The organism is Bacteriovorax sp. BSW11_IV, from assembly GCF_000447755.1.
Taxonomy (GTDB): Bacteria; Bdellovibrionota; Bacteriovoracia; order Bacteriovoracales; family Bacteriovoracaceae; genus BSW11-IV.
This window is the reverse complement of record NZ_AUNE01000050.1, coordinates 57,672-115,342: the sequence shown is the minus strand read 5'-3', so window position 1 is coordinate 115,342 and position 57,671 is coordinate 57,672. Positions and strand designations below refer to the sequence as shown.

Genomic DNA, 57,671 nt, shown 5'->3' with positions numbered 1-57,671 from the left:
AATTCTCTAATGAAAACTCAGGATTACAATGAATAACAATTTCTTTATCCTCAATAGGATCATGAAATTTGAAAAAACTGGCATGCAATAATTGTCCATCAACTTTATACTGCTGATTTACATTATTTTGGCCATAGAGTTCATCGCCTAGAATAGGAAAATTTCTCAGAGCACTTTGAACTCTAATTTGATGCATTCTGCCCGTGACTAATTCAAATTCGATTAAAGAAAGATCATTGCTCGATTTTAAAAAACGGTATTTAGTGATTGTTTTCTCCCCGCCTGATTTTACGGGAACCATTTTTTCAATACGACCCACTTTTTCTTTTTTTAAAAAATCTTCAAGAACCCCCTCATCTACTTGAGGTCTACCAACACAGATGGCCTGATAAATTTTTACGGCCTTTCTGTCTGAAAAAACACTTGCGAGTACAGGATTTGCGGCCTTTGATTTTGCAAAAAGTACAATTCCTGATGTTTGAGCATCTAGCCTATGGTGAAGAGCGATATAGGGTTCAGAATCTAACTTATCACGTTGTTTAATAAATGATTTCAAAGCACTGAAAAGATTTGGTCTATTGGGATCTAGTGTTTGATGAACAGGCCATCCACTTTTCTTATGAACAGCAATATAATTATTGTCTTCGAATAAAATGTCTGAGAATGAAATCCTGATTTTCATGGATTCATTATATATTAAAAATGTTAGTTAATCTCTTTCTTTATCACAGCTTTTTTTATCGACGCTATAGAACTCTTTTCTGTTTAATAAATCAGCACGAGATTTTTCGATATTGAGAAGATGATTGATTTTTTTTATGCCCTCTTTATCAAAGATAGAATCACAAATCGCATCACTCATCTCAATATATTTAATAAGAAACTTAACGGCCTTTTTCTTACCATTAAAATTCGAACTGGCACTGGCCATATAACTGACTTCTTTTACAGATTTCGTATACTCACCTATTTCTTTAAACCCTAGTGTCGCCGCAGTACCGTAAATTCTATCAACAAGTTGACCACATTCTTCAAAGTAGCGTGCATTTTCCATTTTGGATTTAATAATATTAGAAATGGCCGTCGTCATGAGATGGCGAATCTCTTTTATCTCATCGACAAAAAACGTTATGGTCTCGCGATCCATAGTGCTCTCCGCTTTACAAATAATCTTGTAATTCGATTCGACAAATGAGCTAAATATATTAAATAATATTCTTTAACTAATACGTAATTACGGCAACTTAATTAAGCATCTGTAAGAATTTTAAGGGAGAGAAAACTCCATTTCTAATTTGTCTGCGCCCATTAATCTTTTGAGTCGAGGCCTTAATAACCATGTCTCTAATCTCATCCACAGTTAGCCAAGGCCTAATAGAAAGGGCCAGTGCAATTGTGGCAGCAATCATGGGAGTTGCAAAGCTAGTGCCCGTTGATCTAATAATATTGCCATCACCAGCTAGACCAAAAATTTCTTCACCATAAAAAGCAGTCATAATGATGCGTCCATAGGCCCTTTTGATTTCATGGTTTAGATTTACACTCGTCACGGAAATAACATGTTTCAAGTCTGCGGGATAGTTCGGGTCAAGCGTTTGATCCCTATTATTGTTATTACTAGAAGCGCCCATTAGGACGACATTTTTTTGATAGGCCCTATCAATAGCATCTGTTAAGTACTTTAGAGATTTTTGAACATCGTTATCCACGAAGCGAAAAAAGCTCTTATAGTCACGACTAACACCAAGACTCATATTGATTACTCTTGCTCCTCTAAGAACAGCGTAATCAATAGCATCGGCCAGTTTTTTTACATAGAGATCATCAAAGTGATTGTCTCCAGTTGTAATTTTTAAAGGAAGGACTTTAACTCTGTAATCATTCTCACAGCGAGAACCCGAGATTGTAGTCACAAGAGAGCTTACAAACATTTCATGAAAACCAATTTCAGAGAAATCTGTTCCATGTCCTGTTGAGAAGTTTACACCGTAATAATCATCAACAATGCCATTATTGTCATCATCAATGCCATTGTCAGGAATTTCTTTTTTATTGAGTGCTAATGCACCAGGAAAGTCTTTAGGATTAACTCCATCACCAATTACGGCCACAATAATTTCTTCACGAGCACTTTGTGAAATCGCTTTTATTTCATCAAAATTAATTCTCTCCGTTATATCCTTGTTTAGCTCTTCGATTTTTGGCAACCAAGGAAGCTCTTCACATGAATGTGTAACTTGAGAAACTAAAATAAGTGTTGATAAAATAAAATTACGAATCATAAAACCTCAAAAAAAAATGAGGGTCTCTAAAGACCCTCACCGAATTAATTATTCAGCGTCAAAAAGAAGAACGGCTTCAAGAAGATCTAAATCAGAAGCGGCACTTTCTGGATTTGCAGCTCTAAGATCAGAAGCAAGTCTTTGAAGCTCTGGAGATAGTTCAATATCCATCCCCTCTGATTCCGCCATAAGAGCAAAAGTGATTTCACTTTCGATCATATCTTGGTTTCTACCATTTGTTAGAATGTCTGAAGTAAGAAGCATCATTGTTGAAGCAACTAGACCGTCAAAGAATCCATCTCCATAGTCTGAACCAGAGTGAGTATGAGGTGTATCTCTACAAACAGTCACTCTTTCACCGTAACGATTTGTTCTTGTTCTACAGCTTCTCTCTACGTGAGCAAAAGCACTTGTTGTCATAAGTCCTACGAGTAAACCTGCAACTAATTTTTTCATTTTTCCCTCCATTAATACGCCCTAAGAGCGCAAGTAGTTTTTTATCAAATTCTTGTTGAATTCTGATTCTTCAATCAATTTATATTCATAATCAAAAAGTTCAGTGAAAATTTCTCTTAAAATACTTGTGAGATCATTCAACTCTTCTTGTGCTTTTACCATTTCATCAGTAATAACACTTTCGACCTCATTTCCTTGAGGGATTCCATATCCCGTCCCTTCAATATTTTGCCCAAAAACGATCATATTTTTTAATTCAACAATTCTCTTGAAGATATTCAATGAATCTCCAGATAATTTATCAATCGACACATTTTCTTGAACAAAGTTTAAAATCTTATTCGACGTAACAAAATGAGCATGTGTTTCGGCCACATATAGACCAAGAACTGTTTTGCGAGTTGGTTTGGCCTCTAATACTTTCTGAATGATCTCACGACGCTTAAATACGTCTAGATCTGAGTACTTTTCAATATCCTTTACACGATATGTAACTTCACGCTCTTCATCGTGTCTATCGCCGCTATGATTGCGTACCATTTTCTTGGCCTTAAAATATCTCGGGTACTGCTTGTAAACGAATTGAAAGCCCTCGTCCAATTTATCAAAAAAGCTCTCATATAATAGCCCTTGAGAAACAGCACTCTTTCTATCAGCTAAGATACTTTCATCAATTAGACCTTTCTTTTTTAAAAATTTCTTAATTCCAATTGGTGTTGCGACTTCTTTATCATAGATATAACTTTCATCATACGCGACTTGCAGTAATCTAAAGGCCTCATCGGCACAATTATTAGTGAAAAAATAATATCTTCCAGAATATTCCCAATAAAGATTTAAGAAATGGTTTACGAATCTCTCTTTTTGATTTGGAGTAAGTTTTAATGGATAACTTTCCAGGTCTCTAAATTCAGCGCGATTGTATTGTCTTTTCATTGAATCAATATCTGAAACAACAATATCAGCGTTATATTTACCAAATATACCTTTGAGCATATTGAGGTTTTCATCCCCATTTTGAGCAAGAAATCCAATAACAACATTTTCACCACGAATTCTGCAATCTTTTAAACTTAACTGCTTATCACAAAGAACAAACTTAAACATTGAGTGCCCAAATCGACTCATGATCGCTTGACCTTTAGATGCAAAAAGGTAATGAATTTCACGAACACGTTCCATGTCCATATTCACAATTTTATTAATCTGGGTGTCTGAAAGTGAAATCATTCTATTTTGTTCTAAACACTTTTGTTCAGGATAAGGCGTAACGCTAAGTAGTGATTCAAATGCCTTATACAAATTTGGTCGACGACATTTAAATTGAGAATCTAAAATGAAATATTCAAAATTAACGGCCACAAATTCACGTGTATTTGTGTACTCATATTTATTTGGTGATCTCATTGGAAAAGAATTAAAGTTTTTTTTCTTTCTGTCTAAATCGAAAAACCCTAAACTTTTAAATAGCTCATCGTTTTCAACTCTGTCTTTTTTATTCTTTGTTAAATCATAAGCATGAAAGGCCTCGTGAATAACAGTACTCACAAATAGTTTTTTATAACTTTTATGCTTACAAGAGTAATCCTCACGATCCAATTCACTAACCAATGCTCTTTCAAGTAAGGCCTTGTCTAGAGACACCACACCATTTTGATATTCTCCATAGATATAAGGAAGTTGATCACAAGGAGTGTTCAGTGCATTTTTGTTAAGTGATTTTACTTGGAATTTAATAGCAGAAGACTTTATCGAATTAGCTATTTTTGCAGGAAGATAAGAAAGAGAATATTCAATAAGTTTTTTTTGTGTTGAATTAGCATTTGAAATCACAACGTCTGCAAACGCTTGTTGTCCAAATAGAATGGTCAATAAGATAAATAATTTTGACACAAAAAACCTCGCTTATGACTGGCATTTTTATCATAAAAGCGAGGATTTAAGGTTCTCTATGAAATTTTTTTACTGTGTTGTCAGAAAGTGACAGAACGCACAACATGCTGAATTCAATGGGAAATTACCATTCTCCAGTGTTCTGCATCTCGGCCCATGGACTAGCTGGTGCCAGTGGTTCACCTTTTTGTAAGAGCTCAATTGAGATTTGATCAGGTGAGCGAACAAAGGCCATATATCCATCTCTAGGAGGTCTAAGGATTGTCACTCCCATACTTTGTAAATGAGCACAAGTTGCATAGATATCATCAACACGAAAGGCCATATGACCAAAGTTTCGACCGCCAGAATAGGCTTCTTTTTGATCCCAATTATATGTTAATTCAACCTCGTGAGAAGTGATTCCATCACCAAGATAAACAAGAGTAAAGCGACCGGCCTCATATTCTTTTCTTCTTAGCTCTTTTAGTCCAAGTCCTTTTTCAAAAAAGTTCATTGATGCATCGAGATCTTTAACACGAACCATTGTATGCAGAAATTCCATATATCCTCCAAGTATTCTTATTGATTGAATTAGAAAAACAGTCTTAATTCTAAATCAACTCTATCATACTTTGGAGTGTTTTGTCCTTCGACAACACTTTGCATACTTAAATCAAGCATGACTGGTGCCATGAATTTTCCAGTTTGGTACAATTTTACAGTAGATATATTTAATCCAAATTTCAAAGTATGAGTTTCTGTATCCGAGTTTTTGGCAAGATATTCATTGGCAAGTTCGTATTGAGAAGTATATTTCGATTTTTCTTTTTGAGAGTAAGTGTAACTTGAATATGGACTCAACCAACTAAAAAGCTCTATAGCAAAATGTCCTGTGATATCTATTTTGTTTCCAAGTTTTTCTTTAAAAATACCTTTTTTATCAGATAGCGGATATTCATCGTCCTCAGGGATTCGCAGCTCTTTTGTACTTTCAAATTGATGAGTGTATCTACCGCTTAGAGATAGATCGGCCTTTTCGTTGAAGATTTTAACACCACCACCAAACTCAAAGAACAGGTCAGTTTGCCCATCTCCAAATGCTATATCTTGTAAAATATCAGGATCATCAATACGCCCAGTTGGTAAAATGGCCCCTAATGTTGCAGCTAGACCTGCAGTTTGCCAATTTGTAAGTCGATAAATCATTCCAACTTCGGCATCTCCAAATCCTTCACCCTTCCAATCACCAATTGGTTTATAACCATAGTAATTAACTGCTATTGATTGAAGTAAACTCTCCTTAGCGTCTGGTAATTCTTTTGTTAATTGGGAAAGTAGATTTGAAACTTCTGAAGCTTCACTTTCATAAATTTCTTTGGCCACAGATGAATGATTATTCCCTTTGTTTCTAATGAGATTAAATTTTACATCGGCCTTGTAATAAGGAACAGAAGCATACAAGGTAACTCTATTCGTTAGTCCATAGCCTAATCCATATCCATTAACTTGAACATTTGCCGAACCTGATCCTTCATATTCTCCGAAGGTAAAATCATTATAGGCCTTCTCACTAATGCGCTTTAATTCATCAAAGTAAACTTCAGTCGCACTATTTAAGCTGTGTAATGTTTTGGCATCAAAATTTTGTTTTAGAAAATATGAAGACTCTTGGCGATTACTTCCATAGGACGAATTCACTTCGCCAGTTTTAACATATCTAAAAGCAGCAAGGCGAACACCCTTAGGTAAAGTGTCGTAATAAGCGCCATAGCTCACATTCATAATGAATAGATTTAAGATAAGAAATCTCATTTTCATGGCCTATTTTTACCACAAAAACGCATCGCAGCATCGTCGTAAATAAAAATTACATTGTTCGTTATGTAGCTGAAATTACAATTGTAATTCTTTCAATCCCCCTTTTTCAGGATCTAAAGCGATGATATTTACGCACCATGACAAAATACTCAAAAGTAACAAATTTTTTGCTCCTTATAGGTCTGACTTTATCTCTTTCTTGTCAGAAAGAGAGTATCACACCAATTGCACCAGCACAGACAATCGTCGAACAAAGAAATGATGCTCCAATTAAGATGAGCTACCCAATTGTAAATATGGGCGTGGATAGAATTGGCGGAACAATAAGAAGAGTCCCACTGATTGGTGGAATTTTGAGAAAGTTTACAGAGGTCTTTGCTGATATCACGATTAAGGCCAAAGGAACTGTTGTAGATATTGAACCGACCCACTTTTCATTTCCAGAACTAGATGATGTAGATTTTGATATCATCAAATTCATTAATCTCGATAATGTCGTCTTGAAGATCAATGATGTAAAAGAAAAAAAGAAGAATATTGATTTTATTAAAAAAATGAAAATTCATCTTACAGTATTTGATGACATTGAAGGAGAAATGAAAGTACGTATTCTCGAATTTGATAGAGAAACGAGCACTGATAACTGCAATGGTAAGTGCATACGAATGGAAGTCGTAAAAAGTAATTGGAAAGAAATCCTCTCTCAATATAGAGATTTTATAATTTCCGTTGAATTAATTATTGATAAAGTTCCAAAATCTGAAATGACCATTGATGGACTTATTGATTTTTCATTGGCCATTGATCTAGGCTTCTGATTAAGAAAAGAATTCATTCAATAAGGCCGTGAGCTTATTGCGATTAATAGGCTTACTCACATAATCATTCATACCAAAAGCAACACATTTTTCTCTCTCACCAACCATAGCATTTGCAGTTAGAGCAATAATAATTGCTTTTTTTCCTTTCTCATGTTCTCTAATTTTTTGCGTGGCCGTGTAACCACTCATAACAGGCATCTGACAATCCATAAAAATGATATCAAAATCTCCGCGTAAGAATTTATCATAGGCCTCTGCACCATTATTGGCCATTTCGATGAGAGTAAAGCCCATCTTTTCTAAAAGCTTTTTAGCGACAGTCATATTAATTGGATTATCCTCTGCGATGAGAACACTATATTTACTAGGATCAAATTGTATTCGCTGCTCTTCTACAATACGGACCATACCTTGAGGAGCGAGCAAAGGAATTCTAATCGTGAATGTCGTACCAACACCTTCTTCACTTTCAAATTTATAATGTCCATTCAATAGGCGTATGAGCTCTTTTGTAATAACCAGTCCCAAACCTGTCCCACCAAAGCGGCGTGAAGTTGAGGAATCGGCCTGACTAAAAGATTGGAATAGTTTTTGAATTTCTTTCTTAGAAACTCCAATTCCGGAGTCACGACAAATGAATTCAATATATTTCACATTCTCTATTTCAATGGTATCAACAGCAAGCTCAACCTTACCAACATTAGTGAACTTCACAGCATTACTCAAGACATTCGTTAAGATTTGTCCGATTCGATGAGGGTCACTATTCACTAAACCAGGTAAATGTTCCGAATAGTATAGTTCTGTTTGAATATTCTTTTTACCTGCAATGAATAAAAATGGTGTGAGCTGAGTATCGATAACATCTCTTAAATTAAAATCGATATAATCAATATCTAATTTCCCGGCCTCTATTTTTGAATAATCAAGAATGTCATTTATAATTTGAGATAAATTATTCGACAAACCATTTATCAGACGCAATTTATCTAAGACATTTTCAGAGAGATTTTCTTCTTCTTCTAAAATACCTATTAAACCAATAATACCGGCAATTGGTGTTCTCACTTCATGGGATGTGTTGGCAAGAAATATACTCTTTGCTTCGTTGGCCTGTTTCGCATCTTTTAAAGATTCTCTCAATCTTTCAAACGAATAAACAAGAGCATTAGCGAGGAAGAAAACAATAACACAAGAAAGACCATAGATTGAAAACACAAAAAAGTGCATGCGAGAGTCATATTCACTCAAGCTTAGTAAAGTCCAAACTTCACCATAAATATTAATTTTCACATAATCTGATATGTAATCTTTGTTTTTATATTTCGCAATTTTATCGCCATCTGAATATCTTAAATCTGAAATAGTATCTTCAGATCTGTTTCCGAATTGATAAATATCAATTTTTAAATTGGGGTCTTTAAAGTGAGGCATATTGTAAAACAGCCAATCTTTACGGCTTGATGAAAAAACAACTCCTGCTTCTGTCACCAGACTATAAATATCTGTTGAACTATTCAAAATAAAATCAAAACTCTCGGCATTCATCTTTATGACAAAAACACCTAAAATTTCATTTTTATCAGAGTATACAGGGGCAGAATAATAAATCCCCCTTAGTTTAGTGGTAACACCAAGAGCGGCATATACATAGGGTCTCCCCTTCATGGCCTCTATAAAATAGGGGCGAAAACCATAGTTTTCACCAATGAGACTTTTATCTTCATCATAGCGAGTACTAGCGATCGTTTTACCACCCCTATTAATGACATATACAATAGAGGCACCAATATCTTCTCTTAGAAGTTGTAACTTATTTGCAAGCTTAGGATGCATTTGATTCTTTTTCAAAGAGAGCTTTAAATCTTCATCAAGTCTTGCAATATTTTTTGCTAAGGAATAGGCATGATTGTAGAAGAAGGTTGAACGAACAATCTGGGCCAATTGATTTAATTCAACTCTTTGTCTTTTATACAAGTCACCAACAAGGCGTTCACGAACAAAGAAATAACCCGTCACACCAATAAGCAACACAATTAGATTAGCGAGAGCAAATTTCATTATGAGAAATTTCTTTTCCAAATCATTTCCAATCTTTCAAACCGTATTTCTTTAATATACTTTCTAAGCTTCCATTTTCTCGAGCATTTTTAAAAGCACGATCTACAATCTCTGCGTATTTTCCGCTTTTCGGGTTCTTTGGTGAAAAAGCAATGTAGACTTTTTCTCCCTTCCCCTCACAACCTACATTCACTACTTCATCGCTCAACTTCATACGATTAAGAAGTCGATCCATAACGTTTCTATCCTCAACGATTAAATCAATATTTTTATTAAGAAGTTTTCTCACATTCATATGGGCTGAATCCGTATCGGAAACTAATTGAACTTTTGTACTATTATGACGGAAATAACCGTCTATTTTCTCCCCATATGAATAATATTTGATAGCGCCAATCGTTTGTCCCTCCAAATCCTTAAGATTTCTATATTTAACTTTTGATTCTTTGAAAGCATAAAAGCAGGAAAGCGAAATCCCCTGTTCTTCGTCAGGATAAATGAAATCTGGAACCTCTTCTTTTAGGGCCCCTATAACTCCTGCAACAAATCCCATTTGGGCCGATTTTACAGATTTCGCCCACGGCCAGATTTGATATTCGATAGTAATCCCTTCTTTGGCGAAGCTCTCTCTCACAACGTCCAATATGTATCCTTCATTACGACTTTTAGGAGAGCAATTATAAGGGCACCATTCATCAGAGCGCAAAACAATCGTCTCAGCAAAAATAGATTGCGCAAAAATAAAAGAATATAGAAGAAGAAGTTTTCTCATGAATCCTCTACATTAGAATTAAATACTCTTTAATTTTAACATAGAAGCTGAGTTTGGGGCCGAAGATTACTTTAAAGAATTTGCCTCAAGATTACCTCAAGGCAAATATAATAACTTAACTTTTAGATGCTAAATTCTACAAATACCAAGATAGAACATTCGCCCTGTTTTACCTGTAGTAAACATCTTCGCGAAATTCTCATATTTATCTGCACCCTCTACGTACAAACGACTATTACCATGAAGCTTGTATTTATTTTCAAGTGTCATTGCATTTACGTAATAAGGTGTTTTTGGTTTTAGTGTATACTCCAAAGACTCGAACGGTGCTACTGTAAAATAACTTGGCCTAATCCACTCTCCATCTTGATTGGTATAACGAACGGCAATGTTTAAGGTTTCGTTGCAAAAATTTACAACACTCACTCTTTCAACTTTAACCACAGCTGGATTAAAACTCATAAATGAGGACGTTTCTTCTGGTAGCTTTTCTTTTATATCATTTATTTCAGCAATAATTTTTTCAGTGAATTTATAACCACGATTATAAAGATCGCCAATCCCACCACTATGAACACCGATTAGAATATTATTTTGGAACTTGTCTTTACCAATAAGGCCAGAACCACTCATACCGCCTGTTGTATCACATTCGTAGGCCAAGTAATTATCTCCAACATATGTGGAATACGTACAAAAGCTTGTCCAAAGTGAATACTTTGCTTTATCAACTGGAAATCCAGAAATATAAAGCATCGAATCGTCAACATCACCTTTAACGCTTACAATGGGAATGGCCTTTTGAAGGGAATCAATATTATCTGAACCATCGTCACTGAGTTTTAAAAGAGCTATATCATAATCTGCAACAGGATATTTCAGATATTCTTTATGAAGATATATCTTTTCAACATTCATTAAAGTTCGAGTTGTCTTTAATTTATCTTCACCACTAATACTTTCCTGGCCAACGCTTGCGTAGATTTTATGAACAAACTCTTTTGTCTCACCGTCATAAACACAATGGGCCGCAGTTACAATATAGCGATCACCAATATATGTACCACTACAAGTGAATTTCTGATCTTGCTGACTTGCAAAATACACTTCTAAATATTGAGCATATTTGCGCTCTGATTTTTCATATTTAAATGACCCTAAACGATCATCAGATCCTATGATAATATTTCCTAATTTTGCCTGTGCTCTTGAATGAGAATCATCAATTTTACAAGAAGCGAAGTTAAGAAGAATGATCAATAGTGAGAGGTATTTCATAACAATTCCTAGAACAATATTTGCCGTAAGTATAAGGGGTTATGCTGCTTCTATCATTAAGGGAAGTAATACTTACAAATAGTGTTTAATACTTAGTCAGCTCAATAAATTCTTCACTCCCTTCATACTTTACACAATTTTTCCTCTATAGTGCTTTCATGAAAAAATCGACTATTGCATTAGCTTTGCTTTCAACACTTTTGACATTGACACCTTCACAAGCACGATCTCTTTTTTGTGAGGATAAAGATAACTTTATCTATAAAGGTATCTCATGCTGCTCAAATGTTATTGATCAAAAAACATGTATAGACCTTGTTGATAATCATGTGAGTGATGAGATCCTCTCAGAAATTGCCCTAACCCAAAATGAAATTCACGATGGTCTTCACACCCCTGGCTCTCTACCTAATTGCCATTGGTTTGCCCTTTATAATTTGGACCCACAAAATTATAGTGCGCCAAAATATCAGGAAGGTTGGCTCGTGCATGACATCATCGAACAACTCTCTCCCATCGCAAGAGATGAATTGAAAAAAGGTGACTTAATTTACTTTGAAGAGCATGTAAAAATGCGTGACAATAATTTCTTTAATAATGGTGGCAAGAGAATGAGCTATACTCAGCTACCTCCTGCTCCATCACACAGTGCTATTTATTTGGCAGATAACTTTTTAATTCAAAAAGAGAATGTGACGACGGAACATTTCTCTATTGCACCAATAGATGCAACTTTTGAGGCCTATGAGAAGTCTTTGAATTCAAATGTGGCCGTAAGAAAAGGTTTTCTAAAACAGTATTTTTATCGTCACTAATCAAATTGGAGGCCTTATTAAAAAAGGCCTTCTTTTTCTTTAAGTTCTAAAACGCGTTTTGCTTTTTCATGGATTTGTTCAACGCTAATTTTTTTCTTTTTAATTAAGTCTAAAATTGTATTTTTAACTTTTAAGGCAGTCATTTTATCATAATGGATGTTATTACCAAACAATAGGACATCAACTCCTGCTTTTAAGGCCAATTCTATCGCCTCTTCTTGGCCAAAATGATCTTTAATGGCACCCATATTCATATCATCGCTAATAATAACACCTTTAAAGTTCATCTTATTGCGTAAAATTCCCGTCAAGATCTTCTGACTTAAGGTCGCTGGATAATCAGGGTCAAGATCTCTTTGATAGACGTGAGCACTCATAATAAAATCAACTTCTCCGCTTCTGATCAGTCTTGAGTAAGGAGTAAGTTCTCTCTCTTCCCAACTTCTTGTGACATCAACCATGCCAAGATGCGAATCCGCATCAGAACTGCCATGACCTGGGAAGTGCTTTAAAACAGAAAGAACATTTTCATCTCTTTGACCTTTAATAAAAGCAGAGGCATGAAGAGTGACGATATGCTCATCATCAGAAAAACTTCTTCTAACTCCACCAATAACAGGATTCGTTGGATTCACATTAACATCAACAACAGGGGCGAAGTTTAGATTAATGCCGTGGTCATAGAGCTCTTTAGCTAGTTTACGCGCTTGTTGATATGTTTTCTTCGCTTTTCCTTTACCTAATTCTTCTGCACTTTTTTTGGTGCTGAACCCATAGCGGCTTTTTAATCTCGATACAAGGCCGCCCTCTTCATCAATACTAATGAATAACGGAATATCACTAATGGCCTGAAGATCATTTGATAACTTTTTTAACTGAGCAGGGTTCTTGATATTTCTTTGCCTTTTTTTCAATTCGGCATCGTAATCAAATAGAATAACTGAACCCACTTTAACTTTTAAAATATCAAAAAGAATACTCTCTGATTCATTAATTGTTTGCCCGCGAAAGCCAATAAGAATGAGCTGACCAATTTTTTCGTCCAGGCCCATTTGCCTCAACATTCTATCGACTTTCTCACTCGCTTGAGCTGGAAAATTGAGCAAACACAATACTAATATGATTCTTATAAACATTTAAAATTCCTCTTGTTTTTCAATAATTTAAGCAAAATAGATGCCAAGAAATGGCCTCTTTAACCCCTAAAAAGTGTCTGAGCTTTAAACGGCCATTTGTTTTGTTGACGATTGGTCACTTTGGGCCTAATTTCTGCCCAAATCACACACTAGGAACACCAATGAAAAACATTTATGCCTGCGCCTTAATTGCGCTCGTTTTCTCTAATATCGCTATTGCAAAAAATCCTGACAAAATGATCTACGGTGAAGACAACCGTTATGAGATGAGAGATTTCAGGGCCCATAAATTTATTGAACAATCAAAATCAATCGCAGGTCGTGTGAGTACAGAAGTACTTTGGTCCATCGATAACAAAACTTTTCACTATGAATACATGTCACTAGATGGCATTGGTATCAGTGGTGGAAATTTTTCACGTCAATCTCTTCTTCCCGACTGTACAGGGTTTCTTGTATCTGAAGACATTCTTGTAACGGCTGGACATTGTATGATGTCACAAGAAGAATGTGATAAAAATGTATGGGTATTCGATTTCGTAGAAGAAAAAACAAGTAAGAGAATTCTAAAACAAGAACAAATCTTCAAGTGCAAAGAAATTATTAAGCAAGAGCTAGAAAGCACTGAAGAAGGAAAATACATTGATTACGCAATCATTAAACTCGATAGATCAACTCAAAGAAAGGGTCTAAAGTTTAGAACAACAGGAACAATTGCCAAAGATGAGCCCGTAGTTATGATTGGTCACCCAATGGGATTACCAATGAAATTTACTGCCGATGCTTACGTTTTTGATAGCACAGATAAATGGACGCTTCAGGCCAACCTTGACGCTTTCCAAGGAAATTCTGGTTCACCAGTATTTAATGAAACAACTGGTGAAGTAGAGGGAATTCTTGTTCGTGGTAGCGAAGACTTTGTTGAAGATGAACAAGGTGTTCCTCATTACAATATCTGCCCAGAGCAATCACCTTTGCCTGAGTGCAACTATGGTGAAGATATTCTTAAAATTGAGCACGTAGGACTTCAGAACTATCTATAACCCTCAATCTCGATATCCTGTGACTCTAAAAGAGCAATCACTTCAGGAAAACTAAATTTGGCCTTGCGTATTTTCGTATAGGCCAAATCGATGGAGTAATTCGTGGCCGATCTAAGGTCGGCCTTCATTAGGTTCGCACCAGCAAAAGTCGTTTCCCTAAGATCACTACCGCAAAACACCGCCTCTTCTAAATTACTTTCAGAAAAATCTGCTTGATGAATTTTAGAATTCTTAAAATTCATTTTTTTAAGATTCATCCCACTAAAAATTGAAAGATCAAGAATACACTCATCAAACTCAACGGCCGACAGCGAACTGCAATCACTCCAATTGATACCGGTTAATTTTGAATGATTAAATTTACAATCACGAAATGTACTACCAGAGATTAGTGCATTTGAGAAATTCACATTTTTAAAAGTACACTCAAGAAATTTCGAGAACTGACAATCCTTACCCACAAAATTGAAGTTTTCAAAATGACAGTTATAAAACTCACTACTTCTCAAACTATTTAACTCTCCGTTCAATGAGGAGGCATCAGAATTAAAAGTTTCATCTTCATAACTGTTCATCTAATTCTTCCTTAAATAGCTGGCGGTATTTCTCTTTTGCTTTATTTTTAACATCGTCATTCACATAGAATGAAACAATGGACAAGGCAGCGACGATCACGGCCAAATCATCGCTATAGCCAATAAGTGGAGTTAAATCAACGATAGCATCCAAAGGTGAAATAAAATAAACAAGGGCCGAAGTTACTGCACTTTTCACCCACAAGGGAACATCTTTTCTTTGGAGAACATAAAAAAGAAGTAGGGCCTTGTAGATCAGATCTTTTCCAATGACTTTAAAATGCTTTAAAAATTTTTGCCAAAGTTTCTCTTCACTAAAGCTCATAGGCCCTCCAATTCCCCTATTATATCATATCGAGAACAATTGGGCAGTGGTCACTACCTTGAACCTCAGGTTGATGGAAACAATTTTGAATACGCTTTTTAAATCCATCAGTTGTCCAAAAATAATCAATCCGCCACCCAACATTTCTGGCACGACAATCACCTCTAAAAGTCCACCATGTATAGTGACCATTTTCATTAGGTGTAAACTCTCTGAAAGCGTCGATAAAGCCTTTCTTTTTAAATTTATCCATCCACTCTCTTTCTATAGGAAGAAATCCCGTAGTCTTTGTATTCGTTTTTGGATTGGCAAGATCGATTTCATGGTGTGCAGTATTGAAGTCACCTGTGATAACAACTTCTTTTCCCGTTTTCTCTTTTAGAGCGAGAGCTTGATTTGCAACTTCATCACTAAAAGATAATTTATAGGGAACTCTTCCGTGATCGCGTTGACCATTTGGAAAGTAGCAATTGAAAAGAATAAAATTATCAAATTCAGTGATAATCGTTCTTCCTTCACTATCAAATTCTTCTTTTCCCAGCCCAATCTTATTCTTAAAAGTAATTCCTTTTTTTATCCAAGTAGAAACTCCTGAATAACCTTTCTTTTGAGCGGGAGCATAGAGAACTTCATAATCATCTGGATTAACAAGTGAATCAGATAATTGTTCTGGAAGTGCTTTTGTTTCTTGTAAGCAGATAACATCAAATTTATTGTCACTCACCCAATCAAGATAACCTTTTTTTTCACAGGCCCTAAGTCCTGCCACGTTCCATGATGCAATTTTCATACAAACCCTTTTTTATTGATTACTAGAGGCATTCGTTTTTCCCGTTCTAACAAACTCTTAACGGGCCTCAAATTATAATTGAATTTAGAATTCAATTTATGAAAAAAACGAAAGCAATTTTTGTTACAACAATATTTATAACAACTTTTTCAACATCAGTCTTTGCGGCTTGCACGACAAAAATGAAAAGTTACCTCAGGGCCGCCAAGGGAACAAAATCATCAATAATTCGCACACTGCCACGCTATACCCCATTGATTATTGAACAAAGAGACAATGAGTGGCTCAAAGTAAAAACTCACGGTGCCATTGGTTGGATCTATCATTCTCTGGTCGATGAAAGCATGCAATGCATGGTGATCAAAGGCGCCTCTTCACCCAAATGCCCATCTGATAATGGCCTTACTCATGAGCTTGCCCACAACGAAGGTCTAAAAGTCCTTAAGATGGAAATTGGTTGCAATTATGTTCAAGACTTATGGGGCCGTAGATTTTGGGTGAATAACTTTGAAGCATGGCCTCCAGAAATAAAGAAATCACTGGCACTATAAAATAAATTATATTTCCACAAGAGTATTTGGGACTTTTTGCTGACAAATGCGTCATAGTTTTTTATAGTGAAAAGCTTAAACCCCAATAAAGGAAATACAGTGCCATCAAATGAAAATTTGACTCGCTCTTCTGAGTCAAAAAATAAGTTTATTGACCTTATTATCAAAAAGCCTCGCAACTTTAAAAACGATATTTTATCGGGAACTACAGTTGCTCTCGCCTTAGTACCTGAGGCCATCGCATTTGCTTTTGTTGCGGGTGTAAATCCAAAAGTCGGACTCTATGCTGCATTTATGATGGGACTTATTACTGCGATCTTCGGAGGAAGACCAGGTATGATCTCTGGAGCAACTGGTGCAGTGGCCGTTATCTTTGCACCATTAGTTGCAAAAGTTGTTAACGATACAATGGCCACAGGTGTTGGATTTGAAGCGGCCATGAACAATGCTCTTGGCTATCTCTTTGCGGCCGTTATCATGATGGGGCTCCTACAAATTGCATTCGGACTTTTAAAATTTGGGAAATTTATTCGCCTTGTTCCACACCCTGTAATGCTAGGCTTTGTTAACGGTCTTGCTATTATTATTTTCAAAGCTCAATTTCCTCAATTCACAGTGGGCGGTCACCTTCTAGAAATGGCCCCTCTACTCTTAATGATTGCTCTTATTGCACTAACAATGGCAATCAGTATCTTTTTACCAAAGCTCACTAAGTCTGTACCTGCAACTCTTGTTGGGATTATTGTTGTTTCTGTAATAGGTCACTTTATCAATCAAATGTACCCGGGACTTGTAAGAACAGTTTTAGATTTTGTTCAAGATCGCGATCCAAATATTCAAACGATTGCAGCAGGACTTCCACAATTTGGCATTCCATCAATGCCTTTTTCATTAGAAGCACTAAAGATGATTTTTCCTTTTGCGGCCATTGCTGCAGCCGTTGGTTTAATTGAATCTCTTATGACTTTAACTTTGGTTGACGAACTTACCGAGACAAGAGGAAAAGGAAATAAGGAATGTATCGGACAAGGACTTGCGAACGTTGTTAATGGGTTCTTTGGCGGCATGGGTGGTTGTGCCATGATTGGGCAAAGTATGATCAATATTCGTGGAGGAGGAAGAGGAAGAACTTCTGGGATATCTGCCGCGATCATCCTTCTGTTCTTTGTTTTATTTGGAGCTTCATTTATTGAAAAAATACCGTTAGCAGCATTAGTTGGTGTTATGTTCATGGTTGTTATTGGAACATTTGAATGGTCAAGTCTCAGACTATTTAACAAAATTCCAAAGAGCGATATGTTCGTTATTATTTTAGTTTCTGTCGTAACTGTTTTTGCAGATCTTGCCATTGCTGTATTTGTTGGAATTATCGTCTCTGCGCTTGTCTTTGCATGGGAGCATGGAAAAGTCATGAGAGCAAATAAATCTGTTCAAAATAATATGACTGTTTATGAATTAGATGGGCCGCTCTTTTTTGGTTCAATCACTTCATTTAAGGATCTGTTCAATTACAAAGAAGATCTTGAACATATTGTCATCGATTTTAAAAACTCAAGAATCTGGGATCACTCAGGACTTGAGGCCCTACAAAATGTAGCGGACAAATATGATCAGTATAATAAAAAGCTTCACCTCCTTAATCTAAGTGGTGACTGTGAACTGCTGCTAAAGAAGGCAAAAAATATTGTAGAACTCAATGTAATTAAAAATGTTGATTGGCATATAGCCGATGATGAGCTTGACTCATAAGCTCTGATATAGGATATTTTTTCACCCTCAAAATCTAGAATTAAAATAATGCTATCGTTTTCATAAGGACACTCAGGAGACCTTATGAAAACGATAATCTTCATGCTACTCTTAATTCCTTCATTAGCTCATGCCCTTCTTGTAGGTGAACTTGGTTTAATGACCTCATTTACTTCAACTGATTTCACAGAAACTTCTGCAACTCCAGGTAAGCACTCTGGTTCTTTTTCACCTGGTATTGGTTTTGAAGGCAGATTTGGTTTTGAATTTCCAATTGTTACTCTTGGGGCCATTGGTCTTATCGACTGGGAAAGTTCTCTCACGAGATACCAACCCGACAATAAAACGCTCTTCTCATCAACAACCTATTCTAATACAAGAAGAAGAATTGCCTTTGGGCCAACGGCCATGGCAACTCTCCCATTTTTTAATCTTAGGCTAGTTGGAGAATACTTTATTCATGTACAAGACACTTTCACATATGCAAAACCAAAAGGTGAAAACCCTTTTTCAGAGAAAGACGAAATTAAAGGAGATGGGTACGGTGTGGGTATTGGTTATAAAATGCTAGGGTTTTACTTTCAGGCCACTTATCGCAAATTCGTCTATAAAAAGGGAAAAATTGGGGGAAGTTCAACAGCAGACTTACCAAGTTCTTCATATTCAAAAATTGATACTTCGGGAATGTATTTGAGTATCGGAGTATCAATTTAAGTGATTTATCAATAACTTGGCCTTTTATTAAATGAGTGTTTTTTACCGACACTCTTTATTTTAGATGAGAATTCGCTATAGAAAGAGCATGAAAAAATCATTAATTCTTATGCTCCTTTCTTTCTATTCATTCAATTCATGGTCAATGAATAAACAGGAATTTGAAAATACAATTTCAACTATTTTTAACCTCTATAAAAATGAACTTGATGAACGTTTTTCCTCAATTTCAATGAATGTTAACTGGGATGGTAAAACTCCAAATGCCAGTGTTTCAAGAAAAGATGGTCAATTAAGAGTTTACTTTGATGGTGAATTTGTAAGAAAACACCAATTGAATGCCCCTGCCTTTGCCATTACAGTGTGCCATGAAATTGGACACGTCCTTGGTGGAGAACCTAGAGTCTATCCTTCAAAAAAGTATTCATCAGAGGCCCAGTCTGACTATTTTGCGGCATCAGAGTGTTTACCTCGCTATTATAAGACATTAAAAAATCCAACTTTTAAAAAAGCAACACTTTCACAAAAACTGGCGTCCAAATGTCAAAGTGAATACTGCCAATGGGCCATGTCGGCCCTAGAGCGCGAACTTGTTATTTACGCAGAAGAGGCTTCATTACTAAAAGAAGATACAAAAGTTGTGACATACACAAATATGAACGACTATCCTTCTGCTCAATGTCGTGTAGACACAATCGCCAGGGCCATACTTGGAGATGAAAGACCACGCTGCTGGTTTAATGAAGAACAAGAGATTAAGCCTTGGGAGTATATTGTAAATTATGACTATGAAGAGGCCCTAATTTCAGGAGTAGTAAAAGAAGTCATCCCAACTGACTTGGGATGCCTTGTTAAGATTAAGTCATTGGACTTCTTCTCTCCTAGTTATATCTCTCCTTTACAAGAGAACTTTATCTTTGCCAGCGGAATTCAAGTTATTGGCGAGTGCAAATACCTATCAGGAAGCAGTATTTCTGGAACAGTGAGTGAATACAGAGGCTTGCTATACCTTAATCTCAATCCTAACGATAAATAATACAAAATCAGACGCTCTTTTTTTTAAAAGAGCGCTAATCATTCAGGCCGAATTGACTCCTCACGAAGATATTGTAATTTCCAATTTCATCATTTTTAGAGAGAAAAGAATATGAAAACGAAATTACTTTCAATGCTATTTATCGCCCTATTAGTTGTCTCATGTGGAAAAAAAGAAGAACAAGACCCGTTGGAAAACAATCCAGATTTAACCTTTTCAACAATGGCCAATACAAGAAAAGAGCTTTTAAATGTAGGTATAGCAATTGTTTGTTATGAAGACCTCAACGAAACAATTTACGAATGTGACTTAGATCAAAATTACTTTTCTGATTTTGTGAGAAATTCTAATCTTGAAACTGAAGAAGAAGTTATCGCCTACTACAATAGAACGATTTCACTATTAGAGGCCTATCGTCACCAAAGTTCACTTATCATCAAACAATGTGCAGATAAGTATATTGTGAATTGTGACAAAATTTATCATGGTAATCTTACTGGAGTGGAATACTTTTCAAGAATTATTATTACTGTAGATTCAATAATTGAATATTTCAAAGAAATGGCCTCTCTTTAATAAATTAGAAAGAGGCCAAATTATTTAGTAATTTGATTTTATATAAGCAAGCATTTGATCGAGTACAATCCCCCAACCGGTCTCAAAGCCCATCTCAGCGTGTTTCTGTCTTGTTTGCTCATCCTTATGAAGTGCAGTTGCTCTATAGCGAGTGCCACTTCCTTCTGGAGTAAGTTCTAACTTTGCCGTGAAGAAACCATTTTCGCGTGGTCTGAAATCAGAATCGAGACAATCAGTCCAAACTATTTTTCTATTTGGAACAATTTCTAAATAACAACCTGAGTTTGGAAACTCCTCACCGTCAGGTGATTTCATTTTAGTAAAAAACTCCCCTCCTGGACGCAAATCAATACGACATTCACAGACACTCCAGGGGCTTGGGCAAAACCAATTCTTTATTCCTTTTGCATCAGTCCAGGCCTTAAAAATCAACTCTGGAGAAACATCAACGACTCTCTCGAGAACGAGATCCAATTTATCATTCATAGAACACTCCCTTGTTTTTAATAACAATAGCATAGTAAATAGAATTCAGTGTCAAATAATAAGACAATCAAAACACCTAACCATTTGAATTTATATAAATTAATAATAAGAAAGTTGGCATACTTTCTGCTTATTAAATAACTCTATGATGAATCTTATTATTGTCTTTCATTTCATTTTTCTATTTGTTGGTCAAAGTTGGGCCAATGAATTTAGATACGCTGATTTTCTAAAGTCCACTGTAAAAATTGAAGATCACGATAAGCTTCTTATTCCCTACAAGGATGGTGAATTACTCATTGAGCTTCATTCCTTATTAGGAGCAGGAAATACAACCAATGTTTTAGATGCAACTTTTAAAAATAAACGAGTCGCTCTAAGACTTCCAAAATCAAATGGACAATTCAACACCTACTCCGCCTATGTCGATTTTTTAGAAAATTACTATCAAGGTCAAATGATTCTTGAGATGCAAGGGGTATCAGTTCCTAAAATATTTCACTATGAAAAAGATAAATATATCATTGTCGAAAAACTTTCTATTAACTCTGGTCCAGACTTAGAAACATTATTTCTAAAAAAAGAGACACTTGATGAAAATATCTATGTTAGGGCCGTTGCCAGACTCGATGATTTTGCGCGTGAGCTTGCGCCTTTTTCTTTAATTAAAGACTTTCATTTAAAACAGGCACGTTACTCATTAGAGGAAGATAAATGGTATCTTCTCGACTGGATGGACTCGCACGAACTGTTCACCGATATAGAGGATTCAGTGGCCTTAGAAAAGAGAACTGTTGAGCAAAAATATGAAGAACTTGCCCAAGCAATGAACTCAGACTCAGAGTCTCTTGATTTAAAAAATCATGACATGCCTGATGATGCAAATCGTTTATTAAACAATTTAAAAAAGATTATAACGGAAGAAAGAAAAATTATTCTAGAAACTGAAAATGAGTTTCTAACAGAAAAGTTACAAAAAATAGAAAGTGCAAAATCTGTAGAAGAATTTATAGACCTTATAACATCACCGGCGCCAAGGTTTTCACGTCATTATGTGGAAACAATACTTGATATTGTAATTGAACAGTCTCGATTTGATCGTCTAAAAATACTCGAGAAAATTCCATTCTATCTTATCTCTGACAATCAGGATTATCTTCGTCTAGTCACAGAACTTACACAAAAAGAAATGACTATTCATGAGTTGGCAGAATTACTTTCATTAAAAAAAGTTCGAATAATGAATATTAATTGGGAGCTTACAATGAGAATTCAAAAACTCATAACCGATAACCAGAATATCCTATCAGCTGCTGATTACGAAATTCTTATCAAGCATCCCTTTGTTACAAATTATGCTAAGAATTGGATCGAAAAGAATTCAAGCTGTTATACAAAAATGGGTCACCACTTTTCACGATAAAAGCACCTTTGTCCGACCTCTTTACTCAGTAAAGAACCTCAAAAATCAAGAAAAAATAAAATTCTCCGTAAAGTTCATATCAATCAATACGGAGAGACTAAATGAAAGTGACCAAAATTATAATGGTACTTGCCCTATTGGGTCTAGGTGCCAATGCCCTTGCTGAACCAGTTGTAACCTTTGAAGAAGGAACAAATCAGTTTGAAGATGCTTCTCAAGCAAATGAACATGAATATGTTTTAAATCCTGAAGAAGAAGAGCGCTACTACCTTGAGGCCCAACAAAAAGGTGATTTTGATATTCTAAACTTCAAGTTCCCACAAGAGCATTGGTTTGAGTGCGAAGATGAAGTCACTGGAAATTTTCTAAATTATAAATGTGCATCTCGTAGACAAATCTCATCTATTCTAAATGATTATCTTCAAAAGCATGTTACCGGTTGTGTTCAAGAGGCCCTCGATTCTGTTGATGGGGGAACTATTGAAAAGCTCCACATTGTTCACGATGGAATTCTGGGTGACAAACGCCATTCTCCAAGAAGTTTACATGCAGAAAATCGTGCCATCGATATTCGTATCTTTGATGTGACGACAACTGAGGGTGTGAAGAAAAAATATGTGTATGAAGATAAAAAGAATAGAGATTTTTTCTTAAAATTTAGAACTTGTTGGGGACACGTCATTAGTGAGAATAATGATTGTCCAATTTATGCAGGAACTCCTCATAGAACGGGATCAATCGGTTGGGAGGATAAAAACCACCAACACCATATGCACACTTCGGTTCCCTATTGTGTGAATGGAAAATATGGAAATTACTTTTATCAAAGATAATAAATAAGAAGCTCCCGAAAGGGAGCTTTTTTATAGGTCTAAATTAAAGCGAATAAAAAAATCATACTGCTCGCGCTTCCCCTTAGATTTAGCAATATATGCCCCTCCTAAATTTAATGGGAAAATCTGCCACAAAATCGTATTCGTATTTAATTCTAATCCGTAGCTATTGAGTGTTGTATTATTCTTGTTGATCTCAGTAACTCTTGTCGAGTCAAAAAATAATGAGGCGTAAATGCGTTTCAAATAGAACCAATTCCCAAATTCTAAGTCAGGATAAAATAGTGGAAAATAATAATCGCCTGTCACTTTTTGATATTCCGGGACATTCTCATAATCATATCCTCTAGAGAAAACATAATAAAGGCCAGGAAGTAGCATTGGTGTAAATTTATATGAATATTGATAGGCCCTTGTTTTTTCACCTGATAAAGTAAAACGGAAACCATTATTAGCAAAAAAACCTGGAATAGTAATCCCAGTCTTATGCAACAAACGATAGGATGAATCTAAAGAGCTTTTTTTATTTCGTGCATTTTCATAAACAAAAGTCTGACTAAAGCTCCAAGGTGAGATTATTGATCTCGATGCCTTATCTTTTTCCATAACAAAATAAAACTCTCCACTTGTATGTAAAAAGTTTCGATCTTGAATGATTGAATCACGTCCAACAAATTTATAGTCTTCAGTTTTAAGATAATTAACAGACCCAGAAAGCTCTAATGTATATGAATATAAATTCTTCGCAAAAACAAAAGGAACGAGGGCCTTAATCCCTGCAGACGTTTCTTGCCATGATAATTCATAATCTGTTCCAAAATAATTAACTGCTCTCTCTCTTTTGCTCGCTTGTAATGAAAAGACAGGGTAATACTTAAGTATATTTAATGAAAAGTTTGCAAATGTAGTCTTCTCCTCACTGTCCTCTCCTACTGTCGCAGACATCGACAATGTATTCAAATAATTTGCAGTCTCAACATTTACTTGATAACCCCTCGTCCCAATAAAGCTCCAGCTATGAGGAATAAAAAGACGTTTATCCACATGGGAGTAATCTTTTTCGTCATAATGCTGATGATCTTTCTCATACATTTGCACTTGATCATCAAATGATTTTAGGGGGAATTTATTATAATCATCGGAAGCATTATCACTTAGATAATTAAAGTCAATGAGAGCATTAATTTTTAAAGCACGACACTTATCTAAGTCATAGGATTTGATTGTTGATCCATTTGTATCAATCTCACTTACGTAGATTTTTCCTTTATAAACAGCAGGTGTATGAGTAGCAATTTTAGAAAAAGTACACTGAGAGATGACCTTTTTTGAAAGAGAAAAAATTTCATTATAACCTAGGTATTGGGCCTCAAAAAAGATTCTATTTTCATCATCAATAAATAGATTAAAAAGATTATTGCGAGAGGCAGGAAGAAGCTCTTCTATAATCTTTTTATCCCTTAAAGATATGCGCACAATACTCTTATGACCTGTTTTAGAGCTTACAATAGCAATGGCCTCTTCACCTCTAGTATAGTGAACTTCGCTTGGTTTATTGTCACCAAGATCAAATGAGTTTAGGGTTTTGCCCTCTATTGAAAGTTCTGTAATATACCATTTTTGATCTTCTTTAAATTCAATGGCCACGACTTTAGTGCCACTATAATGAAGTCTAGGATTAAAGAATCTTTTGTTATTAGTTATTTTTTCTTGAACTCCCCTCTCAAGATCCACTAAAACGAGATCGGAAAAATTTCTGTAGCTATATCTTAAATCAGGAAGGTACTGGTTATAAATTGCCTTTGACTTGGCCACACTGAACTGCACAGACTCTTTACGAAAGGGAATTTCCAAGATGTCTACTTCTTTATCTTGATCTTTTTTAACAATGGTCCAATGACTATCCAGATTATATTTCAAATAATAGAGAGCTCCATTATCAAATTGAGGAGCATACTCTTCTCTAAAATCTTTAATTTCATTTTCAGCAATTATGTCGTTTTGCCACTGTTGTTTAAAATCTGCGATGGCATCATTGTAGAAAGTTGAAAAAGAAATCCCTGAAACACTTTCGATGGCCGAGTACAAACGCCACATATGAGGAAGATCTGATACTTCTTTTACAACTTTTGGCCAAAAGCTCTCCCCATATTTTTTAGTTCCATAAGAAACAAGGGCGTAGCCAAATACGTAATGATTAGGAAGAGAGTTCTTGTACGTCCCATTAACAAATTGATTAAACGTTGGAATCTTATTACTTAGAACAAGGGCCTTGAAACGCTCCATAAAACGTGGCGAGCGTCCTCTTCCCGCATCAGTGTACTTTGTTTCGGCCCAAACAGCATCTCCTTCCATAAACCAAGGACGAAGTCCCATAAATATAGCAACGGCCTTTCCCATATCCCCGAAGGCGAGATTAAAAAATTTAACAGTACTACCGCTGAAATAATCAAATTGAACAAGATGGCGATACTCGTGGATGGAGAGAGTTTGATACCACTCACTCGCTCCAACAAATGGCATAAAATTCGCTGAAGTGAACCATTCACTTCTCTTTGGCATTATTGTGACAAAGCCATTTGGTGAGGCCATTTCTGGCCGAATGATGAGAGTGAATTTTTCAGGATTAGTGATCCCATAGGTTTGCCCAACCAAAGGTCCATAGTGCTTAACGAGATTAGCGAAGTAGACAGATTGAGCACTCATAAATTCAGGATAGATCACAAAAACATTTTCGTTTTCTATACTTTTCCAATCAAATGATGGGGAACTTTGAGAGAAGCTAAAAGATTGAGCGTTTACACTGGCCGAACAAGTGATTAGTGCAACAAGAAGCTGGGCCATAAGACCAAGTTTTTTGATCATAAATATTCCAAATTAAAAGATTTTTATGTATTTTCCCCTCAGAGGAAGATCAATGTCAATAAGATATCCCCTATCAAAATTGGATGTAACTCCTATAAAAAAGGAAAAAATTTACAACAACCCTACCTTATTTTCTATGATTCCCTCATAATGCGCCAAATGACATTCATTGGAGAGAATATGATGAAATTGATCCTACCGTTAATTGGGCTTGCCTTTATACAAAACACATTTGCTTGGACATATAATTGTAATGAAGTCGTTTCTTCGCATCCCAATGCAAGAATCAATATCGTAAAGGCAAATATCATGGCCGATATTAGTTTAGATGGTATCTCATTAGACGGAACATATACTGCGCAGGGAGATGATTACGAATTGATGTTAGATCGATTCTACCATGGAGAGAAAATTGATAAGAATGGAAGCAATTACTACATGGAAAAAGTCATGAGAAGTAATCCCTTTGTTTGTGGAGATCCTGGTTATCCTTGTCTTGAAAAAGAAAGCGTTGAATTTGATGGGAGTAAAAATCAATTACGTTATACAGAAACATTTCGCATGAAGTATCTTTCTTCGACAGAAAATATTCAATTTGATTTCGTTCTTCAATGTAAAAAACAATAGTTTTTAAAGTACAGGTCCTAAAGGACCTGTACCACATACTTCTGCTCTTCGACTTCTTTATCACCAATAACAATAATCGAATAAACCATATCTTCACGAGCTTTTTTAACTTTTTCTTTTAATGGATCGCTACTTTGATCTATTTCCACAAAATGTCCTTTTGCCCTTAATTCAATGAGAAGTGAGTTGGCATAATTTAAAGAATTTTGTGAAACATTCAAGATTCGATACTGATTAGGGTGCAACCAAAAAGGAAGCTTCTTGCCATAGTGTTCAAGTAGCATTCCAATAAATCGCTCAATCGAACCAAAAATGGCCCTATGGAGCATATAAGGAACTCTCTTATTGCCTTCTTTATCGTAATAATGAAGTCCAAAACGATTCGGTAAATTAAAGTCCAATTGGATTGTTGAGCATTGCCATGATCTCCCATGACGGTCTTTAACGTGAAGATCTAATGAAGGCCCATAAAATTTGGCCTCCCCCTCTTTTTTATGAACATCAAGTTTCGAGCGAATAAGAGCTTTCTCTAAGATATCCTCACAATACTTCCAATCTTGATCTTCACCCATATATTGTTTCTTTCTTTTATCGCGCACAGAAAGCTCAAAATGATAATCTGGTAATCCGCACTTTTGCATAATCATTTGAATCAAGGAGATGATATTAGAAACTTCATTCAATAAATCTTCTCCTGCACAAAAAATATGGGCATCATCTTGAACAAACGAGCGAACTCGTAAAAGTCCATGAAGGGCACCTGACTGCTCATTACGATGAACATGACCTAGTTCACAAAATCTTAAAGGTAGTTCTGCGTGCGAGCGTCTTTTACTATTAAATGCCAAAATAGCTCCAGGGCAGCTCATAGGTTTAATGGCATAATCACGCTTATCAACTGAAGAAAAGAACATATTTTCTTCAAAGTAATCACAGTGACCAGATTTTTTCCACAGCTCTTTATCGAGCATCATGGGGCTTTCCATTTCTAAGTAACCATTATCGCGATGTATTTGACGCCAATATTGAATAAGAGAATTTTTTATTCTTAGGCCATTTTCATGCCAAACAGGAAAGCCTGGGGCCTCTTCAAAAAAAGAAAATAAGTCGTACTTCGCTCCCAGTGAGCGATGATCTTCAGGTAAATACATATAAACCTCAAATGTATTAAAAAGGATTCTAAATCCTGTTACCGTAAATATAAATGTAGTGGTGTCTTAAAAACGTATACTCAATATCAATGAGCATACATAAAAGAATGTAAATTACCCCTAAGGGGTGGTGATGGTCGTTGAGAATAGGTGAATGATATTAATATTCAACATAACGTCATCCTACCTGTATTTAAAATTTAATTCAAGGCAATTTTTTTCCACAATAGAATAAACTTACTTGAAACTAAAAGGTTATTTTGATAACTCATTGGTTACTTATGGATACCAATAAATTAAGACATTTCAAGGCCGTCATTCAAACTCAAAATTTAAGAGAGGCCGCTGATCTATTGAAAATTTCTCACCCAGGACTTTCTAAATCTATTCGCTCCCTCGAAGATGAACTAGGTGTTGAGCTAATTACTAAAGATGGACGCGGTATCCGTATCACAGAAGCTGGACTTCGCTTAGAAAAAGAAATTGATACCATTCTTCAACAAGTGGAGACACTTAAAAAAGTTTCCCACAATGAAAATATCTCACTTCAAAAAACTTGTCGCATTGGAACCTTTGAGGTGTTCTCAACCTATCTAAGTCCTTTTATTGCCGAAATTTTTGATGAAGATATCAAATTAAGCTTTCACGAAATGATCCCTGGACGAATGGAACAAGAACTCGTGGCAGGAAATATTGATCTGGCCATAACCTATATTCCCATCCCCCATCCTGAGCTTGATCACTTAAAAGTTGCGACAATAAAAATGGGAATTTTTGGTAAGACAAAATTTGAAAATCACAAAATTAGCGAACTCCCTTTTGTTATTCCCATGGCCAGTGTTAGTGGAACTCCCACCAAGGCCGATGGCCTAGATGGCTGGCCAGATGGAAAGATTCCTCGACTTGTTAAGTACAGTGTTAACCTCATGGAAACAGCACTGGCCCTTGTCAGAAAAGGACTGGCCGTTGGCTATTTTCCAAATTTTGTCGTGCAAAGGCACAATGAAGTTGTTCATAGTAAATTTAAGCTCATTGAAATTCCTATGCCCAAAGGAATTCATAATTCCCAAGAGATTTTCTTGATTAAGAGAAAAAACTCTAAAGAAGATATTCTCATGAAAAAATTGGGGAAATTACTGCGTTCATTATCTTAGTTTTTAAGCACTTAAGGTCTTGTAACTCTTACCTATTTAATGATAAATCGCTATCTTACAATTCTAATCAATGGTAATTTGACCCTATGCAAGTAAACGTAAGATTTTTAGATAATTTAAAACTAGAAGCCAGCTTTGATGACTTCACAATAACAACCGATCAACCTGTTCGCTACAAGGGCGACGGCACGGCCCCTAGTCCCTTTGACTATTTCTTGGCCTCGTCAGCTCTATGTGCAGCGTACTTTGTAAAAGTCTATTGCAAGGCCCGCAATATTCCTACTGACGATATCAAAGTTAGCCAGAATAATATTGTTGATCCTGAAAATAGATACAACCAAATTTTCAATATTCAAATTGAACTTCCTGAGAGTATTTCAGAACACGATCGTGAAGGAATTCTTCGCGCAATGGATCGTTGTACTGTAAAGAAAGTTATTCAAACTTCTCCACAATTTCAGATTGAAGCAAAAGATGTTTTAGGAGTTGATTCCAACTTGATGTTTGAAAAGAAAACTGATGGTGAATCAAAGACAATGATTCTAGGGAAAGATTGCTCCCTTGAAGAGACGATTGCCAATATGACGGCACTCTTAGATGATCTTGGAATTAAAATCGAAGTGGCCTCATGGAGAAATCAAGTCCCTCATGTATGGTCTGTTCATATTCGTGATGCTGACTCTCCGATGTGTTATACAAATGGAAAAGGTGCAACAAAAGATGCCGCTTTATGTTCGGCCTTAGGCGAATACCTAGAAAGAATTAGCAATAACTACTTCTATAATGACTTCTATCTCGGAGAGGAAATTGCCAATAGTGAATTTGTTCACTATCCAAATGAAAAATGGTTTAAACCAGGTCCTAAAGATTCATTGCCACAAGGCCTAATGGATGAACTTCTTTTAGAAGTATATGGTAACGATGGAGATTTAAAAGCATCACATCTCATAGATACTAATTCAGGTAATACTCAAAGAGGAATTTGCGCACTACCTTTTACGCGTCAATCTGATGGACAAAGTGTTTATATTCCAGTGAATCTCATAGGAAATCTTTTCGTTAGTAATGGTATGAGTGCTGGGAATACGGCATATGAGGCGCGCGTCCAATCGCTTTCTGAAATATTTGAAAGAGCAGTAAAAAATCAAATCATTACTGAAGAGATCACTCTACCAGATGTTCCAAAAGAAGTTTTAGCAAAATATCCTAAAATTGTTGAAGGTATTAATAAGCTCGAGTCCGAAGGGTTTCCTATTCTAGTGAAAGACGCTTCGTTAGGCGGGCAGTTTCCGGTAATGTGTGTAACTTTAATGAATCCGAGAAATGGTGGTGTATTTGCATCATTTGGTGCACACCCGAAATTTGAAGTGGCCCTTGAAAGAAGCTTAACCGAACTTCTACAAGGAAGAAGCTTTGAAGGGATGAACGATGTTCTTCCACCAACATTTAATGAATTTGCCATTAAAGAACATAATAATATTATCGATCACTTCATCGACTCAACAGGTGTTATCTCTTGGAAGTTTTTCAGTGAGAAAAGTGATTTTGAATTCTCTGAATGGGATTTCTCAGGTTCAACAGAAGAAGAATACCACTACCTAATGAATATTCTCGAAGAACTTGGTAAAGAAGTCTATATCGCTGATTATGAAGAATTAGGAGCAAAAGCATGTCGTATCCTAGTTCCAGATTATTCTGAAATTTATCTTGCTGAAGATCTTATCTGGGATAATCACAACCAAGCTCTAAAGTTTCGTGAAGATATTTTGAGTATTCACTCTCTTGATAAGAAGGCCCTTAAAAAACTTGTCAAAAATCTTGAAGATAGTGAAATTGATAATTATATGCCTGTATCAGAGCTCATTGGAATTTCATTTGATGAAAACTCTGCTTGGGGACAACTTGTCATCGGTGAGTTGAAGGCCCTATGCTATCTTGCTCTCAATCAATTAGATGAGGCCAAAGAATATGTTGAATCTATTATGACTTTCAACGATAACTCGGCCGAGAGAAAAAGATTCTATCAGGCCTTAAATATTGCCTTAGACATTGCTCTTTCTGATGAGTTAGAGATTGAAGATTACTTGCTAAATCTTTCAAGGATGTATGGCGAAGAGCTTATGAATGATGTTGTAGGAACTGTTAACGGAGATATTAAATTCTACGGATTGACGCCAACAAGTTTAAAGCTAGAAGGATTGGACAAGCATCTAAAGCTCATTGAAAGCTACCAAAAACTTCAAAAAGCAAGACAAGCATTTTACAAATAAAAAAGGGAGCAAACGCTCCCTTTTTTATAATTTCACACAGTATGAACTACCTTTATTCAAATAATCATCATTAAAAACGAAAAATAAAGTCCCCTCTTTGATCATGTCTCGTATTGATTCCCAATATAAGGGAGGAACAGCACTACACCCGTCTGACATTCCTGAGAGCATAGACAATTTTTCAATCTCTAATATTTTATCTTCACTAGAGATCATATCATTTTCAACATAACTTCCTTTTCTATTTTTGGCAGCATGAATAACAATACCCCTATCGTAAGCATTTTCATTCTCACCTTCTTGAAGGCCAAAGAGCTTGATGCCATAGCGCCATTTCTTTTTCCAATTTTTATAAACAGGTCCAGTAATGAAAAATCCTGTTGGCGTTAAATCTGTTCCCAATTTATTTGAAAAGAAAAGGGCCTTAATTTTGTTATTTTTAACTTTGCCACGCCCACTACCATGGGCCGAAGGATAAGCACGAACAACCTGTGTCTCAAGATCGATAATAAAAAAGCGATACTCATTACCTTTTTTGGTGAGATCGTGAATAGTTACGTAACGCTCTTTTTTAATCTTTAATCCCGATCGAAAAGTTTTATCTTGATTATTTTCAAGAAAACAATTGAGCTGGTCTAGAGATATAGGATTACCTCCGACTTTTTCAAAATTGTCATAAAGAGATTGATCAAAGGCAAGAATATGACTCGCGGCCAAACAGAATAGAATAGCGATTAAAAATTTCATTTCCTTGTAATAAAAGGCCATGATTCATCGGTAAAGACTAAGTGCATGGCCGTTGAATAAATTACTATAGACATCAATTTATTTACTCTTCAATAGGCATACAAAAACTCATAGGTCTTGAACATGTCCCTTGATTACAGCTATCCTCACAGTAAATCATCGCCCCATCAACACATCTGGTTACAGGGCCACACGTATTATCCTCAAGCTGAATTACAGTAAATTTTTTAATTTCAATCTCTTCACTCTGCGCACCATAACTATTATGGGCACTGAACACACCAACAATACAAATTAAACCGATTAAAATAGCTCTTTTCATGATTTCCTCCTTTTGCTCTTTCTTTCGTTGCAATGAAAGTAAAACGGCCGTCACTAAACAAAAAGATTCTTTTAGTTAATGTTTGGTAACTAAAAGGCAGAGGTGCAATTGTCATATTAGAGTCAATTTATTGTCATTCAAGCTCTAATCCATTGACTGTAAATAAATAAATCGTTCATCATTAAGTATTGATCAATTTGGAGGATATATGGGTAATGGCCTAATCGCAGCAATGAGTGCAATGCTGATTTTATCGGGATGTGCGAGCTACTCAAAAAAAGATTGTGAACAAATTAATTGGAATAATAGGGCCCATGAACTCGCCCTAGATGGATTGACAAAAGACGACGCTCTATCGAGAGTCTATGGCCAATGCACAAGGCCTTATAACGTAACTCCTGACTTCGAAGCATTCTCAAAAGGGTTTGAAAAAGGAGCTAATGAGTTTTGCGCACCTGAAAATGCTTTGGAATTTGGAAAGAATGGCAAAATCTATAAAAAGACTTGCCCAAAAGAATTGGAATCAGAGTTTATTAAAAACTATACCACTGGACTAAACATCTATCTCACTCAAAGAGTCGATGACTTATCAAGTGACTATGATGATCTAAAAAATGAAATCCAACAGTTAAAAGAAGATAACGAAAAACTAAAGAATAAATAGATTTGCCCACAAGTTCGAGGTGGCGTTAAAATAGTTAAAACAAAAATAGGAGCATATAAATGGCAACAATTACACTAAGAGGAAATCCCGTTAAGACGTCAGGAGAACTTCCTAATGTTGGAGAAAAATTATCAATCAAACTTACTGATCTTGACCTTCGCGAAGTAACTTTAGCTGACTTTGCTGGTAAGAAAAAAGTATTAAATATTTTCCCAAGTGTTGATACTCCAACTTGTGCAACAAGCGTTCGCACTTTTAATAAAGAAGCAACTGATTTAGGAAACACTGTCGTTCTTAATATCGCAGCGGACCTTCCCTTTGCTTTAAAAAGATTTTGTGGGGCAGAGGGAATCACAAATGCTCACTCATTATCTACATTTAGAAACTCATTTGCTAAAGACTTAGGACTAGAAATTATCGATGGGCCACTTGCAGGATTATGCTCACGAGTGGTTATCGTTCTAGATGAAAACGATGTGGTTTTATATACTGAACAGGTTGGAGATATCGCCGATGAGCCAAATTATAAGTCGGCCATCTCTCACCTAAAAGCATAGTAATTACAAAAAACTTACCCTCTCCCCATGGGGGTAAGTTTAAAAATACATCCAATTTCCGACACTTCCTCAACGATCTCCCCTTTTAATAGTCTTAGAGAATATAAAGCAATTTTTCCAGGCATCAATTTTTTCACTTATATCTTCGGCCAGCTTTTGAATAAGAGGTCATAAGTGAACAAGAACAAGGAATTTATGAAATCACACAGTCAATAGCTGCTTAACTAGACACTGAAGTCATTAATGATTAGTTCTTGTATCAAAAAGGTAGAAGAACTAATCTAAAGACAATCTCTTTTTTCAGTAAATCCTCTTACCTATGCAAAAAAAATCTTGTCCTAACTTTTGTTATCCTTGATACTGGTAATTCAAAGAAGGGTCAATTCATGACAGTAGAGTCATATACAACTATTACGAGATATTTCACTTGTTTTATCTTTTCGTTTTTCACTTATCAGTTTATTACAAGTGTGTTCAATTTTTCAAAACACAACATCAAGTCATCTCTATGGCACTCACTCATGTGTTTAACAACCGCCCTCTATTGTTTTGTCTTCGCTTTTAACACTCACTTCTTTAATCAAAATCTCTCAGACTCATTGCTCACCGTTTTTTGGATCTTGGCCTATATTTCATATTATTGCTATATCAAGGCCATTGAGGCCTATTTCAATAGGGATATTAAGCCCCTAAAATTTTCCAAACTCTATTGCCTCTTTCTAGTATCCACTCACTTTATCAACACTCTTTCAATTATCTTTTTCAAACATAATTTCTTATTCGTAGAAAATTTGAATCAACAGACTCTTTTTGCAAGAACTATGCATTTCACAGTTTCGCCAAATTTATTTTCTCTTTCTTTGGGGGGCTTTGGTGCTCTTGTGGTTTTTTACACGAGTTATATTATTTGGGGTGAACTAAAAAGAACAGGCAGCGACGAAAGAATGCTTCAAGTGGGTATCATTGTCTCAGTTCTATGTGTATTAAACGATTCGATCCTAGGTCTTGAGATCTCAGGTGCCCTCATCCCTCTTTACTATCTTGGAAACGCATTTGAGGCCATTCGACTTAACCTCCACTACCAAACCCTTGCCTATGAAAAAATTAATAAATTAGAAGGTGAAGTTAATAAGCTAGCGAGTGTTGCACAATTTAGTTATGCCGCGGCCAATATCTCACATGATATAAAAAATCATTTAATGATCTTAAAAGGTCAATTTAACAGATTAAACAAAAAATATGCCGATGATGATAATATTCTTAAAGCTCAAAAATATATAGATCAAATTTCTGAAATCACAAAAATCTATTCCAATCTTTTTAAACAGAATGACCACTTAAAGGTAACGAAACAAAATGTTCTCCAAATTGTAAACGATGCTATTGAATTGAATATCGATCGCATCCAAAAGGCAAAAATTGATATTAAACTTAATATTCCAGACAACCTCTTTGCCAATTGCAATGCAATTGCCCTTACTCTTTGCCTAGTTAATCTTATTGGAAATGCAATTGAAGAAATTTCTGCAAAAGAAAATCCGTGGATACACATCAACTATAATCAGAGTAATCATCAACTTGAGATCATCGATTCAGGTAAAGGAATCCCTTCTCATATTGCCAGTAAGATCTTTGAAGTGAGCTACTCAACTAAAAAAACAAAAGGTGGAAGTGGTCTTGGACTGACCATTTCCAAGCAACTCATTCAAAAAAGTGGAATGGATTTATTTCTCATTCCAAATTCAACAAATACGACATTTATCATTTCTCTATCGAAATAGTCAGAGATTTAGTGAAAGCTGCTAAGTACTGTAAATAAAAAACCTTCTAGAAGCAAATTCTTCACCGTGTTATCTTATTTGTACGATGAGAATTATGTTTTTATTTTTTATCTTACTAATAAGCTCAGCTTTTGCGGCCAATGAGGATAAGCAGGTGCAAAAGAGTTTTGATAAATTCGATCGAAGCTCTAGCGAACAAATCCGAAGGATCAAAGAAATTGCAAAAGATGCGACGAGATATATCTATACGTACAAAATTGAGTACGGGGATTTTCTACATATTATTGCCTTACGCTTATATGCAGATGCAAATATGTGGAAACAAATTGCAAAGTGGAACGATCTAAAACCACCCTACTCTTTAGAGACTGGTAGGGTACTCAAATTAAAAAAAGCTCCTGTATTAAGTCCAGAAGATGGAGTTAAGCTTGTCATAGATTTTTGGCGAAAGTTTTTATTAAAGAATGAGCCCCTTGAAAAGTACGAATTCAAAGTTGATAAAGACGACTATCGAAAAAAACAAAAACTGGAATTATTAAATCTTAAACTGAAACTAGCAATAAAAGAAAATAGGTATGCAGAGGCCTATACTTTAATGGTTGAAATACTTAATCTAACTCCTGTAGATACCAAAGTAATTTTTTATTGGTCGCTTCTTTTAGAAAAAAATGGCCTAAAATATGAGTCTGCAGACATTTACTCCGAACTTATTTACTCAGAGCTTAGAGACTACGATGATATTGAAGAAGCCCCTTTTGGGAAGCTCAATCCTCAGGCCCTTTCGTATGTATTTATAAGTGCAAGTAAGTTTTTAACTGTGTTTAAAGATGAAAATATTGACTTCGATATTAGATATAAAGCATTTAAGCGCGCGGAAATTTATTATAAAAGTCTTATCAAGCAAAAAAATCAGATTGGTAAGAGTCGACTTAATTTAAGCTATATGTATAGTGATTTAGGGATGTATTTCAATGCACTGAAAGAGCTCTATGAACTACAAAAAAATCCAGAGCTAATTTCAAATGAAGATTTAAAAAAGGCCACAGAATTTCATATTGCAGTTAATAAAATTTCTTCTGGTGCGCCAAACTTGGCCCTTGTGAACTTAAAAAAAATTGCAAATACTGATGAAAGTGATCACTTAGGAAATAGTTCTCAAAAAATCATTGATACACTCGATAAGAAGCGCTTCTCTGGTCATTTTGCCATAACAAGAGGGATTGGAACAAATGTATCAGCACTCCCCGATGAATTATCTGATACAACACAAGGTGCTGACGACGCAGGCTACACTCAAATGAGTACAGGGTTTAATGCCCAATCAATACATATAAAAGAATTTAAAACAAATTTTAGATTTCTAGCGCTCTATAATAGACAAGACCTCACTCGCTATGAAAATCTAACGAACGCCTATTTCAGTGTTAACGGTGAAATATATAAATCCTATTATAAAGGCCTTCTTCCTAAACTTTTCATGGGTCATTCTAGATTAATACTCAACTCTCCTTATAGTGGCGGTTATCATCTAAAAGACTACTCATACACCCATACACTTGGGGCAAGTGTAGAGACCGCACTTCGCTATGGTAGACTCGTTTTAGAGCTACCAATTGGAATTCATAGAGAAGTCAACAATAGTGGAAATGACTCGCTCTCTATTAATCTGAACCTCTCATTTCGTTTATGGGATTATAATAAATGGCTGGCCCCATCCTTTGATCTTGAATATGGAAATGAAAATTATTCAACAAACAATACAGAAGACCAATCAACCATCTTAGTTGGTATAACAAACTATATGGACCTAAAATTTACATCTCTTAATATGGGAATTGAATATGAAAACCTGACAAGAGATGCCAGTAAAGAAACGACACTTAAATACTCTCTTGGCAGCAATACGAAACTTGGATTTATCTCCAAAAAACTGTACTTGAAAATCTCAATAGAATTCGATAAAGAAAAACGTCAGTCAGATATCATTGAAAATATTGATAAGAAATCATACGAGGCCGGACTGACATTCTTTTTTTAATTATTTATTCTTTCCATTCCCTTTTGGTGTGTTCTGCTTTAATTCTCTTTCAAGTTCACGATCAATTTTATCTTGCTCTCTTTCAGCTGCTTTTTCGGCTCTTTCAACCTCTCTTTCAGCGGCCTTGGCGACACGAGAGGCCTCACGTTCGGCCTTTGCAGCTTCACGCTCAGCTTGGCGTATAGCTTTTGTAGTATCTGGTGTTGTTGTAGCACCTCCACCAGAAGACGTTCCACCGCTTCCAGAGCTTGATGTATTTGGCTCGTTTATTGTAATGTCTATAATTTCATCTGTTCTATCAAGAATGTCATTAAGCTCTTCTTCGGCCGTGATAATTGTCTGTTCTACAAAGTCATCATTGAGTCCATTTAAACCATCTTCAACCGTTTCGTAGTTCTCTTCAACGACCCCATTTATCTCATTGGATTCGTCTAAAGGATTTGAAGAATTATTTTGAGTGCTGTCTTCATCTTTTTCTTTTTGAGGAACATAAGATGATGAATCATCAATCTTTTCTTCAATGACTTTCATTGAATTATTTTCAAGAAAGGCATAAGAATTTTCTTTCAGTCTTTGTAAAACTTCAAAAGGTATTTCTTGGACAGCTCTTGTTATACCAACCTTCTTTGCAGTTTCTGAATTCAGATACTGCCCAGGGTTTAAAACAATTGTCATCGTCTCATCATAAGTGCCATCAGCATTGAGAACATTAATTTCAACAACTCCTTCTATGACGGCAATGTCAGCTTCATATTTCGATTTTCCAACATAGGAGTTTACAAGAAACTCTGTACCACGCACCCCCAATGTAAGAGCACGAGTTTTCAATTTAATATGCCCTTTACCAAGTTTCTTACTTACAAGGGCGCGAATTTTACCTAATTCTAAATTATATGTTGCTTCTCGATCTTCAGGATTTCTCATTTTGAATTCATCGAAAGCGAGAGTTGTATTTTGAGAAAGTTTAACAATTGTATCGTCCTTCATCAGTACTTGAACAAAACTCTTACGATTTGTTTTCACTGTATCTTTTTCTTCAACAACTGAATTGATGTTTAAAGGAAGGATTTTCTTTTCTCTAGTGACAAAGGCCTCGCCTCTGACATCCACGGCCTTACCAACTTCAACACTCTGGCCTTGTGCAATGGCATAATCGCACATAAGAATGGTCGCGGCCAAAATGATTTTAAATAATAAATTTATTGAATTCATAAAATCACCTAATTAATGGTCTAAACCAATTATACCTTTTCCCTTAAAAATAAAGGTCCTGAATAAAAAGTAAATTTTAGGAATTAATAATGAATATTCATTCAAAATGAAAAAAAATTAGAACCTTACTTCTCGTTTAAGGTATAAACACCATCCCAGTCAGATGGTGGCGGATTCACCTTAAAGAACTCACAACGCTCAATATAGACTAATGATGGGTTATTCTTAACAATGATATCTGGATAGCGCACAAATTCTAGTTCAGAGGCCTTAGTGAACTCATCTATGGCCTTATCCCACTCTCTTACTTTATAGAACTCTAAACCCCGTTGGAAGGACTCTACGAGATCAATTTTGCGCGGATCAGTGGGAACCTTCATATCAAGAAGCTCATAGGTCTTAGTGGCACTGCTGCGCCCAACAACTCTAATAGTATCAAGTTCCCTAAAGAGAAAATCTTCTTTAACGATCTCATATGTATGATCAGCGACGTGAACAAAAACCCCATACTGTTTGGCCGATGATTCGAGCCTGGCCGCAAGATTTACATCATCGCCCATCATCGTATAATTCATACGATTTCGTGAGCCCATATTCCCTGAAAGAATCATCCCCGTATTAATACCAATTCTCATTCTCATATCTTGAACGTAGCTTGGATGCTTTTCCCCTTCACTTTTCCACTTACTACGAAGTTTGGATAATTCATATTGCATCTTAAGAGCAACGACACAGGCCCGTTTAGCATGATCAGAAAACTCTAAGGGTGCACCAAAAAAAGCAATAATTGCATCCCCTTCGTACTTATCGAGCGTCCCCCCCTCGTTTACTAATGTATCAGTCATAACAGTTAGATATTCATTAAGAAGCTCAACAAGACGATCTGGAGAGAGTTTTTCAGAGAACGTTGAAAAGTTTTGAATATCAGTAAAGTAAGCAGTCAAGTGACGGGTGGCCCCGCCAAGCTGTGGCATATTTCCAGATTCATACATCTGTCCAACAAGTTCGGGAGAAATATAGTTACTGAAGGCCTCTCTAAAAAATTTCTTATCACGCTCTTCCAGAAAATATTTTATAAGCACCGTAGAAAAGTAGATGATATTAAACTCGATAAAGACGAATGCATTTTCCCAATTAAAGTTATTTTTGAATAAAATATAAAGATCGATATAACCAATGATCCCCATGATAAGAATATAGGACAAAAAGCTTTTGAGCGCACTCACCTTTAAACATAGGACATTAAAAATGACACCACCAAGAACCATAATCGCTAGATTGAAAAAAATCTCTTGAACAAGGGGCGCCTTTTTCAAATTATTATGATTCAGTAAATTCTCTAAAATTGTAGCATGCCCCTCAACACCTGGAATATTCTCTCCAGTTGGAAAACTTCGAGTATCGAAGGCCGCAACTGCCGTAAGACCGATAAGAACATAAGCGTCTTTTAGCAATTCTTTTTTAGAATAAACCTTTGAACTACCATCCATGAGTTTTATCTCATTACCTTCGCCCATAAGATCAATGGCCGAGATATAGGGAATTGAAAATTTATCACCGAGAAAATTAATTTCCATTGCCCCTAGTTTATTTACTTCAATTACCTTTTTCTGGTTTAAAAATTCTAACTTCGAATAAAGTGACTTATCATCTAGTTGAATCAAAAGTTTTTCATTTTGACCAACGAGGGCCATTTTCAAAGGTAAAATGGGGTAGGCCCTTCCATCCATGAAAAAATTTAAATCTGCTCTTCTGACAATTCCGTCTGAATCGGGAGTAATATTCAACAGTGCTGTGTGCTCAATAACGTCACGAAAAAGATCAATATTTACGATGGGAGTAATAATTGACATCAATGGTGTTTTACTTTGATTAAACTCACCAGTGATTAAATCTTTTTCAATTGCAAAACGCTCATAATTCTCTGGATGCATCTCGATATACTCTGGATCAACAACATACTTAGCACAGGCCCGATCAAAAGCAGGTCTACAATTTGTCTCAGTCACCATTCCTAATACAATTTTCTCTTTGTACTTTTGAAGTGTTTGTTGAAAGACATAATCAGTTTCAAAATCATTGACAATATCACCAAGCTTGTTGCGAATTAAAAATTCAACGAGTTCATCTGGAACCCTTTGATCCCTCTCGGAAAAAACTATATCAAGGCCCAAAACTTTAGGATCATATTGCATGATTGTCTCTGTCAGATAGGCCATATAATTTCTGGCCCAAGGCCAGCGTCCTATGGCCTCCAGAGAATGACTATCTATACCTACGATTATAATTTTCTTATCCAATTGTCTTTGGGGGCGTATTTTAAATTTCATATCAGTGAAATTTCTAGAAATAATTTGCGTTAATGGATAAACACCATCTCGAATGAAGCTGGATTGAATGAGACCATTTTCACCAAGTTTAAAGACAATCATTAATAATGACAGGGCAATAATTATTGGAATTTGATAGGGCCAAATTTTCTTTTTCATAAGCTAAAGACCATTATACGTTCGAAATCTAAACGATTAATGGTCTTAAGCTATTATTAAATCACTATTGAGAATAGATATAGAAAAGAGACGTAGCTCTCCAAACAAGGACCCTAAGTATTTTACTTTTCAAATATCCCCATAAAAAGAGGATAATCTCGGCCATTTTTATGAATATTAAAGATGATTTCAAAACCAGAAAGTTTGAGTTCAAGGCCATCAGTCCATGAGATCAAGTCGTCTTTATCAAAGCCAAAATGCTTTACACCCATTTTCGCATTATCAGGATGAAAGCTACCATCTTCTTTAAGAAGATCTATTACAAAAATCTTACCACTTTCATTTAGAACTTTACTAAGCTTGTCCAAAACTTTTTCAGGACGCTCCAAATGGTGGAAGGCCATGGCGGAGAAAATCGCATCGATATGATCCATAAGTCGAGAGAAGTCTTGTGTTTCGAGATTCTTATCACAAGACTCTACTTGATCAAATTTTTCAAATTTCTTATCGAAAGCATCGAGCATTTCCTTTGTAGTATCAACACCTAGTAGATAATTGGCCTTCTCTACAAAATGTTCTGATAATAATCCCGTGCCACATCCAAAATCAATATAGGAACCCTGAACAAGATTGAGATGTTTCTTAATGGCATCGGCGAGGGCCTTATTACGAATGGCCTTTTCATCTGTATCCCAAGTTTTAGCTGCTTCAGTAAAATGGTTCATATAAACTCCTACTTACCCAATATAATAAATACTTTTAGAAATCACACTATTGATCTTAATCATATTTATAAAAAAATATTGGTCATTAGGCCACTTTTCTCCCTTCTCCTTGCATGATTTGACTAAGTCCCGCAATAAGATCTTGGAGTTCATTTGATTGCTCTTTTAAATTATCAGAAAGTGTTGCTGAAGATCTTGCGCCATTAAAATTGTCTTTTGTTACTTTATCTAGCTCAATGATGGCCTCTTTAACTTCAACAAGTCCCTTAGACTGCTGAAAAGTTGCAGTTGAAATTTCTTCAACTGATTCAGTAACCATTGAAATCGAAGATGAAATTTCTTCAAGAATGGCCTTACACTGAAAGCTCGTTTTGCTTCCCTGTTTTACTGAACCTCTTGCTTTATCAACAAGAATTAACATCTCTTGTTCTGTACTCTTAGCAATAGATAAGACTTTCTTTGTACTATTTTCAACCATAGATGTAATTTCATGAGCAGCATTACCACTCATTTGAGCAAGATTTCCCACTTCCTCTGCAACTACCGCAAAGCCTTTACCAGCTTCCCCTGCTCTGGCCGCCTCAACAGAAGCATTGAATGAAAGAAGTTTTGTTTGGAAGACGATGTCATTAATTACATTTGTCTTATCTTTAATTTCAGAGATTAAATTTACAATTTCAATCATCTGCTTATTATTATTTTCAATTTGTTGAACTATTTCATCATTACTTCTATCAATCGCATCCATAGAGACAATCATTTCTTCAACTGCATGCTGACCTCTTTGAGCACTCTGCACAGAATTGCGAGCAAGGTCGGCCGAACTAGTTGAGTTTGAAGCAGTCAAATCAATCATTGAACTTATTTGTTCAACGGCCGCAGAAGTTTGTTGTAGTGATGACACTTGTTGCGATGATGAGCAAGACAAAGATTCAGCTGAAGTCGACACAGATCTAGCACTACGATCAAACTCATTAGCACTATGGTCTAGTTTTCTAATAACTTCTTCAATTGATTGAGAAATTTTACGAGAGAAGAAAACCGCTATTCCTAAACCAAAGATCACGCCAATTCCTAGGACACTTAAAATAAGAGTATCAGTTTGATCTGCGATGATATTAGATTCTTTCTTAGTTTTTTCTAGATTACTCTCATAGAAGGCCAAAAACTTACTCATTACTTCTTGATAGCTCTGTGCTGCAAGCGGACAATCTACTAAAAAGATATTAACGAGCTCGGACTTAGCTTCGGCCCTCTCATCCTTAGCAAGAGCAATCGCTCTTTCACCAATTTTTTTAAAATGAATCCATCTTTTATCAAGCTCATTTAATAATTTTTCTTCCTCACCTTTTAAATTGAGTGCAACTAATTTTTTATGAAGAGCTTCATATGTCCCGATTGCCTTTAGTGTTCCTGCAATTGCTGCATTTTTTTGATCTTCATTTAAAGCTATAAGTCCAAGAGTTCTAACTTCAATACGGATTTTTCTGTAGCTAAGGGCCATAGAATTGATGACTTCAACTCTAGGAATAACATTGTCTACAACAACATCATTGGCCTTATTAACTTTACTAAATCCAGTGTATGAAATGCCTCCGATGATGACGCTCACACTGGATAGAAATACCGATAAGGCCAAAATCTTCACTCTCAAACTAAATCTTCTCATTTTGATTTCTCCTAAAAATCATGGGTTCAAAACGATGATAAGTCAGTTCGGAGCTACCTTAAGTTTTCTTTAGTTTGTTACATTAACCGTCTAATATAAATCGAGGTTTAAATAGGCACTTTTTATTGTCTCTGAGTCAGTTAGACCTATAGCTAGCAAATCAATCTCGTTGAAATCAATGGTTAGCATATTAACCATCTACCTAATGACTGGTAAGTACAAGTAGAAATCTATGAGATCATAAAATTTCTTAATGAGAATTAAGATGAGAAAAATCATGTCAAATATTCGATAAAAAAAATGGGCACGGCTACTATTGGGCCTTGAAATGTCTTAAAACTCGCTCTAAATCTTCAAAACGAACAGGCTTACCTATAAAGTCCTTCATTCCGGCCTCAAAGCACTTAATACGATCTTCATTAAAGACATTAGCTGTCATCGCGACAATGGTGCAACCTTGATAGTCTTTAGAAATAATACGTGAAGCTGTAATCCCATCCATTGTCGGCATTTGCATATCCATTAAGATAAGTGAGTAATGATTCTTTTTACACTCATCTACCGCGGCCTGACCGTTATCGACAATAACACAATCATACCCCATCTTCTCAAGCATTTTTTTGGTGAGCTTTTGATTGATCTTATTGTCCTCGACAACAAGAATTTGATGAGGATACTTTTTAGCCAAATTTTCATCTACTACACTGTGACCTGCTTTGCTTTCATGTCCTTCCATTAAAGTAATCATTAATGAGAAAGTAGTTCCTTCCCCTTTTTTACTTTGAACTTCAATATTTCCCCCCATTAACTTCGCAAGACGCATAGAAATGGAAAGGCCTAGTCCTGTACCGCCATACTTTCTTGTAATAGAGGAATCGGCCTGGGTGAATTCTTTAAAAAGCCTATCGATAACTTCTTGCTCCATCCCAATTCCGTTATCAATAACACTAAATTTTAAAGTGTGCTTTTTCCCTTCATTAAAAAGAGATTCAACATTTATGACAACAACGTCATTCTCATTTGAAAATTTAACTGCATTACTTAAAAGGTTCGTTAGAATTTGTCTTATTCTCACAACATCTGAGATAACAAATTTTGGAACCTTCTCATCGATATTGAGTTGAATCCGAATACCTCTATCGGCAGACAAATTTGTCAACAAACGCTTTACTTCTTCAAGTGTAGTATGAAGATCAAAATTCAATTCTTCAAAAGTCAGTTTATCGGCCTCAATTTTGGAATAGTCTAGAATATCATTGAGAATCGTCATCAAACTATCACCACAGGATTTGATCGTTTCTAACATATCCTCTTGTTCATGGCTCAGCTTTGTACGCGTGAGTAGAGAAATCATCCCAATAATCCCATTCATGGGCGTTCTAATTTCATGGGACATATTGGCCAAGAAAGTCGATTTTGCATTGTCTGCAGTTTTAGCCTTTTCTTGGGCCTCTTTTAATTCGGTTATGTCAAAATGAGTACCTGTGAATCGAATGGGTTTACCGCTTTCATCTCTCTCAGAGAAACGACCGCGATCCAAAATATAAATCCATCGCCCATCAGCATGCTTCATACGATGAATATTTTCGTAACGTCCCGTACGCCCATCCATATAGTCTTTGATACATTTGTAACATTCATCCAAATCGTCTTTGTGTACACGACTCTCCCATGTAGAAAGCTCCATTGGAATTTCTTTGACATCAAGTCCGAGCATTTCTGCCCAACGGCGATCAAAGGTTACGCTATTTGTAGTGAGATCCCAGTCCCATATACCTAGTCCGGCACCATCAAGAGCAAGGTCTAAACGTTCTGCGTATTTTGAAAGCTCTCTTTCATACTCTTTTTGAATAGTAATATCTGAAAATGTTGAAACAACTCGCAAACCATCCTCGGCATTAATTGGAATGGCATTAATAAGAAGCCAGCGCAGCTCCCCCTTTCCAGAAATAATTCCCATGACCTCGCCACATTGTGCCTCACCTGTGGCCAAAACTTTCATAGCAGGGTGATCTTCACCACTGTAAGATTCACCATTCTCTTTTATTGATTTCCATCTTGAATCAAAAGAATCACGCCCTAGTAGCTGACCTTCACTAAGTCCCAAAATTTCGAGCGCCATTTTATTAAATTCAACAATCTTCCCTTCGCTATTTTGTACAACAATACCGTCCATCATATTGTTTAAAATTTGAGAAAATTGATCATTTTTCAAATCAATATCTTTATGAAGTCGATTAAGCTCAAAATAACTTACAACTAGTTTAGAAAGAGATTTCAATGCAAGCTTTTGATTTTCATCTAAAACTTTTTTTTCAGAATCTATGACACATAAAGTTCCAACTCTAAAACCATCTGGTGTAACAAGCGGTGCACCAGCATAGAAACGAACATGGGGTTCTCCAAGCGAGAGTGGATTATCGCAAAAACGTTCATCGAGATTGGAGTCTTCTACGATAAAAATATCGTCGCCCATAATAGCGTGACCACAAAAAGATATTTCTCTAGGAGTTTCATTGGCCCCAAGGCCATGCTTAGACTTGAACCATTGTCTATGATCGTCAACTAAGCTTATAAGTGATATTTTTGCATCACAAATGGCCGATGCCGTTTTGGTAATTTCATCAAAGATTTTTTCTGATGCAGTATCAAGAATATTATATGATTTCAGCTTCGCTAATCGCTGTTTTTCATTTGGTGGAATTGGCGCTTTTTTCATAATAATCCATAGCTAAATAACAGTATTAAAATTATATAGCGAGAAAGCGACATTACAAATAAAACTCATAAAATAAAGATTAACTTTAGCTAGACCTTTGAAAATGAGAATAAAAAAAGGAGGTTAATACCTCCTTCTATAGATCGATTATTTTAGAGTTTTACGAATATTTTCAAAGAATTTTTCAGGCCAAATCATTCCTCCACTCTCACAATCAAGGGGTCCATTTTTAGGTACATATGCACTTTTCATCATAATGCTCTTAAGTTGCATAGGACTTAACATGGGATTGATATTATGTGCCTTTAAAATAATGTTGAACACATAGGGTGCGGCCATTGAAGTCCCATTAAGGGCTATTGTCCCTCCACCAGATTGTGCCGATACAACTCCTTGCCCAGGAGCAAAAATTTGAACTTTTGTTTTCCCATATTTGGAAAATGATGCGCGTTTATAGTTGTCTCTTTCACTATTAATAATTTCAGAGGTATTTAGAGCACCAACTTTAATCATATTAGGATATTTGTAACTTGCAGGAAAATTGTCACTGCCCGGTTCATCGAGATCAAGTCCATCTCGTCCATTGCCCGCTGCAACAATAAAAAGGGTTTCTGGGTTTTGGGCAATCATTTGCTCAAGAAAATAGAATGAATCTCTTGGTGCTGACATCGGCGCACCTGGAAACCCAATGGCAAAGCTCATGTTAACAAATTTGATCTTCTTTTCTTTAATGTAGTTCGCGGCAGCTTGTAAGTGATCTGAAATGGCCACATCACCAGCAAAGCCAACCAATCCAAAATTTTCAAGATCTTTAAGCGCCAATGAAGCGACATGGGTTCCATGGGAAACAGGATATGGTGTATGAATTAGAGAGTGTGTTTCACGAATATTATTATCGTCGCGAAGAAGAGAGAGCCCCTCATCGTCTTGCCTTTGCCATCCCCATGAATCATCTACTCTACCGTTATTATCATTGTCGATGCCATCACCAACAATATCATAGGGAGAATTGTATAATTTATGAGTTAAAGACTCGTGCATGATATCAAAACCAGTATCAATTATGACAATGGGCTCACGAGTTTTATCGTTATAAATGTCAACTCGTCTTTGATATTCTATTTCAGAGAGATTAAATGTCTTTAAATGTTCTACTACATCAAAAGGTGAACTTTCGTTATAGTGACCGATGAGATTTTCATATAGATCAAACAGATTAAATTCTGTGACAAGATTCGCCAGTGGAGCAGCATCATTGTAAATGACTTCGTAATATTTAACAACTTCACCATTCGAATCGAGAACATCAATACGATAAGGCTTCAGTTCATCAATAAGAAAATGTCTAATCGCCTGTAGTTTACCACTGGAAGTTATCACCCATTGCTTAAGCGTTACATAGTCTTCAAGATCACCTAGGCGCTCTTCTCTAGACTCAAGCTTACCGTAGCTTTCCTTTGAAGTCTTATAACTTTCGATTGTGTAATGGTTGTTTTCTAGATAGAAAATTTTTGAGTGATAAGTAAAGTTACCATCGACACTCCAATTTTTCTCTTCAATTGCTCTGCCCAAACTGTCATAGAATTTTCTTTGGGTGGGAACATTGGATTGAATAAAGTATTCAGTTGAACTAATCAGCTCATTATTAACGCATTCATAAACAGTTTTCCATTTTCCTGAAACAACTGTATTCGGTGATGGGCATTGGGCCGCAAATGTTAGCGAAACATTTAAGGAGCTCATAATCAGAGCGATAAAATATCCATATTTTCTAATGTTCATTATAATCCTTTTCATAATGCATTAAGAGGCCCAATCAAGAAGAGCTAATGAAAGGATCTTATCATTTGACAAGACTTTTAAACCCTCTTGAATTTCGTCCTCGGTATATACTTTTGCTAAAACTTTTACGATTAGTGACATATTCGTGACATTGGCATCGATTATGGATTTCAAAATAAACTGAACAATAGGATTTTCAACTCCGTAGTACTCTATCCAATCAGTTGCTCTTTTTAGCTCCTCTTGGGCCGCGACTTCTTCAAAAACATCAGAAGAAAGGTCTTCGATTTCATAGTTTATTTGTCCATTATCATCCTTGAAAACAATGGCCGTTCTATCTTCAGATGCTCCGACCTTTCTCGCAACAGTAACGTCATAAAAGAGTTGCGCTGAATTGCGAACAGATTCAGATAAGTCGAAATCATACAGATTCAAGTCCATACGAAGGGCCCAGTAGGCCATGTGTAATTTAGAAGGATTATAGGAATCCCCTAGGATAGTATGCATGGCCTGCAAAAGAGCTGTGGAATTTTCTTTCACTGTATTTGCAGCAAAATTGGCATCATTAATTTTCTCGTATTCTTCACGAACGAGAACTCCAAGATCACGAACATTGTAAACCATTCTAAAAAATAGATGATGGTCTTCTGGATAGTAGCGGGTAATAAATCTAATACGAGCGTCTTTGCTCATATCTTTTCCAACGACTTCGCGAAAGACTTCTGCCAAAAAGATATGATTATTCAAAATATTTGTTTTTTTCGGATAACCACGAGAATCTAGAATTAATTTAATTCTCTCGAAATCTTTCTCTGTAGCGCGTTTTAAATAAAATTTTTCATAATCTAATGGAAAGGCCTCTTTTATATAATTCCTAAATAGACTAATCGAAATGTCATTTTTATAATACTTAAGAAGAATCTCTCTTGCTTTTGCAATATTCTCAGAAGGTGTTCCCTCTAATGGTCTTAATTTTTTAAGCTCTTTAATAAAGAGATTCTTTTTAGAAATGTCACTTGGGACATCATAAATGTTATTATAAAAATTATAATTGAATTTTTTAATCCAACCACGAAGACGCTCTTTTTCAATGATTTCCTCAAAATACTTAAACGCCATATCCTTGAGTTTATCGTCCCTTTCATTGACAGAGAGACCTTGAAACATACTGACTTTCAATCTTCTCGCAAATTCTTTTTGCTCGGATATGTTATATCTCTTTGCCAAAGTGCCCATCACTTCAGACTTAAATTGATCAAATTGAAAATCAGCTAAATGTCGTTTGGCCCCATAAAGGAAACTATTTGTAGTCACTTCTCTTTTGGTAAATTTTCTCAGTAATTCAGTAGCTTCATTATCAAGATTAAATCTGAAAGAATCCTGAACAAGAGTTTCAGGAGCTGAGTGAAATTTCAAAAGATATTGCATGGCCTCTTGCAGATTCTGTTCATTCCATCTCATAACACCAGAATTAAATCGAGCGATATACAGGGCCTTCTTCACTTCTTCCCAATTTTCTGTCCCTAAGACTTTTCTAGCACCATTTGCTAGAACGGTAGAAGTCATCGGATAACCAAAGTATTGTGAAATAAGATCACTTGCTTCTTTATCTTGATTACGTTTGAGAGTAGACATCGTAACAGACTGAGGGTTTGAATGGTGCTCTAAAAGGTACTCAAAGGCCTTTTTGAGTTTGTCTTTGTTCCATACAAGCTTTGGCCTTGCAACGACTTTAATATCATAAAATTTTTCAATATCTTCCCACTTACTAAGACCTGTTGATCTTTGGGCAGCTTTTAGGAGGGCCTGAGTTTTAATGTCACGACCTAGAAAACTTGAAAGTAGCTCGTTGGCCTTCTCATCACTATTTTTAATCAAGACATCCCTCGTAAGCACTTCACTATTTTCATGATGACTATAGAGGTATGAGAAAGAGGCCTTAATAATATCGTCATCCCAAGTCATACGTTGTCTAGACTTTAAAGATTCAATTTTTTGGACAAGATCAAAACAAGCGCCATCAGTTTTCAAAGAAGCAGCATAGATGACAGAATTATAAAAAAATGCGCCAAGAGCACACAGAAGATAAAAGGATTTCATAAATACAGTTTTAACAAATTCAAGGGCTTGGGTCTTAAACCATGAATTTCTTTCATAGACTAACCAAAAAACAGAATTGGCCATGTAACTGAAAATACGTTTAAAAAATCATGTGAAAGTGTTTAAAAATTAATCACGGCCTGTAAGTTCTATGAGGGTGCTTAATTATTTTCAAAAATCACATAATATTTGTTGAAAACAACAAGGAGAATAATATGAAAGCAATTCTGCTAACACTGGCAACTCTTACGACTCTTTCGTCTTTTGCTGGTTCGGGGGCGATTTCATTCAAATTCAAATTTGAAGGACCGAGAACAGAAGAGAAAGCACAGGCATGCTTTACACATGATATCGATGCTCTTGTAAAAAAACAGGCCATCAAAGAATGTGCGGAAAGGGCCATTCCTGAACAGCATTGTATGATTGTTTCAGAGTCAAAAGCTAAAATTAAAAAAGTAACTAGAACAGATTTTTTAAGAAAAACATCTATAGATAATATGGGGACATGGATTTACTTACCAATTCCAAAAACATATACACTTGGTTATTCTTGTACAAAGACAGTTAAAGTCGAAGAAAATATCTAAGAAATTAAAAAGGAGTACTTATGTACTCCTTTTTTTTTGTTATTTTCTCACGTAAGAACATTCCGTAAACGCTTTCACAACGGGCGCCTTGCCCTCTCTTTCAAGAGTATAAGAACTTAGATTTTTAGCATCACACGTATTTTCAATTTCTATAGTAATTTTCACTGTGCCCTTTTCACCAGGTTCGTCAGAAAAATTATTATCTGCCACAATTTTTGATGGCCCACATTCAGTGCCAGGATAAAACTGGCCTACAACGTTTAAACTTTCAACAAGATCACCTTGTGCATTGAGAAGTTCCACAGACTGAATAAGCCCATACTGTGTTCTTTGCTCATCAAAATATCCAAGTCTTTCAGAAAGAACAAAAAAATCAGTTACGATCGAGCCATTTTCAATTCGGATTTGATCAGGAAGGATATTATTACAACGTACTTTCAATTCATGCGAAAATGCCATCGAAGTTGATAAAAGTGAAAATAAAATAAATAGTCCCTTCATGCCCCTCTCCTATTATGAGCTCGCCTACTCTTACTGCGAAGCACATCGAATGAAAAATATAAAGCTTAATTCATGAAGAGATTGTAAGGCATGGTTGCCACACTACGATGGACGAGATGATCAAAGAAACTGAAATTTCACAAAGTTAATATAGACGTTATCAGTACTTGGTACTTCTATAAAATACTTAATGACTGGAAGAAAATAAAAAACAATCGCCGTATAGACCTGAATATAAGAGATATGCTTGAATTTCCAGTTTATAAAACCAACTAGAGGAATTGTGGTCAAACCATAGTACACCATATTATCTTGGCCTAAAAATCTTTCCATAAAAATAAGATTAGTGAATAAAATTATATAAATAGAAACTTCTATGAATTTAATTATTCTTTTAGAATAAGACATTTTTCACCATTCACTTTATAGAGCGAATCACCCATATCATAATTAAATGAATTTATATCGATAATAGATTCTTCAAAACCAAACTTAACTGCAAGAAGATTTTGTAACTCATCTTTTGATAAATCACATACATTCATAAATATTGTATCACGATACTTGAATGAATTGAATGAAAATGGTTTTACAACTTTAAACCCTCTCGCAACAATATCAGTATTGTATAATTTCACCGTTGTTTCTTCTGAACTGACAAGATTATTAACACTGATTATAAAGCTACTAATTTTTGCTTCAATTTTATTCCTATTATCTCTAAAAATATAATTATCAAATTCAGTGATTTTAGCATTAAATAAAGTCTCGATAAAAAGAAATAAAGACTTAGTATTCTTTAAATTAGAAATATCGTCTTTGATAAAAATTTTTAAAAGCTTAATAAACAATTTACTAGGTATAATATTTGCAACGAACTCATCAAAAACATGATAAATCTTATCAGCTTTAAGTGAAGTCGATAGCAGCGCGTTTACGAAACAAGTTAATGACCATAAAAATTTACTCGAATCCGTTCTATACATGCCTGTTCTGAAATAAATTATGGCCTCGGCTGCACATTTTGAAAGACCAAAAATAGCAGGAATGACTTTCAACCCAACACCCGCTGGTGTAACAAGGGCGATGGGAGCAATCATAACTTCTGCAATTTCTAAATACTGGAGCATTTTTTGTGAATCATTGAACTGATCCACTTCTTTAAGTAAGCTTATTACAATCGCTAGGTCGTGATTTCTTTCCAGATCTTCTTTTGTCAAATCAGGAAATTTCTCTTTTAACTTTTCAATGAAGGCAATTGCACTGGCCCTTGCACTTCCAGTTGTGATTAATTCGAAATCAAGGGGGTTATCACTTTCTAAACTTACTGGATAACCATCCTCACCTAAGAGAAATTCTTGACCAGAAATAGTTACAACCAAAGTCTCAGAGTGCTCGGACTTCACTAATTGAAAAGATGTTGAGCTCATTAAGGCACGGATAAAAATCATGCGATTAATTTCATTATAAAAACTAATGGCAGTATTTGATTGGGACTGGGCCTTTTCACTCAAAATAGTAAACCAACGATTCAAATATGATACCGTCTTTTCAGAAGACAACTGGGTTTTAGAGATAATTTCCTCATCACTAATATCAGACAAATGGAGTGAATACTCTAAAATTTCAGTTTTTTTAGTAAATTCATTTAAGCCGCGGGTACTTCTGATACCATGATCAGCACGTTTTAATTTTAAGCTATCTAAGGAAACATCCAACCCTTGATAGAGGCGTTTTTCCAACTCCAGCAAATCAGAAAAGTCTTTGTTTTCACCCAACTGTAAAGAAGAAAGTTCTTCTTCCAATCGGCCTAGTTCAGCTCTGTAATCACGGATTTTTAAAGCATTTGAATCTTTATTCTGCCTAACACTATTGAGTTCACTAACAGTTTGATCAAATGAGCGCTGTAAATGGGTAACTGAGTTAAATTGCAGCTCTTTGTGCATATACTGCTCGTAGGTAGCAGCAATTTGAGACGATAGAGCTATAAACTGGTCCCCTATTTTAGTGCCTTCTAGAGCTTTTGTATCGATAAGTGGTGAACAACTGCTACCGAAAAAACAGGCAACCTTAGACTTGAGACTATCGACACTACTTAATTGTGAGGCATAATCATAAATGATCTTCCATGAAGAAGTAACGCTATCAATAGGACCATATTTCAACTCTACATTTTGTATAAGCGCCGTAACTTCGGCCGAAACCTCATTGTAATCAAGCTCTCTTTGTCCTTCAAGTGATGAAATTTCGTTAATTGTATTTCTCTCAATAGTCTTGAAGCGATTTTGTTGATCTTTTTGAAACTCTAAAATTTCCTTTTCAACAACAGATTTTTCTTTTGTATATTTATTAGAAACTCTATTCTCATAGCTTTTCGCTTCTTGGTAATATCTCTCATAGCGCTCGTATTCTTTAACGCTAGCTTTCATATTTGATTCTAAACCTGGTAGACGTTTATCAGCAGAGATTTTTAATCCAGTCCACTGACAATCATTTGGATTATGTCCAGGGTGGTTTTCGTTTGCTTCATATTGTTTACGCTTATTGTATAGGTCATTATAGGCATTTTCGGCACGATTTCTTTTATGTCCAACTTCATTAAGATTATTTTTAGCATCATTTAAACGAGATACAGCGTCATCATACTCATAACGAATAAAATCCAGAGATTTTCTTCTTTGAGCTTCGTATGACTTAATGGTAATAGTGATTTCTTCTTTAAAATTTGTCAGAAAGTCTCTTTTATCCTTTATTTCCATGGAAAATTTATCTTTACCACCTTTAAAAAGGTTAATTATCGATTCGAGTTCTGATTTTTTGGAAGAAAGCTCCGTGAAATCTTCATTGATATAATTAACGTAGTTTTTTAACTCGTTTACTTTTTGAATCAATTCGTTCGTCAATTGACTATATTGCTCATGAGATCTTCTAAAGTCCCCATCACGAGTTGATAAGCGACCGCTCTCTAATAAAGCTAAAAGTTCTCTTTCACGTGATGCGAGGTTATGAGAATTGTTTTCTAATTGCTTGATAGCATTTTTTCTACTTTTAATATCAAGTTTTAATGAATCAGAATTACTGTCATCATGAGAAAGATACTTTTGAATATACTGGTTCTCTAAATCTTTTAAATGTTCCGAAACAAGGGAATTTACAAGATCATCAAAGACTCGATCACCGAGATAAGAGTCTTCCAAAATTTCTTTGTGAGAAAAAGCACCATCAACCTTGTATTCATTAAGCTGATTTAAATCTTTTTTAGCTTCTGGTATTTTATTTAAATCCTTCGAATCAATGCGTGAGCTATCAAGCTTAACACCGACAATAGATAATGCATTTTGTCCTAGATCATTTCTTGAATTAAAGTCATATTTTAAAGACTGAATCAATTGAATATTATTTTTGATAACAGTAGGTGATACTTTTGCTATATACATAACAAGATCATCACCTTTTTGATTTTTAACATTTAGATTATTTGAATTGGCCTTTAAAATAGTCAATATCTCTTCAGGACTAGATTGATCCACTTCAATCATTGCGGGAGACTTACCTTCAGTATTATATTGTATGGTACTAACACCCTTTTGTTTTAGGATATCTAATACTCGTTTATCTGAATCATGCGTAAGGGCCAAATGAAGATAATTATTGTTATTAATATCACTAATTGCTAGATCTCGCTGCCTATTAATAAGATCAACAGTAATATCACTTGGTGCCTTGTGAACCAGTGCCAATTGAATAATATCTCTTTTGTTCTCATCTTGAAGATTAAATTTATATTTTGAGATCTCTCTAAAATGTTCAAAAAGCTCACTTTTGATTAGTTCTTGAGCAACACCATCTGCAAGAACATCAACACCGTACTTTGCAAGAACTTTTAAACTCCATTTTTTAATGGCACCAGAAACTATCAAGTATTCGACGACACCCTTGCCATCAATACTAAAATGCAAGGTTTTATAAAGACCAAGGTATTTTTCAATTTCTGAAACCTCACCAGAATCAAGGGCTTTTTGAAGGGCCAAATTTTGTTCTTTCGATGGCCCTTTTTGAGATAGCGCCTTATTCTTAATGAGTTTTTGAATGGATTGAGATTTATTTTTGGCCATGTAATAATCAAGGCCACGTCCCCTTCTATCTTTAGCAAAAAAATCAATGCCACTTTCCAATAGAAATGACATAAATGTACTTTGTTCCACATTCATTGCGGCAAACAATAAAGGAGATCGCCCTAGGTAATCACGCGCATTCACACCTAGATTTCTCGTGATAAGATATTTTGCAATCCCATACTCTTTTTTCTGAATTGCATACATGAGTGCCGATCTTCCGGCCTCATCAAGAGAGGCACCATCAAGTTCTTTAGTATCAAGTTTCTCAATACTTGAAAGATTGCCTGCATCAATAAGTTTTTTAGTATCTAAAGATAATGAGTGGGCCCTAAAGCTTAACAAAGTCATCACGAGGATAATTAGTTTAGAGATCATTTAAGAATCTCCCCGATGACTGGTTTTAAAACCGAGCTTGATTGTACGACGGCCTTAATTTTCAACATTTCATCAACTTTAATGAACTGAGATTCAAGAGTTGATATATGCTTGTAGTAAGTTTTAAAAATCTTGGCATTATTCTCTAATTCTTGTGCAGATTGAATTTCTGCATTGTCGAATAATCTATTAAATAAATTCATTATGGAAGTTGAACCCGTGCCTTTTAGCGTAGCACCATTAAAAAAGAGGAGTTCTAAAATATTACTATCTTTAACTAATAAAGCGTAATCAATCGGAGATTTTCTTAAAACATCTTTTTTATTAACATCTGCACCAGCGCTTAATAGTTCTAGAACTTTATTATAATCCTTTTTCTTAACGGCCATCGTCAGGTGCGTTTTACCATTATAAAAATCGTTAATTCCGCCTTTCGAAATATCATCAGTTCTATCAGAAATAATAGAAAGTGGAGAACAAAAATCATTATTCTTAGTCGCTGCCATTTCATAAGCATTGAAGATATTATTTCCACTTATATGGAGTTGAGTATCTTTGAATTTTAAAACACGTCCTTGACCATCGATTGGGAAATGGCCACCAGAAAAGATTAATGATGGAACTTCTGAATCGCTTACACTATTTGAGTTGACGATTCTAAAATTGTCTTGAAATTCTATTTTATATGAATGGATAAACTTTAGGCCACTTGTGAAAGTATTGAAAAAAGAATACCTTTGTGCTCCCTCATAAATCCATTTATCAGTATTTACTTGAGTATGGTATTTGAGAAATGACGGGGTACTTGATATCACAATCAAATCAATTGTCTCATAGCCTCTTTTTGAATTAAGATAAAATTTAAGTGAATTAGCGACATTTTCTTTTTCGTTTTTTAATTGTCTCACAACTTCATCAAAGTTTGAAATACCTTCATTCTCAGTTGGCAGATGAATTTTAGCAATTTGTGTTTGCAAAACAGATATTTGTGCGACTTTAGATCCATTTTCAGATGAAGATTGCTGAAACTTATAAAGCTTTACCCCTTCAATATCATAAGTTGCGATCACGAAGATATTTTTATCTATGGAGATTGCGCCCACAACAATCTCAGATTTGAAATCTACATCAACTAGAATTGATTTATCATTAAACTTATTCAGAAGAATAATTTTATTGTCTTCATAAACGAGAATTTTGTCGTCATAGTTAAGATTAAAAATCTTGGTCTTCGCTGAAACGGAGATATCAATTTTTGAAATATTTAAAAGTTCATTATTAATGGGATCATAAATAGCTTTTTTCAGCTCAACCGCTTTGCCACATTGATCTCCCTTATCGAGGATATAGATATTATTAAAGCGTGCATCACTATTTTCACACTCTGATAGGAATTGAATGTCACTTAAGCTAACTTCCAGTTCAGGATAAAGATCAGCAATATCGAGCAAATCTTGTGAAACAACAGAGCGAATACTCTTATTTTCATTTTGCTTAAACATCAAATTACGAAATGATAAATCCTCAGTATAAATACTTGATCCGAATTCAGTGTAATTGACGTTTTGGGCGATAATTTTACGACAAAAAAGGTTGCTGCCACTAAGATTCGAGGCGTCTAGAGAAGATTCATATTTTAACTCTCCACTTTGGATAAGCGAGAGGTCTAATTCTTTAGCTTGTACGTTGAAGAAAATCATCATTGAAAAAATAAGAGAGAATTTCATTCGCTTCTCTCCTTGTTGATGACTTCAACCTTACCTACATTTCCTAATTGTAAATATTTCGTTTTATCAATTTTAT

The 57,671-nt window shown here is 35.4% G+C and carries 49 protein-coding genes and 1 pseudogene (2 of these 50 cut by a window edge); 18 read left to right on the top strand and 32 right to left on the bottom strand.

Translation table 11 applies throughout. The features are described from left to right. From M899_RS18255 to M899_RS14330, 7 genes are all read right to left on the bottom strand, one after another. Nucleotides 1–682, bottom strand: the 5' portion of a protein-coding gene (locus tag M899_RS18255) for a pseudouridine synthase (protein WP_021272166.1). Its footprint begins 581 nt before the window's first position; only the first 682 of its 1,263 coding nucleotides appear in the window; the start codon lies at nt 680–682; its stop codon lies beyond the left edge, outside the window. A gap of 27 nt (nt 683–709) precedes the next feature. After that, complete coding sequence (locus M899_RS14355; RefSeq protein ID WP_021272203.1) at nt 710–1,147, bottom strand: hypothetical protein; 438 nt, start codon at nt 1,145–1,147, stop codon at nt 710–712. A 97-nt stretch (nt 1,148–1,244) separates the two neighbouring features. Beyond that, nucleotides 1,245–2,282, bottom strand: coding sequence for a S8 family serine peptidase (locus M899_RS14350; RefSeq protein WP_021272176.1), 1,038 nt, complete (start codon nt 2,280–2,282; stop codon nt 1,245–1,247). 48 nt (nt 2,283–2,330) lie between these two features. Then, nucleotides 2,331–2,738: a hypothetical protein gene (locus tag M899_RS14345; protein ID WP_155897228.1), complete on the bottom strand. Its 408-nt coding sequence runs from the start codon at nt 2,736–2,738 to the stop codon at nt 2,331–2,333. A gap of 21 nt (nt 2,739–2,759) precedes the next feature. After that, on the bottom strand, nt 2,760–4,631 hold the full coding sequence (locus M899_RS14340; RefSeq protein WP_021272101.1) for a lipoprotein N-acyltransferase Lnb domain-containing protein: 1,872 nt from the start codon (nt 4,629–4,631) through the stop codon (nt 2,760–2,762). 124 nt (nt 4,632–4,755) lie between these two features. Next, on the bottom strand, nt 4,756–5,175 hold the full coding sequence (locus tag M899_RS14335) for a VOC family protein (protein WP_034729623.1): 420 nt from the start codon (nt 5,173–5,175) through the stop codon (nt 4,756–4,758). Between the two features lie 29 nt (nt 5,176–5,204). Beyond that, nucleotides 5,205–6,431 carry a hypothetical protein gene (locus tag M899_RS14330; RefSeq protein ID WP_155897227.1) on the bottom strand — a complete coding sequence of 409 codons (1,227 nt, stop codon included), beginning with the start codon at nt 6,429–6,431 and terminating at the stop codon, nt 5,205–5,207. Nucleotides 6,432–6,568: 137 nt separating this feature from the next. On the opposite strand from M899_RS14330, the gene M899_RS14325 reads away from it, so the two are divergent. Beyond that, nucleotides 6,569–7,249, top strand: coding sequence for a hypothetical protein (locus tag M899_RS14325; RefSeq protein WP_021272140.1), 681 nt, complete (start codon nt 6,569–6,571; stop codon nt 7,247–7,249). Here M899_RS14325 and M899_RS17980 read toward each other — a convergent pair whose 3' ends face one another. The 3 genes from M899_RS17980 to M899_RS14310 all read right to left on the bottom strand — a co-directional run bounded on the left by M899_RS17980 (nt 7,250) and on the right by M899_RS14310 (nt 11,363). Then, nucleotides 7,250–9,313 carry a hybrid sensor histidine kinase/response regulator gene (locus M899_RS17980; protein WP_021272252.1) on the bottom strand — a complete coding sequence of 688 codons (2,064 nt, stop codon included), beginning with the start codon at nt 9,311–9,313 and terminating at the stop codon, nt 7,250–7,252. It lies immediately after the preceding gene. Between the two features lie 22 nt (nt 9,314–9,335). Continuing rightward, a complete protein-coding gene (locus M899_RS14315) occupies nt 9,336–10,085 on the bottom strand; it encodes a substrate-binding periplasmic protein (protein WP_021272098.1) in 750 nt (249 codons plus the stop codon). A 129-nt stretch (nt 10,086–10,214) separates the two neighbouring features. After that, nucleotides 10,215–11,363, bottom strand: a complete 1,149-nt coding sequence (locus M899_RS14310) for a trypsin-like serine peptidase (RefSeq protein ID WP_021272165.1) — start codon at nt 11,361–11,363, stop codon at nt 10,215–10,217. Between the two features lie 158 nt (nt 11,364–11,521). Here M899_RS14310 and M899_RS14305 point away from each other — a divergent pair, with 158 nt between their 5' ends. Next, complete coding sequence (locus tag M899_RS14305; protein WP_021272211.1) at nt 11,522–12,178, top strand: hypothetical protein; 657 nt, start codon at nt 11,522–11,524, stop codon at nt 12,176–12,178. Between the two features lie 17 nt (nt 12,179–12,195). On the opposite strand, the gene M899_RS14300 is transcribed toward M899_RS14305, so the two are convergent. Beyond that, on the bottom strand, nt 12,196–13,314 hold the full coding sequence (locus tag M899_RS14300) for a glycoside hydrolase family 3 protein (RefSeq protein ID WP_021272133.1): 1,119 nt from the start codon (nt 13,312–13,314) through the stop codon (nt 12,196–12,198). A gap of 161 nt (nt 13,315–13,475) precedes the next feature. Between M899_RS14300 and M899_RS17975 the strand changes: the two genes are divergently transcribed. Beyond that, the gene (locus tag M899_RS17975; protein ID WP_021272245.1) at nt 13,476–14,357 is read left to right on the top strand and encodes a trypsin-like serine peptidase; all 882 of its coding nucleotides are present in this window, start codon (nt 13,476–13,478) and stop codon (nt 14,355–14,357) included. Here M899_RS17975 and M899_RS14290 read toward each other — a convergent pair. Genes M899_RS14290 through M899_RS14280 form a run of 3 tightly spaced genes read right to left on the bottom strand, consistent with a single transcriptional unit; the run spans nt 14,348 to nt 16,047 of the window. Continuing rightward, nucleotides 14,348–14,932, bottom strand: coding sequence for a pentapeptide repeat-containing protein (locus tag M899_RS14290; RefSeq protein ID WP_021272178.1), 585 nt, complete (start codon nt 14,930–14,932; stop codon nt 14,348–14,350). The two genes, M899_RS17975 and M899_RS14290, sit on opposite strands and share 10 nt — an antisense overlap. Further along, a complete protein-coding gene (locus M899_RS14285; protein WP_021272193.1) occupies nt 14,919–15,257 on the bottom strand; it encodes a YkvA family protein in 339 nt (112 codons plus the stop codon). Before M899_RS14285 ends, M899_RS14290 begins: the two co-directional genes overlap by 14 nt. A 19-nt stretch (nt 15,258–15,276) precedes the next feature. Beyond that, on the bottom strand, nt 15,277–16,047 hold the full coding sequence (locus tag M899_RS14280) for an exodeoxyribonuclease III (protein WP_021272147.1): 771 nt from the start codon (nt 16,045–16,047) through the stop codon (nt 15,277–15,279). 98 nt (nt 16,048–16,145) lie between these two features. Here M899_RS14280 and M899_RS14275 point away from each other — a divergent pair, with 98 nt between their 5' ends. From M899_RS14275 to M899_RS14255, 5 genes are all read left to right on the top strand, one after another. Beyond that, nucleotides 16,146–16,598: an SH3 domain-containing protein gene (locus tag M899_RS14275; protein WP_021272185.1), complete on the top strand. Its 453-nt coding sequence runs from the start codon at nt 16,146–16,148 to the stop codon at nt 16,596–16,598. 150 nt (nt 16,599–16,748) lie between these two features. Next, nucleotides 16,749–18,347, top strand: a complete 1,599-nt coding sequence (locus M899_RS14270; RefSeq protein ID WP_034729676.1) for a SulP family inorganic anion transporter — start codon at nt 16,749–16,751, stop codon at nt 18,345–18,347. Nucleotides 18,348–18,431: 84 nt separating this feature from the next. Continuing rightward, nucleotides 18,432–19,061: a hypothetical protein gene (locus M899_RS14265; RefSeq protein WP_021272162.1), complete on the top strand. Its 630-nt coding sequence runs from the start codon at nt 18,432–18,434 to the stop codon at nt 19,059–19,061. An 88-nt stretch (nt 19,062–19,149) separates the two neighbouring features. After that, the gene (locus tag M899_RS14260) at nt 19,150–20,097 is read left to right on the top strand and encodes an ImmA/IrrE family metallo-endopeptidase (RefSeq protein WP_155897226.1); all 948 of its coding nucleotides are present in this window, start codon (nt 19,150–19,152) and stop codon (nt 20,095–20,097) included. Between the two features lie 111 nt (nt 20,098–20,208). Continuing rightward, complete coding sequence (locus tag M899_RS14255) at nt 20,209–20,673, top strand: hypothetical protein (RefSeq protein ID WP_021272168.1); 465 nt, start codon at nt 20,209–20,211, stop codon at nt 20,671–20,673. Between the two features lie 24 nt (nt 20,674–20,697). Here the strand turns inward: M899_RS14255 and M899_RS14250 are convergent, their stop codons facing one another. After that, entirely contained in the window at nt 20,698–21,159 is a 462-nt protein-coding gene (locus M899_RS14250; protein WP_021272148.1) for an SRPBCC family protein, read from the bottom strand. A gap of 145 nt (nt 21,160–21,304) precedes the next feature. On the opposite strand from M899_RS14250, the gene M899_RS14245 reads away from it, so the two are divergent. Both M899_RS14245 and M899_RS14240 read left to right on the top strand, forming a co-directional pair. Further along, nucleotides 21,305–22,582 (top strand): hypothetical protein, encoded by a 1,278-nt coding sequence (locus tag M899_RS14245; RefSeq protein WP_021272108.1) that lies wholly within the window; start codon nt 21,305–21,307, stop codon nt 22,580–22,582. Nucleotides 22,583–22,683: 101 nt separating this feature from the next. After that, a complete protein-coding gene (locus tag M899_RS14240; protein WP_021272209.1) occupies nt 22,684–23,415 on the top strand; it encodes a hypothetical protein in 732 nt (243 codons plus the stop codon). 30 nt (nt 23,416–23,445) lie between these two features. On the opposite strand, the gene M899_RS14235 is transcribed toward M899_RS14240, so the two are convergent. Next, nucleotides 23,446–26,280, bottom strand: a complete 2,835-nt coding sequence (locus M899_RS14235; protein WP_021272223.1) for a peptidase MA — start codon at nt 26,278–26,280, stop codon at nt 23,446–23,448. A 180-nt stretch (nt 26,281–26,460) separates the two neighbouring features. Between M899_RS14235 and M899_RS14230 the strand changes: the two genes are divergently transcribed. Continuing rightward, nucleotides 26,461–26,907 carry a hypothetical protein gene (locus M899_RS14230; protein WP_034729614.1) on the top strand — a complete coding sequence of 149 codons (447 nt, stop codon included), beginning with the start codon at nt 26,461–26,463 and terminating at the stop codon, nt 26,905–26,907. 17 nt (nt 26,908–26,924) lie between these two features. Here the strand turns inward: M899_RS14230 and thrS are convergent, their stop codons facing one another. Beyond that, nucleotides 26,925–28,058: a threonine--tRNA ligase gene (gene thrS, locus M899_RS14225; RefSeq protein ID WP_021272220.1), complete on the bottom strand. Its 1,134-nt coding sequence runs from the start codon at nt 28,056–28,058 to the stop codon at nt 26,925–26,927. A 281-nt stretch (nt 28,059–28,339) separates the two neighbouring features. Here thrS and M899_RS14220 point away from each other — a divergent pair, with 281 nt between their 5' ends. Together M899_RS14220 and M899_RS14215 are read left to right on the top strand one after the other, a co-directional pair. Beyond that, nucleotides 28,340–29,212, top strand: a complete 873-nt coding sequence (locus M899_RS14220) for a LysR family transcriptional regulator (protein ID WP_021272158.1) — start codon at nt 28,340–28,342, stop codon at nt 29,210–29,212. Between the two features lie 86 nt (nt 29,213–29,298). Next, nucleotides 29,299–31,482: an OsmC domain/YcaO domain-containing protein gene (locus tag M899_RS14215; protein WP_021272150.1), complete on the top strand. Its 2,184-nt coding sequence runs from the start codon at nt 29,299–29,301 to the stop codon at nt 31,480–31,482. 24 nt (nt 31,483–31,506) lie between these two features. On the opposite strand, the gene M899_RS14210 is transcribed toward M899_RS14215, so the two are convergent. Both M899_RS14210 and M899_RS14205 read right to left on the bottom strand, forming a co-directional pair. Further along, nucleotides 31,507–32,229 carry a murein L,D-transpeptidase catalytic domain-containing protein gene (locus M899_RS14210; RefSeq protein ID WP_034729611.1) on the bottom strand — a complete coding sequence of 241 codons (723 nt, stop codon included), beginning with the start codon at nt 32,227–32,229 and terminating at the stop codon, nt 31,507–31,509. A gap of 82 nt (nt 32,230–32,311) precedes the next feature. Further along, complete coding sequence (locus M899_RS14205; RefSeq protein WP_021272129.1) at nt 32,312–32,551, bottom strand: hypothetical protein; 240 nt, start codon at nt 32,549–32,551, stop codon at nt 32,312–32,314. A gap of 208 nt (nt 32,552–32,759) precedes the next feature. On the opposite strand from M899_RS14205, the gene M899_RS14200 reads away from it, so the two are divergent. From M899_RS14200 to M899_RS14185, 4 genes are all read left to right on the top strand, one after another. After that, complete coding sequence (locus M899_RS14200) at nt 32,760–33,215, top strand: DUF2799 domain-containing protein (protein ID WP_021272100.1); 456 nt, start codon at nt 32,760–32,762, stop codon at nt 33,213–33,215. A 59-nt stretch (nt 33,216–33,274) separates the two neighbouring features. Beyond that, nucleotides 33,275–33,772, top strand: a complete 498-nt coding sequence (gene tpx, locus M899_RS14195) for a thiol peroxidase (RefSeq protein ID WP_021272204.1) — start codon at nt 33,275–33,277, stop codon at nt 33,770–33,772. Nucleotides 33,773–34,158: 386 nt separating this feature from the next. Further along, entirely contained in the window at nt 34,159–35,553 is a 1,395-nt protein-coding gene (locus M899_RS14190; protein ID WP_021272142.1) for a sensor histidine kinase, read from the top strand. 94 nt (nt 35,554–35,647) lie between these two features. Beyond that, nucleotides 35,648–37,591, top strand: coding sequence for a LysM peptidoglycan-binding domain-containing protein (locus M899_RS14185; RefSeq protein WP_021272094.1), 1,944 nt, complete (start codon nt 35,648–35,650; stop codon nt 37,589–37,591). Here the strand turns inward: M899_RS14185 and M899_RS14180 are convergent, their stop codons facing one another. The 8 genes and pseudogenes from M899_RS14180 to M899_RS14150 all read right to left on the bottom strand — a co-directional run bounded on the left by M899_RS14180 (nt 37,592) and on the right by M899_RS14150 (nt 50,287). Beyond that, nucleotides 37,592–38,803, bottom strand: coding sequence for a FecR family protein (locus tag M899_RS14180; RefSeq protein ID WP_021272153.1), 1,212 nt, complete (start codon nt 38,801–38,803; stop codon nt 37,592–37,594). Between the two features lie 125 nt (nt 38,804–38,928). Beyond that, the gene (locus M899_RS17970; RefSeq protein WP_021272112.1) at nt 38,929–41,292 is read right to left on the bottom strand and encodes an adenylate/guanylate cyclase domain-containing protein; all 2,364 of its coding nucleotides are present in this window, start codon (nt 41,290–41,292) and stop codon (nt 38,929–38,931) included. 122 nt (nt 41,293–41,414) lie between these two features. After that, complete coding sequence (locus M899_RS17965; protein ID WP_021272156.1) at nt 41,415–42,017, bottom strand: class I SAM-dependent DNA methyltransferase; 603 nt, start codon at nt 42,015–42,017, stop codon at nt 41,415–41,417. A gap of 85 nt (nt 42,018–42,102) precedes the next feature. Continuing rightward, the gene (locus tag M899_RS14165; RefSeq protein WP_369795342.1) at nt 42,103–43,242 is read right to left on the bottom strand and encodes a methyl-accepting chemotaxis protein; all 1,140 of its coding nucleotides are present in this window, start codon (nt 43,240–43,242) and stop codon (nt 42,103–42,105) included. A gap of 21 nt (nt 43,243–43,263) precedes the next feature. After that, nucleotides 43,264–43,686: pseudogene (locus tag M899_RS18805) on the bottom strand (MCP four helix bundle domain-containing protein); the annotation flags it as partial. Between the two features lie 313 nt (nt 43,687–43,999). Beyond that, nucleotides 44,000–46,405 carry an ATP-binding protein gene (locus M899_RS14160; RefSeq protein ID WP_021272144.1) on the bottom strand — a complete coding sequence of 802 codons (2,406 nt, stop codon included), beginning with the start codon at nt 46,403–46,405 and terminating at the stop codon, nt 44,000–44,002. Nucleotides 46,406–46,552: 147 nt separating this feature from the next. Further along, entirely contained in the window at nt 46,553–48,187 is a 1,635-nt protein-coding gene (locus M899_RS17960) for a S8 family serine peptidase (RefSeq protein WP_021272135.1), read from the bottom strand. Nucleotides 48,188–48,208: 21 nt separating this feature from the next. Next, nucleotides 48,209–50,287, bottom strand: coding sequence for a hypothetical protein (locus M899_RS14150; protein WP_155897225.1), 2,079 nt, complete (start codon nt 50,285–50,287; stop codon nt 48,209–48,211). 215 nt (nt 50,288–50,502) lie between these two features. Here M899_RS14150 and M899_RS14145 point away from each other — a divergent pair, with 215 nt between their 5' ends. Beyond that, nucleotides 50,503–50,874: a hypothetical protein gene (locus M899_RS14145; protein WP_021272182.1), complete on the top strand. Its 372-nt coding sequence runs from the start codon at nt 50,503–50,505 to the stop codon at nt 50,872–50,874. Nucleotides 50,875–50,913: 39 nt separating this feature from the next. Here M899_RS14145 and M899_RS14140 read toward each other — a convergent pair whose 3' ends face one another. The 5 genes from M899_RS14140 to M899_RS14120 form a co-directional block, all read right to left on the bottom strand. Continuing rightward, nucleotides 50,914–51,375, bottom strand: coding sequence for a hypothetical protein (locus M899_RS14140; RefSeq protein ID WP_021272151.1), 462 nt, complete (start codon nt 51,373–51,375; stop codon nt 50,914–50,916). A gap of 120 nt (nt 51,376–51,495) precedes the next feature. Next, a complete protein-coding gene (locus tag M899_RS14135) occupies nt 51,496–51,708 on the bottom strand; it encodes a hypothetical protein (RefSeq protein WP_155897224.1) in 213 nt (70 codons plus the stop codon). Between the two features lie 53 nt (nt 51,709–51,761). Then, nucleotides 51,762–55,868 carry an ankyrin repeat domain-containing protein gene (locus M899_RS14130; protein WP_021272227.1) on the bottom strand — a complete coding sequence of 1,369 codons (4,107 nt, stop codon included), beginning with the start codon at nt 55,866–55,868 and terminating at the stop codon, nt 51,762–51,764. Further along, the gene (locus M899_RS14125; protein ID WP_021272179.1) at nt 55,865–57,595 is read right to left on the bottom strand and encodes an ankyrin repeat domain-containing protein; all 1,731 of its coding nucleotides are present in this window, start codon (nt 57,593–57,595) and stop codon (nt 55,865–55,867) included. The genes M899_RS14130 and M899_RS14125 overlap by 4 nt, the downstream gene beginning before the upstream one ends. Continuing rightward, on the bottom strand, nt 57,592–57,671 hold the 3' end of the coding sequence (locus tag M899_RS14120; RefSeq protein ID WP_021272214.1) for a hypothetical protein. 868 nt of this gene lie beyond the right edge of the window; only the last 80 of its 948 coding nucleotides appear in the window; its start codon lies beyond the right edge, outside the window; it ends in the stop codon at nt 57,592–57,594. The genes M899_RS14125 and M899_RS14120 overlap by 4 nt, the downstream gene beginning before the upstream one ends.

Coding starts and splice junctions, on each gene's coding strand:
- M899_RS17965 (WP_021272156.1), bottom strand. CDS start 42,017: ATGAACCATTTTACTGAAGCAGCTAAAACTTGGGATACAGATGAAAAG.
- M899_RS14150 (WP_155897225.1), bottom strand. CDS start 50,287: ATGAAATCCTTTTATCTTCTGTGTGCTCTTGGCGCATTTTTTTATAAT.
- M899_RS14235 (WP_021272223.1), bottom strand. CDS start 26,280: ATGATCAAAAAACTTGGTCTTATGGCCCAGCTTCTTGTTGCACTAATC.
- M899_RS14335 (WP_034729623.1), bottom strand. CDS start 5,175: ATGGAATTTCTGCATACAATGGTTCGTGTTAAAGATCTCGATGCATCA.
- M899_RS14140 (WP_021272151.1), bottom strand. CDS start 51,375: ATGAAGGGACTATTTATTTTATTTTCACTTTTATCAACTTCGATGGCA.
- M899_RS14310 (WP_021272165.1), bottom strand. CDS start 11,363: ATGAAATACCTCTCACTATTGATCATTCTTCTTAACTTCGCTTCTTGT.
- M899_RS14265 (WP_021272162.1), top strand. CDS start 18,432: ATGAAAACGATAATCTTCATGCTACTCTTAATTCCTTCATTAGCTCAT.
- M899_RS14180 (WP_021272153.1), bottom strand. CDS start 38,803: ATGAATTCAATAAATTTATTATTTAAAATCATTTTGGCCGCGACCATT.
- M899_RS14255 (WP_021272168.1), top strand. CDS start 20,209: ATGAAAACGAAATTACTTTCAATGCTATTTATCGCCCTATTAGTTGTC.
- M899_RS14200 (WP_021272100.1), top strand. CDS start 32,760: ATGGGTAATGGCCTAATCGCAGCAATGAGTGCAATGCTGATTTTATCG.
- M899_RS14325 (WP_021272140.1), top strand. CDS start 6,569: ATGACAAAATACTCAAAAGTAACAAATTTTTTGCTCCTTATAGGTCTG.
- M899_RS14240 (WP_021272209.1), top strand. CDS start 22,684: ATGAAAGTGACCAAAATTATAATGGTACTTGCCCTATTGGGTCTAGGT.
- thrS (WP_021272220.1), bottom strand. CDS start 28,058: ATGTATTTACCTGAAGATCATCGCTCACTGGGAGCGAAGTACGACTTA.
- M899_RS14160 (WP_021272144.1), bottom strand. CDS start 46,405: ATGAAAAAAGCGCCAATTCCACCAAATGAAAAACAGCGATTAGCGAAG.
- M899_RS14220 (WP_021272158.1), top strand. CDS start 28,340: ATGGATACCAATAAATTAAGACATTTCAAGGCCGTCATTCAAACTCAA.
- M899_RS14125 (WP_021272179.1), bottom strand. CDS start 57,595: ATGAAATTCTCTCTTATTTTTTCAATGATGATTTTCTTCAACGTACAA.
- M899_RS17960 (WP_021272135.1), bottom strand. CDS start 48,187: ATGAACATTAGAAAATATGGATATTTTATCGCTCTGATTATGAGCTCC.
- M899_RS14190 (WP_021272142.1), top strand. CDS start 34,159: ATGACAGTAGAGTCATATACAACTATTACGAGATATTTCACTTGTTTT.
- M899_RS14350 (WP_021272176.1), bottom strand. CDS start 2,282: ATGATTCGTAATTTTATTTTATCAACACTTATTTTAGTTTCTCAAGTT.
- M899_RS14145 (WP_021272182.1), top strand. CDS start 50,503: ATGAAAGCAATTCTGCTAACACTGGCAACTCTTACGACTCTTTCGTCT.
- M899_RS14130 (WP_021272227.1), bottom strand. CDS start 55,868: ATGATCTCTAAACTAATTATCCTCGTGATGACTTTGTTAAGCTTTAGG.
- M899_RS14230 (WP_034729614.1), top strand. CDS start 26,461: ATGATGAAATTGATCCTACCGTTAATTGGGCTTGCCTTTATACAAAAC.
- M899_RS14315 (WP_021272098.1), bottom strand. CDS start 10,085: ATGAGAAAACTTCTTCTTCTATATTCTTTTATTTTTGCGCAATCTATT.
- M899_RS17975 (WP_021272245.1), top strand. CDS start 13,476: ATGAAAAACATTTATGCCTGCGCCTTAATTGCGCTCGTTTTCTCTAAT.
- M899_RS14345 (WP_155897228.1), bottom strand. CDS start 2,738: ATGAAAAAATTAGTTGCAGGTTTACTCGTAGGACTTATGACAACAAGT.
- M899_RS17970 (WP_021272112.1), bottom strand. CDS start 41,292: ATGAAAAAGAAAATTTGGCCCTATCAAATTCCAATAATTATTGCCCTG.
- M899_RS14205 (WP_021272129.1), bottom strand. CDS start 32,551: ATGAAAAGAGCTATTTTAATCGGTTTAATTTGTATTGTTGGTGTGTTC.
- tpx (WP_021272204.1), top strand. CDS start 33,275: ATGGCAACAATTACACTAAGAGGAAATCCCGTTAAGACGTCAGGAGAA.
- M899_RS14135 (WP_155897224.1), bottom strand. CDS start 51,708: ATGGAAAGATTTTTAGGCCAAGATAATATGGTGTACTATGGTTTGACC.
- M899_RS14355 (WP_021272203.1), bottom strand. CDS start 1,147: ATGGATCGCGAGACCATAACGTTTTTTGTCGATGAGATAAAAGAGATT.
- M899_RS14185 (WP_021272094.1), top strand. CDS start 35,648: ATGTTTTTATTTTTTATCTTACTAATAAGCTCAGCTTTTGCGGCCAAT.
- M899_RS14210 (WP_034729611.1), bottom strand. CDS start 32,229: ATGAAATTTTTAATCGCTATTCTATTCTGTTTGGCCGCGAGTCATATT.
- M899_RS14290 (WP_021272178.1), bottom strand. CDS start 14,932: ATGAACAGTTATGAAGATGAAACTTTTAATTCTGATGCCTCCTCATTG.
- M899_RS14275 (WP_021272185.1), top strand. CDS start 16,146: ATGAAAAAAACGAAAGCAATTTTTGTTACAACAATATTTATAACAACT.
- M899_RS14285 (WP_021272193.1), bottom strand. CDS start 15,257: ATGAGCTTTAGTGAAGAGAAACTTTGGCAAAAATTTTTAAAGCATTTT.
- M899_RS14245 (WP_021272108.1), top strand. CDS start 21,305: ATGATGAATCTTATTATTGTCTTTCATTTCATTTTTCTATTTGTTGGT.
- M899_RS14250 (WP_021272148.1), bottom strand. CDS start 21,159: ATGAATGATAAATTGGATCTCGTTCTCGAGAGAGTCGTTGATGTTTCT.
- M899_RS14330 (WP_155897227.1), bottom strand. CDS start 6,431: ATGAAAATGAGATTTCTTATCTTAAATCTATTCATTATGAATGTGAGC.
- M899_RS14260 (WP_155897226.1), top strand. CDS start 19,150: ATGAAAAAATCATTAATTCTTATGCTCCTTTCTTTCTATTCATTCAAT.
- M899_RS14215 (WP_021272150.1), top strand. CDS start 29,299: ATGCAAGTAAACGTAAGATTTTTAGATAATTTAAAACTAGAAGCCAGC.
- M899_RS14300 (WP_021272133.1), bottom strand. CDS start 13,314: ATGTTTATAAGAATCATATTAGTATTGTGTTTGCTCAATTTTCCAGCT.
- M899_RS17980 (WP_021272252.1), bottom strand. CDS start 9,313: ATGAAATTTGCTCTCGCTAATCTAATTGTGTTGCTTATTGGTGTGACG.
- M899_RS14305 (WP_021272211.1), top strand. CDS start 11,522: ATGAAAAAATCGACTATTGCATTAGCTTTGCTTTCAACACTTTTGACA.
- M899_RS14280 (WP_021272147.1), bottom strand. CDS start 16,047: ATGAAAATTGCATCATGGAACGTGGCAGGACTTAGGGCCTGTGAAAAA.